Origin of the sequence: Candidatus Odyssella thessalonicensis L13 (genome assembly GCF_000190415.1) — a bacterium.
Lineage (GTDB): Bacteria > Pseudomonadota > Alphaproteobacteria > Paracaedibacterales > Paracaedibacteraceae > Paracaedibacter > Paracaedibacter thessalonicensis.
Genome location: NZ_AEWF01000005.1, coordinates 57,672 through 115,342, shown reverse-complemented (window position 1 = coordinate 115,342; position 57,671 = coordinate 57,672). Strand labels below are relative to the sequence as shown.

Genomic DNA, 57,671 nt, shown 5'->3' with positions numbered 1-57,671 from the left:
GATGGGAATCCAAACAGTGTCCAGCAATATGCGTCGGCTTTGGAGCATGCTTGCCCATTATCATGGCCAGATCGCAAATATTTCAGAACTTTCTCGTTCTTTAGATATGAACGATAAAACAATTAGACGCTATATGGATATCCTTGAGGGATGCTTTATGATCCGTCAACTTAAGCCGTGGCATGAAAATCTCTCAAAGCGACAGGTTAAAAGATCTAAGTTATATATTCGAGACAGTGGGCTATTTCATACCTTACTAGGAATTACAGCGACTGATATTTGCCGACATCCTAAATGTGGCGCCTCTTGGGAGGGATACGCTTTAGAAAATCTTATCCAATCCTATGGTAACGACTTATATGAGTCTTACTTTTGGGCTACAGAAAAAGGTGCTGAGCTTGATTTATTAGTCATTAAAGGTGATCAAAGGTTCGGCTATGAGTTCAAATATTCTGAAGCACCTAAGATCACAAAGTCTATGCACATTGCTTTAGAAGATCTAAAGTTAGATCATCTGACCATTATTACACCTGGGGCACGATCTTACCCCCTCAGTGAACATGTTAAAGTTCAGAGTTTGAGCGATACCATCAGGCTAGTTAAAAATAGTTAGAAATAACGCTGCCCTTACAAGGGTCATAAAAACATTAATTAACAGAGCTAGAATTTTTGGTAAAATAAATGTGATATGCGAGCCTTCTAAAGGCATACTTCAAGGGGCCTGCCTCTCTATTCAAATCTTGCATTTTCAGAATTATTTGCGCTCTCATTACTACTTACGGAGAATAATACTGCTACACTTGAATTACGTTTAAGCTCTGCTTTAAGCTACTGAGAATCCGCTATTAAGAAAAATATGACCCATTGCCCAAAAGAGTTAAATAGATTATCTAATTACAGCTATCATGTTCATTTTCACAATCGTTGTACTAGTCTTATCGTACATCTCGAAGCTAAAAATACATAATAAATCTTATGTTAAATAGAGAATAGTTTTATAAAGGCTAATATGAAATCACGATATTCTTTCCCCTCCTTAGTTTTTAAATCCTGATAATTCAATGGGAGGAATTAAAAATGAGGGGGAAACAGAAGAAAAGAGTTTCGGTGAAGTTGTTGTAGAGATTAGAGGAATAAGAAATGGACAGTTTCCGTTGCAAATTTTAGAGAAGTTGTTGAAGCAAAGTGAGCATAGGCCGTCCTCTATTACCACAGATAAGCATTCTTCTTATCATACAACTATCGAAGAATTAAAAAGAGAAGGGTGTCTGGACGAAGGCGTCAAGCATAGGCAAGTTAAATACCTCAACAACATCCTTGAACAAGACCATCGGCGTATCAAATGCCGTACTCGACTCATGAGGCTTTCAATCGTTTAAGACGGCTAACCGAACGCTCAAGGGAGTTGAAGCTATGGTCATGATGCTCAAAGAGCAAACAATTTATCTAACAAAAAGCTTTCAAGATCAGGTTTAGCTTTTCAATCGGCTTTTTAATGTTTACACCTAAATTCTGCCCAATTCATGGCCGATTGAAATCTTAAATCACCTCATTCCGAAGTTGCAACGGAACCAAAAAAGCCGTTCTAAAGGCCACCTTTACTTTAAAAACTTATTTAAGCCACAAAGCCACTTGGTTATATAAGATTTGAATAATCTTATTTATTACGTTGGTCTCTAAACTTCAACACATCCTCTAAAAATGATTGTAAAACTCTTTCATTCTTAAAAAGGATAGATTCATAAGGCTCATCGCAATTGTTTGTTCGTGAATACACTAAAGCCTTTTCTTGAGATTCGGGGAGTAAATAAGCATCAACAAAACCACTCCCCCTAAATCTTATAATATTTTTATGTTTGAGATTAAAATATTTTACATATTGTTCAAGAACTGAACAAAGTGGCCAAAGATTAATTCTGATAGGAACTACGATAACAACTGCTAATCCATCTTGACTACCAATCCATCCTTCAAAATGATTCCATTTTTCCACTGGGCTATGGTATTCCACTTCTCTAGTAGGGGCAATATCATTAATATAATCAGCGATATCTTCTTCTATTTCTTTTGTAAGGTTGCTTGCTTTAATTAAATTCAGTTCATTATTTTCTATTTCACTACTAGTTGATACAGAGGAAAAAAATAATAAACAACCAATAATAATATATTTAAAACTCATGATTTTACTCCAATATTTGTTTAATATTATTATATATAAATATATAACACTGCTTCAGTAAATCGTACAACTCAAAGTTTGGATGGTCTCCAACTTTGATCATTTAACCTTAGCGGCATGACCCCCAACTTTTGAATGATCTCGAGTTACGCCAAGGGTCCTCATACGCTCTACCATTATCATATCATCTGGATCACCAAATGCGGAAATGTTACTAATGATATCATTAACAATTATATCAACCAGCATTTCAAAGCTTTTAAAAACAATAATGAAGATAACTTGTCTTTAGACTGATACCGGCTTCCAGCCTAGATTTTCAACCTACCAGCCTCAGCTGGTAGTAGTTGGGATTCATGTCAGTAAAGTTCCGCTGCGAGAGGTTCTTGTTAATGCTATAGTGCATGCTAATTATGCCTTACCTGGTAGGATCTTCATTTCTATTTTTGAGTGATAAGATTCATCCACACCTCAATTATAGCAAGGGGTTACGTGGAATGTTCAAACTCAGATTGTGCATTTTTGGGGGTTCTGCAACACGACCCGTGTAAGAGGCCTTCTGTGAAAGCTTGAATACGGGCATGGCCAACACTGTGGCCAGTGGCATTGTCTATGGCAACTGGCGTGAGCAGTTGAAAGAAGCCGGCATCAATCTGGTCACCGATACCGCGGCTCACTTTGGCGCTGCCCAAATTGGTGGCAAGCGTTTGAAAGAAGTTGAGGCTGACCTCAAGGCCGGCAAGACGGATATCTTTAATTATGTTAAATGATGAGCAACATCATGTGACCATATCTCTTAAATTTAGAGAAAAAATATTACCTTGAAAAACCTTGGTTTTTCTCAATACCGCCGCGTTTCGGATAGTCTCGAATTCTCTCCAAATTTAACTTAGCTTGAAGAAAATTCAGTTTTTTGCAACAGGTCCCCCGCAACTATCTCGGGTTGGGACCAGATATCACTGGCCCAGACTTGGGAGCCCGGGGGATTAAAGTCTACAGATATTATTTTCTTTGTGGATTTTATTCTCCCATATCTTCAAGAGCCTTAAAGTAAGGTATATCACGTTTCGATATCTCCTCTAATTCTCTGCGATCAGGGTGACCCTCGGGGGGGAGGCCCTCTTTTTGAGCGGGGGTTAATTCTTTGAGAGGTTCGACCCGAGGTTGTACACGTGGGTATGATACGGATGTCTGTGTATTGGTATTGCCCCTCGATTCTGATTCCTTTTTGTCCTCTTCGGTTGCTAACACTGTTCCGAGGGCTAAGATTGTCATTATTGATGTCTTGAATGTATATATTTTATAATCCATTACAGATCTCCTTTTTGAAATTCGGTTTAAAATATACCAGAACAACAATACATTAATAATAAATTATACTTATATAAACGATAAAAATAAATTTTATTAATGTCGCAGGCCTCCCTACCCGTCATTTTTAAAAAAGCCTAAGGATGGAGCTAAAGCCAGCAGCCTAAGAAGAGTTGAGAGAGCGGTCTGCAACCCAGAAGATACTTGATATTGGAAGTTTTGCAGCCTCTACAGGTTGTATATAACAGCTGGGTGTGCAGGCGAATTTAACCATAGCCAACGATCCTATAAAACGTTCCTTCAAGTCGGTAAGAAGTTTTAACACGAAATTACCCTTATATACGAAGTATTTTATGGGTAATTCAAGCGGAGAGCAGCGCTAGGAGAAGCTTATATTAAAAAATTTATAGTAAAGCTTATGTTAAATAAGCGAGAAAGCATCTTAGTTGTCGCTTTAAAATTTTACTATAACAGATGATTCTAATCCAAAACTCTTATTTCCTAGTTACTAATTTTTGCTATACAATGGATTATAATGTAATGTATTGAAGATATAATATGGACTCTCTGAGCCTTTTTTAATTTCTTGTGAACATTATATAGGTAAAGCTTATGAATCTATTAAAAAACTATTTAATTATGGGTTATATGCTGGTCCCAGTATTTTCCAGTGAAATTCCTTCTCCTCTTCCGCCTCCCTTAAACATTAAGTGGGTTAGTCAAGATCAAGAAGACAGGAAATCTTTCTTACATAACTATGAGTTGGCCACTCGTTCTCATAATGCGGATGCCCAGTTTAATCTGGGATACTACTATGACGAAGGATGTATAGTAGCTTGTAATTTAGAGCAAGCTATTTATTGGTATACTCTGGCTGCAATTAATGGAAGTAGTAATGCTCAATTCAATCTTGCTCAATGTTACATGATCGGCCGAGGAGTAAGACCCAGTGTATCTCAGGCGGCTTGTTTATTCAAACTGGCTACAGAAGCGGGTGACCTTGAGGCCTCGTATCGTTATGCTAACCTGCTGCTAATGGGAGAAAAGGTAGGAGTGGCTAAAGATGAAGCTGAAGGACTTCGCCTGTTAAGAGAGGCGAGTAGTAAAGGCCATGCAGAAGCGCAAAATAGACTTGGGTTATATCTGATAAGGAAAGGACCAGAAACTCTTAATGAAGGGATGGAATGGTTAAGGCAAGCAGCAAAGAATGGAGCTATTTGGGCAGAATATAATTTGAAAAAGCTTGCCGATGAAAGTTCCGATCAAGCTGCCAAAGATATTAAAGAGGCTACCCCTTAGCTTACTGCAAATCTTAGAAGATCCGCATAATTACCCTGATCAGCTTCCCTTAGGCACCGAATATATTCTTGTCGTGTTTCAGAGGCTTGTACGAGGCTGATTCTTCCCCAAGACAATCTTTTATTTTTGAGACTACATAGGGTTGATAGTATCTCTGATACGCATGATAGTTTGTCGACTTGTGTTAAAGTTTCTTGCAATAGCTGCAATAGTTCTGCCTTCTTGTAATTGCTGTATAGTTTGCTTTGCTTGTAATTCTGAGAGAATTCTGGGGCGACCGAGAGTTTTGCCCTTTGATTTGGCTCTAGCAAGGCCGGCTTGTGTGCGTTCAATTAACAGATCTCGCTCGAATTGAGCAACCGCATTAATTACTCCCATAGTCATTTTTCCTGCTGAACTGGTTAGATCCACCCCTCCAAGTGCTAGACAGTGAACTTTGATTCCTACTTTTTCAAGCTTAGCAACAGTGGTACTTACATCAATAGCATCTCGTCCCAGTCGATCGAGCTTAGTGACTACTAAGATATCTCTCTTTTCCATTTTATCTAACAAACGCCTAAACCCTTTACGCCGTGAAATGTGCATGGATCCGGATATAGTTTCAGTAATTATTCGGTGTGGCTCAATAACAAACCCAGCTTCTTGAATTTCTTTTATCTGGTTGTTAGGATTTTGTTCCATGGTGGAAACACGAGCATAAGCAAAAGTACGGGGCATAATGTGGTATAAAGCGTATTAAAAAGGATGTCCTAAATGTTTCATATGTACTAATGTGCGTCAATGTAATTTTTGGACAGGCAAGCAAGATATGTCCAAAACCGTTCGATTTTGAACACCTATAATCCTTCTCATTAGGGGATATAGTTTAGGCCAAGAATGCAAATATTGACCACACAGGAACAGGAGAATTTTAATAAACCCCCATTATTTGATCACATACAGCGAAAACAGTTTTTTGATTTTCCAAAGAAATTATTGGATTTAGCGCGTAGCTACGAAATCCAACCAATCAGATAGGTTTCTTATTGTTGTGCGGATATTTCAGAGCAGCGAGATGATTCTTCTTACCACAAGATTTTTACGAGAGGGATATTGCCGTCGTAGCAAATATACTTAACTGTTCTGTTTGTAAGTTTATCACATATGCTTATAAAAAGGTAAGTAGGATAAGGCATCAGCAAATCATAGTTGAACACTATGGGTTTCAATCATTTAATAAAACTTCCAAAGCCATGATTAAGCATGAGATCGACGCGATGTCATCGCACTATTTGAAACCCAAATTAATCTTTGATAGATGCAGCGACATCCTGATCCAAAAGCGCATCACACTTCCGGAATCAGGGACGATATGTGAATTGATACGTCAATCGCTACAATTCCATAAACAGGCTCTGATGTCGCGAATGAGTAATAAGCTAGCTCCTGAAACATCGGTACTTTTGGATTCTTTGTTTACGCGAGATTACGGAGAACAAAGCTACCGACTAACATTATTGAAAAGACTATCCCAATCTACAAAACCCGCCAAAGTTCGGGAATGCATAGCAGATTTTCATGTCATTGAAGAACTGTACAGAAAATTGTCTGATGCATTAAACATACTTCAATTAGGGCACGCGGGGGTTCGCTATTATGCCGGTAGTGTGATGTTGTCAAAAGTGATATCCACTCTACGGATACACATGGTTATAGTGAAGCTATTTTCGGCATGACTCATATGCTTGGGTTTTCCTTTGCTCCACGGCTGAAAGGATTGCAGAATAAGCAGCTCTATATATTTAAACATCACAGCAAAGAGGAGCGAAAAGATTGGACAATTGTGCCAGACCATTACGTTAATGAGAAACTGCTTCACCAGAACTGGGATGATTTCTTGCGTTTAGTCACCACCATCAAACTAAAGGAAAATAGCGCATCTGATATATTCAGGCGACTTAATTCCTATTCCAAGCCACAGACTCTGTACCAGACAATCAAAGCTTTTGGTCAGATTATAAAATCCTTATTCATCCTCCGTTATCTGGATGAAATAGAATTACGGAAGGCAATTGAGAAACAGCTAAACAAGGTAGAGTTATCCAATCGTTTCACCCGTGCCGTAGCCATTGGCAGCCCACGCGAATTTACGCAGGCCGAGAAAGAAGAGCAGGAAGTTGCTGAAGCATGCAATCGTCTGATCAGAAATTGTATTATCTGTTGGAATTACCTCTATCTTACCCATAAGCTGGAAAGAATGATCGACGAGGAGGAAAAAGAGCAATTACTCAATATTATTTACAGCCATTCTATTATGACATGGGCGCATATCAACATGCTTGGTGAATACGATTTCTCTGAAGAAAAACGTAAAGATTCTGTAGGAATTTTACCCCCCGAAAATGGCCGCATGAATCTATCTAAAAACGGGGGGCATAAAATCACGGCAAAGCCTCTTAATAATTATGGACCCAATTTTGCGTCAGTATAAATTATGACCCTTTTTCCATTAGTTTGAGCCCTTTGAATAGCTTGAGAGATTTGATGGCTCTGTATTGCTTTAATACTTATTTGAGGAGATATAATTGTCACTTCTTTTCGCGCAGATAAAAGTGCTGTTTTAAGGAAATCAACATGTTGAGGTGCAGTGTGTAAAAAGATTAAGGAACATTGCCCTCCCCGTTCACCAAGCTTAAATCCTTCACCTTCCTCCATCGTATGGCTAGAGATAGGAAATAAGATCAAAGAAGCAATAGAAACAGATTTGCACAAAGTATAAAGTTTTCTGCTAAAGCCTACGGTTTGTAGATAGTAAAGCAAAATAATCTCCTCACTGATTTTCTAAATTTTCTCATTATTTTATGGTATAAGGGTGAATTTATTATCTAAAAAAATTAATTATTAACTTTGGATTTATGTAAAAGCTTAAGTATTATATTAAAATTTTTTGATTACCGTCTAGAAGTTGGATTCTTCTTTGGTTGCAAACGTATTAAATTGAGCTTGAAATTGAGAAATTGTCTCAATTATTTTCAGAAAATCTGGAATCCCTTCAAAAATCATCAGGTTCATTTTTTGGTAATCTACTTTTAATTTAGCTAGCAGTGCTTCATGGGGAACAATATTAAGCGTCCCCGGCACAGCTGTTTCGTAGTGAGCCCAAGAAGAGCGAAAAAACTTTGCTTTGTTATCAATTACATCATAGAGGATCTCTAAATCTGATAAAGCTTTCTTTGGGATATCCGTCTGGAGCAATTGATAAACATCATAGTAATGCCTCGAAATTCTATCTCCCAGCTTCTTGTCAGAGGGCCGATTATTTTCTGCATGCAATAATGTGATCTTTTCCCAGAACGTCCTAATAGGGGAGAGTGTTCTTATTAGAATGGCCTCTTTTTCTAAAATATTGGAGAACACCTCTTCAATGTATGCTGTAATTTCCATATCTTCAGAGGGATAAATCTCGCCACGGACACCCATTTCAATAAGAACTGATTTCTTCACATAAGGATACTCCTTAAGAACCAGAGCTGATGGATAATAAAATCTCAAATTCTTTGCTTCCAATTCCTCTTTTTCTAGGGCCCAGTGAGCCTGGCTAGGTAGATTATCGCTAATGACCTTGCTTAATCTAGGCAATATGTCGTGATGTATAAACACTGTAGCCTTTTCATCCGTGATATCTAGCAACTTCTGGAACTGCTTTCGGGATAAGGTAGTGTCTTCCTGATTTTTTATGAAAAGAGATTTATCGATTGTAATATCGCAATCTTCTGAAAATCGTTTAATAACTCCAAAACACTTGGAGAGAGAAGTTCCTCCCTTAAAAGTTAGGAAGGAAGCAATATTAATACTGAACAGTCTTCTTAAGACCCAACAAACCCAATAATCCTTCTCAATAAGAAGAGGAGAAATCTTTTTATGCTCTGCCGTGCGCAGTATTATTTCTTGTTGTTCTGCAATAGACAAACTAGTGAAGCGTGGCAATTTCTTGAATCCGATCAATTTGGGGGCCAATATTTCTGAAAGTTTTATTTTTAATCTCTTGCAAGTCATTGAGATCTTGTATAGTCAATCTGGCAGCAATTTTCTGGAGAGTTTTATCGTCTCTAGTTGATCCTATATAGCGGAGGGCTTGCAGAATAATACCGATAGGTTTGCTTGCGCCAGCAATTGCTTTGGGAGATTTATGAATAAAATAGATATCTATTCCGCACACATTAATATGGTGGGTCTTTCCATCTGTTAAATAGACAAGTTTAGAAGGAACTTGCGTCGTAATTCCTAATACATTAGCTGCATTCAAAGGGTCAAGGACAAAAAGTTGCCCCATCTTCCGCGCATACGCAGAGATTATCTGATCTATATTTGGTTTTAGATCACCTAATATAGGGCTTTTTCTCGGCCGATCATAAAGGCCATATCCAATTTTCCTGATAGAACCTTGAGAGGAAAGTCGGTGAAATATGACATCAATGTTACCTAAGGTTCCTAGATCAGCAAAATCATTCGCACAAAATACTGAACCTAGAGGAAGTTGGCTAATGATTCCTTTTATCTGCCGAGCAACACTCATTAACTATCTCCTTTGTAATTAAAAATAGTACTTTTACTTACAAAAAACAATACCTAAAGAAAAATTTTTTCTGTTGTGGTAGTCTAAAGATAGGAAGTAAAGCCGACATATTTGCTTAACAAACACATAAATAATTGCAAAATTTAAGACTTGCTCTGACAGCTACTCATTTTGGAGCTATGCCTTAATAACTGAGTGAATAATAAATTAATTATTACACTGACATAAGGGGCTTCTACTTCTAGTTTAGATATTCTGAATGAGATATACAGAAAAAAGTTAAAAACAAGAAATAATTATGAACATATTATTAACATTCTATGCATTATGTTTAGCACTTTTACCATCCGTAGAAGCAGCCGAAGAATCTGTTATGTATTGTGAAGTATACCAAACATACTCTGAGAGAAAGGCCTTTAAAAAGGTTATAGAAAATCCAGAATCTTTAAAGAATCTAAAGTTAAAGATATATCAAGATGAGGAGACCAATCAAGAGGTAGAATTTTCTTCAGAGGCGGCTTTATATAAGTATCTAGGCTCTAAGGTAAATAAAAAAGCAGACTTCCCCCAAGATGCTGCTACCATTCTACAAATAATAAAAGGTTTATCCCCAGCAAGTGGTAATGGACAATATAATCATTTATGTTCGACATTATACCTTATATATCAAGAATGCACTGGAAATACGCGTAGGACAAGAATTAGCGAATCTCCTCTATATGCAAAATGGAAGGAAGGAAAATTAAAATTTGACGACGAAGGAAACTTAGTTCAAGCAAAGAAAGTTGTTTTTTATACAAAAATTAATTCCCAGATTTCAAATACGGATCGGATAGCTTACTTTACTCGACATCGGTCTGTTCTTTATGGAGAACCAGATATTTTTCCTATCACATGTACAGGTGAGAAATCTGACGTCACTGGTAAGTGTTGGGTGTGTAAAAATGGAGATACAGATCATACAAAAAATTGTGGGCATACCGAACCCAGTGCTCTTTATCACATTAAAGACGCTTTTTTTGATAAGCTTGTGCCTCAACCAGAAGAAAATGAGAGTGAAGATGAGGGGGAAAATGGGAGTAAAACAGAAATAAAGGTTCTTAGTTGTGGTATTCGTTTTTTTTCCTGGTATCAACCATGTTCTCACTGTATTAAAGATCTCATCAAACAGAAAGGTGAAATAACAGTAAAGGGGACGACAATACCGAAAAACATTATATTTTATTTTCACAATACGTATGTGCTGGGCAAAGTAAAAATTAATAAGAAGGAATATAATTTGTCTAGTTATGCGACTAATTATCTTTATGAAGGATATCTTCGGGATGACAATATATACAATTCTCCAGCATCAGAAGAGGATACAGATGATCACCCGAAAACAGTTCTAAAAATTATTGAATTAAAAAAAATTATTAATCTAAGAAAGACACTGCCTATTATTTTAATAAAATCATCATTTTTAGAAGATAACGTAGAAAAATTTAAAATAGTAGTTAGCTAATCGTCCCTGAAGTAAGGATACATGTTGTAAATTTAATAAGAGGTTACAGTCCGATAGAAGGTTAACCTATAAATTGCTTGCTGGATTAGAACAAAAAGAACCCTTAAGTGATTAAGGATAAGGCGTATGTGCCCAATTGCTACTAGGATTGCATTAAGCTGATCTCCAAGCTGGGCTTTGAGATAATTTTGGCCAAACTTGGCCTCACTTTTCATATGGCCAATATGCGATTCAATGGCACTGCACCTTTTTAGTCGAGTAGCCACCCAAGATTACTCTTGGGCAGCCCTCTAAGAACCGTGCGGGCCACTTTCATGGCACACGGCTCAAGCCCTCATAAGGCTGAATGATTTTCAGCCCGGTCAGCTCAGTGTCGTAACTGAGTTTACGGCGGCGTTGCTTTTCCAATTCTCTCTTTGCAAAGTAATCCTTGTAAAAAGGGTCAAAAGGATTAGATTTTGCGACAATTTTAATGTGACGGCGAATCTTGGTGTCTATTGCACGCTTCAGAAAGAGGGTTTGCTTCTTCCCTTCTTTATCCTTTATCAAGCAATAGAAACGCCAATTATCACCTTTATGGCTCTTCCAGTAGTGTTTTATAATCCACTTTATGCCTTTTCGGGAGTGCGTTTTGAGTGCCCACCGTTTAAGGGCTTGGAAGAGTTCATGGTCGATTTGAGTGAAGACTTTCGATGACACGATGCGGTAATAGATTGTCCATCCCATTATCTTTTCATTTAACGCATGGATTAGCCTATCTGTTGGCAATGCTGCCCCCTTGCGGATAAAGATTTTGATTTCTTTTAGAAATCTCTTGATATTTGTCTTTGAGGGTTTGGTGAGGACTTTGCCATTCTTGTATTTTCGTATTGTAAATCCAAGAAAGTCAAATCCCTTTCCAATTGGTGTAATCTTTGTCTTCTCTGTCGATAACTCAAGTCCAACAGTTTTCAGGAATTCTGCCAGTTTTGACATCACTTCGTTTTGAAGAAGCTCTGCTGAAGCCGCTGTGACGATGAAGTCATCAGCGAAGGAAACGATATTAATTTTCTTGGCTTTTCTTTGGTAATCGCTTGTTGGGCTGAGTTTGTTTTCCAAACCAGCTAGAGTTAGAACCGTGAGTGCGGGAGAAATCACCGATCCTTGTGGAGTTCCTTTCGTTGTTGGGTTGAGGTGACCATTTTCCATGAAGCCTGCTTTGAGAAATTTCCTGAGGATCTGTTTGTCCATAGAAATGTTTGCAAGAAGCCAATCATGATTGATTTGACCAAAGCAATCCTGAATATCGCCTTCGAGCACAAATGTCGCTGATTTTGCTCTTCCCAGTGCGTTAAGGCATTGTTCAATCGCATCATGAGTCGACCCCTTTATACGGAAACCGTAGGCATTCGGATCGGCTCGTTTTTCGACAATGAGTTCTATGGCGAAGAGGGGTAGGGCCTGCATCGCTCGACATTTCAAGGTTGGAATGGAAAGCGGTCTTTGGCCTTTTCCTGATTTCTTCGAGATATAAATGCGTCTTAGCGGTTGGGCTTTGTAGCCTTTGCGTTTGAGACTCTTTACAGTTTGCATTTTCTGCAGATCAGTGTTCCAGGTCACATTATCAATGCCAGGCGTTTTAGCGCCCGCGCTGCTTGTGACTCGCTTTACGGCTAAACATTTACCGTAAAACGAGGTGGTCAGGAGCCGTTGCAAGGCTTTCACCTTGCCTTTTCTTCCTTCCCTTTCTACCTTAGCGATACGCACTTGGAATCGAAAGACAGAAGCTTTGATCGGGTCCCAATTTAATGTGGACCATGATTTATCGGCTTTTGTTGAAAGGGCACCAGTCGATTGTGTCGCTGTCATTTGCGTTCTTTCATAAGTTTGATTCTCCAAATTCTCTCACCATTGAGGACCTGCTCGAAGTGGGCTCACTTTCGTGCCGGGTGACGTTTAACCCCTTATCCCCTTCATTACAAAGAGGCCTTTGCTTTCTCGAGCATCCTTTACCGGCAAAACCATAGGTCTTTCTTACGATTGACTGTCCTCCCTTGTTAAAAGAGAAGTTCTACCGGCTTATCACGTTTCGCCATAAGAGCATGCTGACTTAGCCGCCTGCTAGAGACCGGGAAACCTTAACGGCTGCGAAGAAGCTTACCCCTTCACTTCTTCCGGTTTCCTATACAAGGGGCTCAGCCATTACCCTTGTTGCAAATCACGGTCTTTTGTCACAGGTTCAGATACCTTCGGCATATCAGCTACCTAGCGCTCACCTAGTTTCGGCTACCAGGAGGATCCTTGGCTCGCGCTTTGAATCCCGCATTTACATGCTTCGCTGCGTTGTCCGATCCGCTCTTGATTCAGGATCGTAGGTTCATCCAGCAGCATCGATGGTGGTATTTTCTTAAAGTTAAGAGCACCACAGCTCTTATTGGCGACTTCGTGTCGCACGGGGTCGTTTGCGGGAAAGTGCAGAAATTAGGGTTTGTGTGTAGATGTGCGTACTTTTGAGATTGTAGATCGTGAACATCCGAAAATATTCACAATATCGGTATAGCTTTTACCTGCGTTCAAAAGTGCGGCAATACTTTCCTGTCGTTTAGGGTTAGCAGTGCGCCCTTTATATTTGCCATTCATCTTAGCTCTGGCGATGCCTTCTGACTATCTGCGCCGCCGATCTTCATAATCCTTTCGGGCGACAGCTGCCAGCACATCCAGCATCATGCTGTTAATAGTGGTGAGCATCCGTTACGTAAATTCATCGCTTCTGGTATTGATAAACTGATGAGAGGTTTGCAAATCAAAGGCTACTACAATAATGCCCTTACCGGTAATCTGTGATTTCAATAGTTCCCAGTCTTGGCTATTGAGGCGGCTGGTACGGTCAACCTGTTCGACCAGAAGGATGTCTCCGCGTTGCGCGATATCTAGTAAGCGAAAGAGTTCAGGCCTTTTCAATGGTGCCCGCTTTCATTTTCAATGAACCAGCCGCTGATTACCGAATTGGCATCAGCAACAAATGATTCCAGTGCTTGTTTTGCGCGCTTGGCATCCTGCTCATTCGATACTGTATATATGGTTTTCTAAAACCAGTACAGTATAAATGGTATTATGGATAATAAAAACACCTTTATTGCCGGTACTCCTAATGTACACCCTAAAAATAATATTTTTCTGCTCTAGTATTTACTGATAATGTGTCCCTAACCTAATAACTTTCACAGCTTTAAGACTATCTTCTACTTGATAAATAAGACGATGCTGAATATTGATTCGTCGCGAATAGGCCCCTCTAAGATCACCTACCAGCTTCTCGTAAGGAGGGGGATTCTGATAAGGGTTTTCCTTTATTACTTCCAAAAGAAGTAAGGCTTTTTCTTTTAAGCCTGCCTGTTTTATCTTCTTGGCATCTTTTTGGGCTTGCTTGGTAAAGTGAAGAGTATACACGTAAACCTTACCACTTTAATTCTTTAGAAGTTTCTTCAATGGGTATCTTAAGTCCTTCTTGTATTGATTCCCGCATAGAAGGAATGGATATGAGGAATAAGGTTTCTTGAATAGAGCGCCAATCATCTTCTGCAATTAATATAGCGTTATTTCTTTTCCCTTTAATAAGGGTGGGCTGATGACTCATATTCGTTTCATCAATAAGACGGTAAAGGTTGGCTCTAGCTTCGCTTACTGTTAAAGTTGTCATTTACTTATTCCTCTTAATATAATTCTTATATTTTATAATATAGGTACGTTATTTCGTACGTCAAGGATCTTATTAGCTTTTATTCAACATCTAAACCCTAATTCCTGCACTTTCCCGCACACCACCTCATCTATTGGCTTTCTTTGTTTTAAAAACAACTATGTTTTTCTATTCATCTAGGCAGTTGTTTTTAGCTACCTCATTTTATTAAATATAATATCATACTATATAATATTATACTGAGAATGAGATTTGGTAGTATCAGAGGTTAACCATAATTATAGCTTAGAAGTTTGTATGCTTACTTATAGAAGACAAATTCTATAGATAAAAGATTTCATGAATTAAAAAGAATGTGGATAACTAAAATTATCCACGCATATTTAGACAATACAAGCTCTTGAAGTTGGCAGTTTTAGCGGGTTACAGGACATCCCTTGTATTTACTATTTATTAACTATTATAACTTGTAATTGGAAAAGCTTGACGGTGGATAACTAAGAACTTAGACCTTGCCATCTCATCTTCTCAGATAGAAGGCACCCAATCCTCTTTATCTGACTCCCTCTTATTGGAAAACCAAGAAATTCCTGGCAATCCAATTGAATTTATATTCCTGAACAGTTCGAGCATTTGTTCAAAATGATAAACACATACCCCTCATTAAATGTTTAAATTTATGCTACAGGCAAAAAATTCTCTTTTAATCTCTTGAAAATTATAAAGGCGTACTTATAACAAGGAGGTCTGCTTTGCAGGGCTTCTTGTTATATAGGTTTAAAATGCTTAAAAAGTATCTCTATAAATGCCTCATCGTCTTATCTTTGTTTACCCTCTCAATAAGTCTTAGTCTGAGCAATGAAAATACTGAACAGGAAACTTCTGCCTCCAAACGGCCTCACGAGGAAACGGTAGTACCATCAGATAGCCAAGCTAAGAAACCAGAAGAACCTATCCTTACGAAAAGACCAAGAATTGAAAGTGAAGAAGAAAGAGAAGCTTCAGAGGACGAGGAAGAGGAGCCGAAGAGCCCAATAACTCCCCTTCGAGAAACTCTCATTGAAGAATCAGCTGGTATTGGGACTTGGGTAGGTGATGAAAAGAGAGGCATAGAAACCTTTAGACTCTCTTATAAAGGTGTATTGCTTTCCAAGGAAATTAAAGATTGGCACTTAGCTATGGGTAGACAAATAGAGGAGATTGTAACTCTCATAGGCCCCACCAAAGACTCCACTAACTATATTCGGGCAAGAATTGACTTGGTATACAAGGTAGGAGAAACCTATGAGGCGACTGGTGCATCAATTCCTATATTATTTCTTAGTGGATATAATGATGCAAATGCAAAAAGAAAGGCATTAAGGCTTCAAAGGAATATATCTCATATTTCTCCAGATCCCTGTATTTCAATTAGCAGTTATTTTGGCTGGGAGAGTTTATGGAAAGAAAATTATAAGCCTATCCGAAAAAAATTGGAGCCCTTCTTTATTAAAGCTTCTGCTAAAGATCGTCTAAGCGACAAATTTTTACAAGCAGAACAAGAATCTCTGATGCATAGTAATGAGCACGCATTCCAGTTTTGGCTCCATAGTGAAGAACCTATATTACTCTATATAATGGGGCATCCTGCAAGGAAAGCTAATGGGGAAAGTTTATCTCCTACTTTCAGTGAAATAATGCATACTATTAAACTACCTAAAGATATTATTCCGGAATTATGTATATTAAGTATGGTCTCGCGCAATGATTGTTGTACCCATTGTAGACCACTTCTTTTTGAGGCTCTGGAACATAAAGACTTTTTAGATAAAAGCTTAACTGAAGGAGTAGGAATTAATGCGGATATCCTTTTAGGAAAAGTTTTATTATACTCTGCTCTTTACAGTTTTGGGATTAAAAGACCCACGAGGGGATATAGTGAGGAGCTTAATATAGAGGCTCCAGATACGCCCCTATTCTTGATGGCTGGAAATGCACCCACAAAAGAACAATAAAATTATAAGTTAGGAAATTAGGCAATGGAATATAAGACGCTAATAATAGGTTTAGTCGGTATGGTCGTGAAAGCGGGGTTAGTATTTAGTTTAGACGATATTGGTTCCCAATTAAAAGGACCTGAAGAAAATCGGGAAATTTCTAGAATGATATTAGAAAAAGCAGGGCCTAATGCCGACCTCAGCTCTTTGACTGAGGAAGAAAAACAGTGGCTTTATGAAACGGATATATTGGAATCAATAAAAGGTTCGGAGTTCCATGGAGATAGTGAGGCGCCAGATCGATCGGGTGATCTATATGAATTAGCTCTATTTTATGAGTATAAAGGATGTACTACTCTTGTAAATAAAACTCTTCTGGAAAAAGCAGAGCTCGATTTAAAGATGGGTTTAAAAGGAGACGAGGGTATGCTCAAGCTCTTTAAAGGAATGATAATCAATAAGAGGCTAGAGGATAATTTCTTTAGCAAAATTATAGAGCTTGCTGAAAAAGATATGCGTAATTATGTGAATGGCAAATATGCGCATTTGGTTGATCTTCCAGGATTTCAAGAACATGTAAAGATTCTTGCAGAGGCTTATAAAAATTCTCTTAAGGCAACACTTCAACTCAGAATGGTACACAATTGTTTCCCTAAATGCCTGGATAATGAAATAATCGCCGACATTCTTCATGAAAGAATAAAAAAAGAAATAGCCATCAGGCAGGACATCGGAAGTCCGTCCTAACATCGGAACAGGGTACCTTGAAACGGTTTACTTTGGTAGTGAAGGTCCAGTCACGTCCGTTGGCACCACTGTTCACGCCGTTAAGACCATCGTCGAGAGTAAGCAAAGTCTGATTCGCCTTTTGACGGCCCTCAATGTCGACTTTGTGGAGGTGAAAAAACACTCGAAAGAGGCCATTTGGCAATGTCGTTCCCAAACCTTTGAGTATGATGAGGACCGTCTGCCCTGCCAGTTCCATTTCCCTGAAGGCGGGGGCGTTGAGTTTAGAACCCCAGAAGGAATCGTTGTCGAGATGGTCACAGAAAAGCACTCCCGCGCCGACGGTGATGTCGACAAGGGCCGTCCGCGCGAGTGGAAACGCCTCAAAGATTACAGCAATAAGCCCGGCTATGAATGGCTCAAACTTCTCGATGAACGCGATGATGTCACCCAAGTCTGGGTTGATGAACGCCATGAATCCGGCCGCTTTGCCCATCAAGGAATGACCAAAGCTGCTAGAATTGTTGCCAGTATTATTATGACGATTGCCACGGCTGGCGCTGGGGGACCGTTAGCAGCTCTAGGCAATGCTGCTGCAGCAACCATTGGCGGCACCATAGGAGTTATTATTGGGGGGGGGCGATTACCACCACTTTGACCACCTTTGTCACCAATATGGGCATCAATACCATTGAACATCGCGGTCAAACTGACAAAGCCGCCCATGATACTTTTAGTAAAGAAGCCTTAAAAAGTTTAAAGGCCAAGCTTGTCGGTCAAGCATTAGTCGGCGGCGCGGCAATGGGCGGCCTACCGGTAGCAGGGGACGGTTGGGTAGGAGCCTTGCAGCAAAGTTTGGTGGAAAACTTATCAAGTATGGTGGGCCAAGGCATTGTCTATGGTGATTGGCGCCAAGCTGCTAAAGAAGCGGGTACTAACTTGGTGGTCAATACTGCTGCACAAATGGGGGCGCAGGCCATTGGCGGTAAACGCGCCGCTGAGGTCAGTCAAGATTATCAAGCTAAGCAGATTGATATAATCCACTACATCTCTCATAAGGCGATGCATGCGGCCCTGGGCGCTGCCACCCGCGCTGTCCATGCCAAATTATCCGGCGCCAGCTCCAAAGAGATCGAAGACGCAGCCTTAGGTGGAGCTTTAGGGGCTGTCACGGCGGAAGTTGTGGGTGAATTCCTGATGCCGTCTGCTCTTAACCGGATCGCTGGGAAGCTTCGCGAACAAGGACTCACCCCTGGTACCGAAGAGTATGCGGCCCTGAGCAAATCCCTTTATGCTATGGAGAAGGAAGCCATCAAGGCCTATGCTCAGATTGCCGCGGTGATAACCGCTCAAGCCCTTAAAGCGGACGTCGACGCCGCTCATGCTGCTGCCCTTAATGCCGTGCAGCATAATTGCCGCTGGTAATCACTTGGCTAAAATTAAAAGTTTTAAACATCGTCAATTGCACCGCATTAGGCTCATAGGTTGGTGTATATGAGAACAATGGCGAGGTCCCTGTAACAGTATTAAAGGTGCCGTTAATCGGAGTATTGGGGCTCGATAAAACGGTATAGATATAAGGGGTACCCGATTGATAGGCTCCGGGTAAGGGCTGAATCGATAGCGTGCCGCCTAAGGTGGTCGTGCCATCAACAACAATTAAATCCGACTGGCCGGCCGCATCCACCTCACAGGTATAGGTGCCTGAAGGATTATCATAATTGGTTAAAATCCCCATCTGGCCAATGGAATTGCCCGGCGCCACAATACCGGCATTTACTAAGCTATAAACGGTACCATTGCCCGACAACGTGGCGCCAGGGTTAATGGTAACCGGAGAATTGCTGAACGCTCCATTAAGGTTCACCTCCCCGGCATCAATCAGCGTCGGGCCCAAGTGGGAACTGGTGTTGGTTAAGGTCAGGATCCCGGTACCTTGTTTGATAACCCCGCCTGGGCCGAAAAAAGTGCCGTTATACGTGGTATTATTGGATGTACCAGCTCTCAGAGTAGAACTACCCAAATTAACCGTCCCGCCGGTGCCGCTGAGATCCTGAATGGTTTGATTGCCAGCTGAGATGTCGAAGGTGGCCCCTGGGCTTAATTGAACCGCCGAGCTGGTGGCAATGGAGGCACCGGTATCTAAAGTCAATGTCCCGGCATTAATGAGCGTAGCACCGGAATAACCGGCACTTGAACCTGTGAGAATCAGTGTACCGCTGCCGGCCTTGGTTAGGTTATAAGTGCCACTGATGGCCCCATTGCAGGTGAACGTATAGGCTTGCGTATCGATTGATGAATTATTATTGAGTTGGATCGGGACACTGGTCGTTAAAGAATTAGCCGCCGCTTGCAGGGTCCCACCATTTAAGATAAGGGTTCCCGTTCCCAAAGCACTGCTATTACCTACAGCCAGGGTCCCGCTATTTAATAACGTGCCACCGACATAGGTATTAGCGCCATTCAAGATCACTTTATTGGTTCCTTGAATGGTCAGTTGCCCCCCAGTGGACCCCGTATTGCCATAGTCATCGGCAATGGAGCCATTGCTAGTAATATTGCTATTGGTGGAGTCCAGGGTCACCGTCGATCCACCCATCATAAATAGGTCAGATCCCGCGGCTTGTCCGGCTGTAGCACTGCCGCCCCCCGCCGCTCCACCCATCACACTGTTGCTGCTAAAGGTAATAGGTCCTTGCAGAGTTAACGTCCCATTTTTGCGGACAAACAAGGCACCACCAAACCCAGCGCCCCCGCCGCCATAAGCATTAGTTCCTCCAGTTCCACCGCCAAATCCACCACTGCCGCCACTGTTACTGGAACCGCCGCAACCACCACCACCGCCAAAGCCGCCGACGGCACCTGTGGTATGGCTGGAACTGCCACCGCCCCCCCCAAACCCACCTGCGCTGGAAGTGCCAGCGCCACCGCCACCGCCGCCGCCAAAGCCCCCAACACCGGAACCTATACCGCCAGCCCCACCGCCGCCAAAGCCGCCATTTCCTCCATTGCCAGCATAGCTTGCGCCCCCACCGCCGCCAAAGCCGCCGTTCCCCCCTTCACTATTGGTAGTGGTAACCCCGCCGATACCGCCACCGCCGCCGCCGCATGACATGGACGAACCGCCATTCCCCCCCCTACCGTCTGAGCCATTGTAAGCGGTGTAAGCGTTGCTTCCAGCACTAGCCCCGGTTCCCCCACCGCCACCGCCGCCGCCATAATTTCCGCCACTTCCCCCACTGCAGCCGTTTCCTGCATACATATTATTGAATAAAGGGATAATTGCAGGGTTTATAATCTGCCCAATTCCTCTTCCACCAAACCCCCCACCGCCACATCCACCAGTCGAGGAGGTTCCCCCATTACCACCAATACCACCCCCCGCTCCCCCTGCCGTAGCAGAGCTAGAACCATTACCACCAAGCCCTCCCCCACCACCGCCGCCAATCCCCGGACCTCCTGCATTGCCGCCCATACCACCACCCCCACCAGCAGAGTTAATACTATTATTCCCAGCTCTTCCTACCGCCAAACAGTTTGTAAAGGTGACATTATTATAAGTCACAGTCGAATAACCATTAATAAACCCAGCTCCGCCTGCCCCCATACCACCCCCCCCCCCCACCAGAATGCCCAGCTCCCCCCTGAGCGCGCATATTCTGTAACGTCATGTTTTGGATAGTGAGGGTGAAGGAGGTACTGTTATTAGCTGAATCCAAGTCTTGTTTGGTTGTGGAACTTGGGATCTGACTTAAGAAAAACCCGCGATAACTACTGGCGCCATCAATGGTGGTATTGCCATTACCATTAAATGTCCATGTACGGGTCATCGGCGCGCCGCTGGTAGTATAGTTGGAGATCATCGGCAGGTTATTGCCAAGTGTAATTTTGGTCGCTGAGCCAAAGCTGAAATTGATGGCAATACTGCTGTACCCAGAAGCATTAGCCGCCAGGATTGCGCCCCGCAGGTCATACCCGGTACCTGGTGCACCCCCCGATGGGATGATGGGAGATGTGGGGGTATCAGTGCCCACCGTCACTGTATAAGTCTGGGTTGCCAAGGTTAAGGTCGACCAAGAGCAAGACACCAATGCCACCGTCACAACCTTTACAGCAGCCGCACCCCGTGCGATCTGACCTTTATTCACCATACCAACCCCCAAAAAAATAAATTTTATATAAAATTTTAGCTTGCTATAGGAAGATAGAACAAGGAGTTAGTTAATGGAGACCATTCAAAAGTTGGGTTCTGATGGAATATTATGTATATCATACCCAGTAACATAAGCCTTCTACGGTAGGGGAAGTATAAGAGTAGGCCTCTCAAAGTTTATATTGAGAGGCTCTAATGCTACCGTACGAAATAAATTGGGACAAAAGGGAAAAACGAACTCGCATCAGAATGATCTTAATAATCCTGGTATGCCACGCTCTGTTTCCCTCTGATCACAGATTTTACATATAAGCTCTGTGAGTCAAGACAACAATACGTGGGATAACCTGAGCGCCTATAGAAGATTTGTAAAAATTTCTAAATTAACGAAGCAACAACTAATAAGGAATACGCCTATAATTTTGGGGGGAATAATATATATTATTTAACCTTTAAAAGGCAGTGCATAATTAATAGAAAAAATTGTAGCATATAAAGAAATTGCCCCTACAGCAATTGTTTGCATTGAGAGAAAGGCTTATTACAAAACGTGCAGCTTTCTCTATAGATTGGGAAGCAACTTAGCGCAAGAAAAGCAAGCTCTGCTACTGTGGTTGTAAGGAAGTTATAATCACGAATCAAGAAGACGCAAGTGCAGGTTATAACTGCTCATCATTCAAGGGCACCGTCAACTTACCAAAGCAGCAAAGTAAGGATAGAGTAAGGAGAAAATAAATCTGGTATGATTCCGTCATGTCTTTAAGCAAAACTCCTAAACGTCACCGCTTCCCCGTCTCGATCATCAGCCAAGCCGTATGGCTTTATTACCGTTTCAATCATAATTATAGAGATGTTCAGGAACAACTAGCCTTTCGAAGAATTACCCTGAGTCATGAGACAGTCAGGAAATGGTGCATTAAATTCGCTCTTCATTTTAGAGATGTCATCAAGAAGCATGAGAGAGAACCAAGTAATAAATGGCATCTGGATGAAATAGCTCTTAAGATTAATGGAGAGATGTTTGTTTTATGGAGAGCTGTCGATAGCGACAGAAGGGAGCTCGATGTTTTTCCTCAAAAGCGACGCAATAAGAAATCTGCTATCAGATTCCTAAGCCGATTATTGGGAACATACCCAGCCCCAAGGGTTATTGGGACCGACAAACTGAAAAGTTATGTAAAGCCGATCCAATTCATGTGCCGTCAAGCAAATCATAGGATCCACAAGCGGCTTAACAATCGTATTGACAACGCCCATCAACCGACTCGCCGTAAAGAAAAATGCTTGATAAAATTTAAGTCTGCTCTTGGCGTTCAAAGGTTATTGTCCCTGATGGGGAAGGTCCGCAATATCTTTTCAGTGGAAGTTGGTCGGTATGAAATAAAGCACCTGATCAGCGATTTGCTTTCTCTGCCGCCAAGGCTATTTGGCTGGAGGCGGCTCTACAGCTTCTTTGTGTCTAAATTTAACAGTTCCCACCCTCCATCTACCCTTTATTAGTTAAGTTGACGGTGTCTAGTTGAGGGGATATTTCTGACTCATAATTCAATGTATTCACTGAGATGATTGAGATTAATTGGAGCTCTAGCCAGGAAACGGCCAAAAGTGCATTATGATGTTTTTTTATAATAATGAGAGGATTATTTTATCTTCTTACTTCCTCTCCTTTGTCCGCCGAGCCGTGCAGATGGTAAGATAAAAGTGACCAACGTTTGCGTAGATTTTTATTACTCACAGCTACGGCTAAGACTTCTGTCAACATACAAGCATCAGAGCCGAGAAAAGAATAACCCTCTTCCTCTGCCTGTTAACTCTATTTTTTAGGGACAAATACGGGGTGGCGTTGAGTATCATTCCTATCCTTATACCCGGGCGCAGACCATAAAAATATAGCAGCAGGGTTTCTCAATAAGGGCTTTCCGGGGATGTCATACTTTCGTTGACACTGTGCTAGAGCTTCCGCAGGAGTTAAATTTCCTTCTAAATATTCTATAATTGTTTCAAGATAGACTTTATTATTCTTGAATACAGATTTTCTCTTTACCACCTCTCTATACTCTGGGTTCATGGAATTTGAAAATATATGTGAGGTAACTATGACCAAATTCTCGCCCTCTATTTTGCACTTGGTGACATTGGTCTGAGCGTTGGGGTTATGATAGCCGTTCTTCCCAACAAATTTACTAACCTTTCCTTGAAACGCTTCTTCCTCGCAAATTTTTTGCTGTTTTCCGGCGATTATTGTAGCAGGGAGCTCCATGGTAGAGGAAGGTGTAGCAAAGAGTACAAGCATAATTATTAAAGATGTCCTAGTTAAATCCATATGAAAATCCCCTTTTTAATAGAGTAATGCGAAGAAAATTTCCCTATAAAAGGGATATTATAACTTTATATTAATTTAATTTTATTAAAAAGGCGCTATTATTGGCAGTGCTGAGTTACTGCCTTGAGGGAACAGATAAGACTCCGCTTTAAAAAACTCCACACTGCCTATAATGGGCTCTGTTGTAGAAGAAGATAGATGGGGGGTTCAGCCTTCTTTCAAGAATCTGTAAAAACTGGCTCTAGAAACTTTTAGAGTGCTACAGATTTCATTGATACTTAGCGTTTTATCTTGATGTAATTTCTTGGCACTAATTATACGTGGGTCAGGTGGGTTTAAAGGTGGGCGCCCCCCTTTCCTTCCTCTGGCCCGAGCCGCGTTGAGACCCGCCCTAGTCCGCTCTTGAATAAGACGTCGCTCAAACTGAGCCATGGCTGAGAAGATGTTAAATATTAGTTCACCTGAAGCCGTCGTGGTATCAATGGCTCCGTCACATAAATATCGGAACCCTATTTTACGCTCAAATAATGATTGAACTAAGTTAACCAGATGGGACATGAATCGGCCCAACCGATCGAGGCGCCAAACCAGCAAGGCATCACCTGGTTCTAAAATAGCTAAATATTTTTCCAAACCCGGCCAATCAGTTTTGGTGCCCGACGCTTTATCAATAAAAATGGGCGCTGTTATAAAAAGTTTGAGATCTTCCTAGATTAAATAAAAAGCTAGCAGGGTTGCTATGAATGACTTTAAGTGGCGGCACTATCAAGGTGCAATAATCTTAGGTTGTGTAAAGTGGTATTGTAAGTATAGGATTAGCTACCGCGATCTGAAAGAGATGATGATTGAGCGGGGCGTTGAGGTTGACCATATCATCCTATATCGTTGGGTACAGCATTATGCCCCTTTAATATTGAAAAGGTTGAGTTACTATTGGCGCCCCTCTCTTGGCCGTAGCTGGCGGGTTGACGAGACATACATTAAAGTCAAGGGACAATGGAAGCACTTGTACAGAGCCGTTGATAAGCATGGGCGCACTATAGACTTCTATCTACCTTCTAGAAGAAACATCAATGCAGCTAAGTGCTTTCTATCTACAGCTCTCAGGAAGCCTAAAGACTGGGAAATACCAAGTATAATCAATACAGATAAAGCAGCTTCCTATCATGTAGCAACCAAGGAGCTCAAGGAAGAGGGTACTTGCCCACACGAAGAAAAGGTCAGATGAGAGCATGGTACTATGAACAAGGACTCATGGGAGAGGTGCGTCTGGTAGAGAGGCAATTTGGTCTCTATACAGCCTAGTTACATATACTTCCTGCCTCTTTCCTAACCTTTATAACTTTTTGCAACAGCACCGTTTGCTGCTTTGTTAAGTTGATGGTACCTATTTCACTACAAAGTGAATGACCCTAATATATAATTATATTAAAAATTATAAGATTTTTATAAACTAAAAAATTTATTATTTTACCATTGAACTTTTAAAAGAAGGAAATATAGGATAAAAAAGCAAAAACTTAGTTACTGTATAAGGCCATGGCAGAGCTAAAAATCAAACGAATATATCAAGCAGCTGAAAATGAGGATGGGTTGAGAGTTTTGGTTGATGGCCTTTGGCCACGTGGTATTAGCAAAGAAAAATCTCACATTGACTTGTGGCTTAAAGAAGTAGCTCCAAGCTCATTTTTACGGAAATGGTATAATCATGACCCAGAGAAATGGACTGAATTTTGCAACCGCTATAATAAAGAATTAGACTTTAAAAAAGATTATCTCCAACCAATCATCAGATCTCTTAAAGCTCAAAATGTGACTCTTCTTTATGGAGCTAAAGAAGAACGGTTCAACAATGCAGCAGCATTAAAAGAATACATCCGACATTTAAAATAGATAATCTCCATAAAGCAAGCATACTGGAAAAACCTTTCTAAGGCATCTATGCACGTCTCAAAGTTAGCAATGTTGCAACAGAGTCAACAAGAATCTCTGGCCCAAGCTTGTTTTAAGGCTATTGAGGAAGCAATAAAGTTAGGCTCGGATACTGCTTATCATAAAGTTGCATTTAGGAAATGAGGTAATAGTTATCCCTTATTTATTTTAAACCTTTTTGAACTTTATAAATAGATGTAGAATAGCGCCTTAATAAGCTTGATATATAAAACGCTTATTTGCTCAACCTTCTTTTAGAAATCTATAAAAACTAGCTCTGGAAACTTTTAGGGTGCTGCAGATTTCATTGATATTTAGCGTTTTATCTTGATGTAATTTCTTAGCACTAATAATGCGGGGGTCCTTTGGGTTTAAGGGTAGGCGGCCCCCTTTCCTTCCTCTGGCCCGAGCCGCATTGAGACCCGCTCGGGTTCTTTCTTGGATAAGACGTCGCTCAAACTGAGCCATGGCGGAGAAGATGTTAAATATTAATTCACCTGACGCTGTCGTTGTATCAATGGCTCCATCACATAGAGATCAGAAGCCAATTTTACGCTCAAATAAAGATTGAACTAGGTTAACTAGATGGGACATGGATCATCCCAGCCGATCGAGACGCCAAACAAGCAAAGTATCGCCCGGTTCTAAAATTGCTAAACATTTTTCTAAACCGGGTCGGTCAGTTTTGCTGCCCGACGCTTTATCAATAAAAATGAGCTCCTTTTTACAGCCGGCTTTTTTAAGAGCATCTAATTGCAAACTCAGATCTTGCTCGGTGATACTCATCCGAACATAGCCGACCAATCGTCCTAAAGTTTTTTTTCCATAAATTCTTATAAATATATAGGTTTTATGAGTCTAAAGTACTATGAAAAGAAGATCAGTAAACAAGACTTTTTTGTTCTGATATTGTTCACTTTTTAAGGATTGCAAATCATGTCTTATAAAACGGCCCATTTCTAAAAGCTAATCCTCCAATTTTTGAGATAGATTAAGAAAGTTTTTCGCAGGAATTGTCAAATTCAGAAGAGAAATTCACTTATTTCGAAAGAAAAGTTCACGCTCGACTATTCCTTACTTCGTTGAGTATTTTTGCCACATTATGGCTATAATTATAATCTCAAACTTATTGAAGACAGATATTGTTTTGCTTGAGTGCATTTAGAATATTAGGCCACATGCTCCTAGCGATAAGAGATTCTCATTGATAAGCTTGATCTCCTTTGCAAGAAGTGTTTTAAGAATTAGCAGATCAGATCCTAGTTAAAGATAATAAAGAGAGGTCTTCTGTCTTTCACTACTTTCTGCTGGCTATTTCGCATTTTCTCCTAAGAATGCTTCTGTATAAATTTTTCCTTTAAATAATACAAAGTTGAACCCCATAACCTTTTCATCTATATCTTGTTCTTTTTGAACATTATCTATAGCGGCTGATAAAGCATTTATTAAACGGTGATCCTTTTTGACTCCTTCTTGCAGCTCTTGCGAGACATAAAGCCTATATGTTTTTCCATTAATGTTTATCTTATTGCCCTTGTGCAGCCGCTCTTCTTCTAGTTTTCCCTCATCTACCTTTTGTTTTATTTGTGAGGGTTCATATATATCTCCGCTGAAATCTACTTCCATGGAATTCACAGCAGCAATCTCTCCTAAGAAAACTACAATAAGCCTTTTTGTCAATTTATTCATCTGGGCCTCCTAACAATAATTTTATTATCAATAACGTAGAGTATGGTAATTATTAAATTTAACAAATTTACGTATAAAGTTGACCTCTACTGAAGCGAGCTTACTATAGATTTCAGGTTTATCAAGTTATCATTAATATCAAAAATTCTCTCACTACCCCAATCAACTCCGACAAGGCGGCAAAGCCTTTGAACCTCATTATTGTTTACTAACCTGCATTGTAAGACTGGCCCTCCACTCATTCCGGGATAAGTGGGATAATCTGAGGTGAATTCACTATTAAAAAGATTTCTTATATCAGTAGGATCCCCATTAGTATCGGGGTCATTCTTATAGGATCTCCTCTCAAGTACAAGTGCTGTGGTAGACTGAAGAGGGACAGGTGCGGTAAGATTTGTTACCACCGCAAAATTCTTCTGCAATTCTGCTTGAGGCTCCGAAGCTCTGCCAATTACAAATATTCTGTTGATTCCATTATTTGTCAGGGTGAAATCTCCCTGAAAACCTGTAAGAGTGGGTAGCTGTGTATCATTTCTCCCTGCCGGGAAATTAGGAATGTTATTATTAAAGAGTGCTTCTTTAAGCGTCTGGCTCCCTACAGAACGTGCGCTAATAGCAGCCATGCTGTAGTCTGGATGCCTATAAGGATTATCATTATTTTGTGAATAGGCATCTAATTGGTTTTGAGCAATACGTTGCTGAGTATTCTGGTCTCTATAAATATGTTGCACCTGAAAAGCAAAGTCATCAGTAAGTGGCAAACCATAAGGGATGAAATAGATAGTATTTATTTGTTCTCCGGAAAAACCATGGAGGCACGTATGGATGTGATAAATGCCATTATCTGCTGCTTGGCCTTCTAAATACACTTGCCCTGCCATTAGCATTCCAGTAAATAAAGGGATATAGCGCCCTCTTACATCTCTATGGGCAAAGGTACCGCACAAAGATCTTGCTTTTACCACATCATCATTTTCAAAATTATTATCATTTATAAAGTTAGGATTGTGCGTGAAAATATCTTTGAACCTGAAGAACTCGCGCAGATTAAGTTTTCTTTGCCAGGTTCGTGCATTATCTGTAGTAAGTAAGTCAATTTTGGGAGTACCAAGAAGCCCCAACCAGTTAACAGGGTTATGCGGGTGATTTAAGTAGAATCTTACAATATTTCGACGATCAAGTTCTGGATATTGGCCAAACGAGTCAATTAAGAAATCAGCAACAGTTATGATGCCTCGATGTAGTTCCTGTAATCTCCAGGACCCTTCAGAAATTTGACGCCATGCTTGAGTGTGATCTTGCAGGCTCGGTAAATTACCGTATACTGGTTTTATAATTGATAAAAAAGCTAAGCTTGATAATTAAGCTTGATAATAAGATACTTATTTTCATGCTCTCCTACCTCTCTCAACCATAAAGATAACTGAGCCTTAGTAAAAAAATAATGAACGGAGAAGCTTATTCTAAGAAATGAGAGGCTTGCTGTGAAAGCAATACTGTGGGGTCGATAGAAATAATTAACTAAGATCTTATTTTATCCTCTCTTCTGCTCTAATAGCTTTTGAGCATCCTGTCGAAGGTCTCCTTGTGGGCCAACATGGCGATAAATGGTTTGGCGAGTAATGCCAAGTTCCTCACAGAGCTCAGCTATATTCGTTTCGGGCTTGCCCATGGCTGCTTGAGCTAGACGCAGTTTAGCGACTGTCATTTTATGTTTCCTGCCTCCCTTGCGTCCCCGTGCACGAGCTGCTGCTAAGCCTGCTTTTGTTCTTTCCGAAATCAGCTCGCGCTTATACTCAGCCAGAGCATCAAAAATACTAAAGATAAGGCGGCCTGCCAAGGCTGTGGTGTCGATACAGCTCTTTGGCCAGTCAAGACCTTAAGATCAACATTACGGGATTGCAGCTCATGGACAATATTAATAAGGTGCTGTAGATTTCTACCCAATCGATCCAGTTTCCAGATCACCAGCATATCTCCTTCTCAAAGAGATTTTAGGCAGGCTGTTAAGCCGGGCCGTTCGTCCAATTTACCACTGGCATAATCTTCATAAAGAGAATTTGCTTCCACTCCAGCATCTAACAGCGCATCTTTTTGCAAGTCGAGTACCTGCGACCCGTCTACTTTGGAAACGCGCATATAGTCAATCAGCATAAAACCCACCTACTTTAAATAAGCTTTTAAATATTTATTACTATCTTATTCAGGCTTTTCTTGCTGAAGCTGTTGCTTAACTTTTTCTAGGATTTCCTTGTTCTCAAAAATCCACTTTTCTGAAAAAGGGATCTCCGTATAAGGAGTTAAGATCAATTGTCCATTTTCTCCTTTTCTAACCCGGTAGCTACTGACTCCTTGAGATAATTCTCCCAAGCTAATTCTCCCTTTCGAATCTGGCCGTAAAACAATCTCTTCCATTTTGCTTTTTTCTCTTTGTATCTTTGTTTATTTTATAAAGCATAAAATCCTTTTAAACAAGACAGCAGAGTTTTAAAATGGGATAATTAGCAAAAGATAAAAAGTACTTTAATAATAATTCCCACTTAAAAGACCAAAACACTTCATCATAAAGACGATCGTTCAAGTGATAAAAATTCTAATCGGGTGTCGTAAAACATATGTTTGACGTCATTCCACCCTATACCTCTTACCCTAGAGCCAAAAGATTTAAAAAACTATATGAAAAACCTAGCCGTTTTGATAGAATGTAGGAAAATGCACAAATAAGGGTTTTTCGGATGCTCATTGGCTATATGCGGGTGTCTTCAGAAGGTGATCGCCAGACAACTGACCTCCAACGCGATGCTCTCCTCCAAGCAGGAGTCGATCCTCGGCATATTTTTGAAGACAAAGCCAGTGGGGCAAAAGATAAACGCCCCGGTTTACAAAAAGCTTTAGAATTTCTCCAATCGGGAGATTGCCTAATTGTTTGGAAGCTTGATCGCTTAGGCCGTTCATTAACCCATCTTCTTGACATTATTACCACCCTGCACAAAAAAGGCATTTCCTTCCGCTCTTTAACAGAGCAAATGGATACGACGACGCCTCATGGAGAATTACTTTTTAGCCTTTTCGGAGCCCTAGCTCAATATGAAAGAGCTTTAACGCGCGAAAGAGTAATAGCGGGTTTAGAATCAGCTAAAAGACGAGGACGGCGTGGTGGAAGGCCGAGAGTCATTGACGATGAAAAAATGGAAGCGATCTTAGAGGCCCTAAAAGGGGGGACCAGTAAAGCTGCCATTTGCCGCAACTTTAACGTCAAGCGGGCTACCTTATACGATGCGCTTGGCCGTCACTCTGCTTAACTGGCACCATACTCTGTTAATAAGACTCGATAATTCTCAGCTTTAAATTTTCTATTGTGCCTTGCAGTTTTTTCTAAAAGTCCCTCTTTTAACTTTGCCTGAGATCTTCATTTCTATTTTTATAAATTAGCTAATTCTTAATTGACTTAAGAGTTCTAACTTTGAACACTCTCTTTTCTCTATTCATAGAAAGACCTCTTAAGCATTTCCTTATTCTTTCTAAGCCATTGGATAATTATCATTTTTAGCTAGATCTTCCCATTGTTTACGTGACACAGATTCTTTTAGGGGCGATATTCGGGTGAGAGTATGGGGAGTGTTGCATTTAGCAGCTAAGTAAGGGTAATAGCCTTTAACAAGACTCATAAGGATAGATTTTGGAATGAGGAGTGATTTTTGGAAACGCCGTTTTAGTGGCTTAATCATCTTACAGTGTATGCGTTGGTATTTGCGCTATATCAGATCAATACGGTCCGTTTGCTATTAAAACGATTCCTGCTACAGCGCATGAAGCCCCCTATATTCTAGAGGGGCTAACCATGAATGATACTGGTAAACGCATCAAAGAACATTATGCGGATACCGGCGGTTTCACAGATCATGTGTTTGCCATGTGTGCCTTGTTAGGTTATCAATTTGCGCCAAGATTACGCAACTTATCATCGCTGAATCTTTATGGCATGCAAGGCATAAACCTACCAAAGGTAATGCGAGAGCTGATCAAAGCAAAAATCAATATTGCCCGTATAGAGAACCAATGGCCAGATATTATCCGCTTGATTGCCAGCATCATAACACACCGTGTTGTGCCAAGTGAGATACTTCGCCAACTGGCATCCTTTCCACGCCAAAATGAGTTGGCGATTGCACTTCGCGAAATAGGACGTATGGAGCGCACCATTTTTATCCGTAGTTGGATCAGTTCCGTTTCCATGCAGCGTCGCACACAGATGGGACTTAACAAAGGAGAATCACATCATGCTCTTAAACGTGCCCTAAACTTCAACCGTAGAGGCGAAATCACTGATCGCACATCAGAAAACCAGCATTTACGAATGATGCACCTCAACTTGCTTGCTGCCATCATCATCTATTGGAATACTAAACATCTAGGTCGTATTATTCATGATATGCGACAGAATGGAATAATCATACCACCAAGTCAATTGGCACATCTCTCGCCTCTTGGATGGGAACATATCATCCTTACAGGGTACTATAGATGGTGATCATTTATCCTTAACGTAGTTCCCTGCACTTTCCCGCAAACTAGCCCAGAAAATCTCAAGTGCTAGGTTAGTCAGATGATCGTCCTGGTTTTCCAGAAACTGGGGTAGTTTCTTTCTCAGACATCCTATCCCTTGAGGAGCGACGAGCTCTTCATTAAAATGCCTACTTTTTTTACGTAGAGACTTATTTTTTTGACTATTAAAAAGAGACAAAACCGTTATAGGAAAATATTGTTAATTAAATAAATTTCTTAGGCAAGTATTATAATAAAAAATGGCTGAATTTCCTATATTATGAACAGAAAGTATATTATTTTATCCTCCTAAATTACAGCATTCTTGTGCCCATAGCATAGATGATCTTCAAGGTTTTTAATAGTTTTCAAACCCATTGAAATTAATAAATATATAATAATAAGAATAGGTAAGAAGCGCTCGCCTGAAGAAGCAACCTATTTTTTGTTTATAGAAAAAGTTTGTTCTAATATTAGGTGACTTGAGAAATACCTTCAGTGAAGAGCATTACGAAACTTCTTCCAATGGCAAAAGAGATCCAGGAGGATCTGTTGCATTTATAACCTAACAGTAGTTTTATGTCAAATTTCTTATAATAAGGGCATTTGAAAAAAGCTTATTAATTAATAGAAATACACCTTTGGCAATACAAACACACAAGATAACTACTTAAAATTTTAAGATGCAACAGACTGAATATATACTAAATATAAGGAGCAGTATGGCAAGCACATCCATATTTCAGCACATAAAAAGAATTCCTTCCCAACTTTGGATATTAGGAATTGCTGGGGCGCTACTTAATATATCAGCTGCAATGATTTTCACTATTTCTGGCCCTTTCATGAAAGATGTTTTGAAACAAAGCTCCATTATTATTGGAAGCCTTGAAGGCATTGTAGAGCTTGCCTCTTGGAGCACCTGTCTTGTTTCTGGGATTCTGAGCGATTATTTAAGAAACCGAAAAACATTCATGATCCTAGGATATATTACAGTAATTTTAAGTCGGCCTCTTTTAGCATTGGCAACCAATGTTTATATTTTTTTATTGGGTAGGTCCCTGGATCGAATTGGTAGGGGTTTACAAGCTACTCCTAGAGAGGCATTAGTGGCTGACATCTCCCCCAGTGAACTTAGAGGTACATTCTTTGGTTTGAGACATTCTTTGGGAATGGTAGGCTCAATAATGGGGGCATTTCTTGTATTTTATGTTCTTAAAATCTCCCAATATAATTACAGATTAATATTCTGGATCTCATCTATTCCTGCTTTGTTAGCCGTTTTATTTTTAATTTTATACGTTCGCGAGGTAAAGCAGCCAGAAAATAAAAGCGTGAGAATCTCTTTAAATCCTAAAGAAGCTCTAGCCCTGGGTAAAAGATATTGGTCTTTTATCATGGTAAGTGTTTTTTTTATGTTATGCAGAAGTAGCGAAGTTTTTATAACGCTCAGGGCTTTAGAATGTGGCATGGCTAAAGAATTAGTCCCTTTTATTATGGTGATTTGTAATCTCTCTGAACTTGCCATATCCTATCCTATTGGAAAACTATCCGATTATATTGGGCGCCCTATATGCATTGGAATAGCTATTCTTTTATTGTCTCTTGCTAACTTTCTTATAAGCATTGCAGGCAGAGAAGAAATAATTTTCCTAGCAGCTTTATTATGGGGTATACAGCGAGGGATTGGTCATAGCATTTTTTTGCCTTGGATTGCCGATATAGCATTGCTTCCTCTTCGAGCAACCGCTTACGGGGCTTTCTACCTTATAAGTGGGATAGCTCTATTCCTATCTAATTTAATAGCAGGTATAATTATTTATCATACTAGCTATGAAGTTCTTTATACCGGCTATTGTTTCTTAGGTATTTTTCCCTTAGCTAGCCTTATATTTTTCTGTAAGAAAGAGGATTGGGGAGTATTAAGACGTGGATAATTTAGCAGCAAAATAAGCTATAGCCATGGTTAATGGCATTGTTCCAGAGGGTAATTTAAAAGACAAATTTGTGAGAGGAAAAAATTTATAGAGGCCTTCTCATTTTGCTCATCACCTAGGCCTTACAAACAAGGCTAAAATTTAGGAAATTAAGCAAGCACGAAAAGCTCAATATAAGGTTATGAATTGGTCAAAATATAATAAAAGTCTTTAAAAAAGAGTATATTTAAGCTCTAGAAGCTATCCGGAAAAGTGTTATTTGAATTTAATTTAGAAAAAATGTGTGGCAATAGTATTTTTGAGTAAAACCCTAACCACCACACAAGAGAATGATAAAGATAACAGATGAAAATTGGAAGCACCTTGAAGTGTTTTTTTGTCCTGTCACCAAAAGGGGGCGACTCCTTAAGTGGTCAAATCGACTGATACTGGAGGCTATCTTGTATGTATTGTCCAACGGACTGAAATGGAAAGATATGCCGCCCCACTATCCACCTCGCTCGACTGTCTATAGTCGCTTTTGTCACTGGGCCGATCAGGGCTTATTTATAGGAATGCGAGATACGCTGTTAGAGATTTTTTATGAGCACAAACAAAAGCGACCCACTTGTTTTATTGATGGAACATTTGTTCGTGCTGTGTGGGGCGGCGATGATATTGGTCTGACCAAGATTGGCAAACAGAGCAAAGTTATAGTTATTGTCGATGATAAATCGATCCCCGTTGCCGCCATTGCCACCTCCGCTCAGCCGCATGAAATCTCTCTTGTAGAAGAAACCTTACAAGATTGTCCCATTGCCGATAGAATCACACATTTGGTAGGAGATAGAGCTTATGATAGCGATCCTCACGATAAGGCTCTCAAAGATAAAGGAATTCACTTGATTGCTCCGCACAAGAGGAGCAGAAAAAATAAAACCCAAGATGGACGAGCTTTAAGAAGATATAGCAAGCGCTGGGTTGTCGAGCGCTTCTTTGCTTGGATGAAGCCGGCTTGCCGATTGCTAATCAGATTTGATAAAAAGATCAGTGTCTTCCAAGCTTTTCTTGATCTCTTTTCTGCTATCACTATTTATAGAAAGCTCACTTCGTGATTTTTCGGATAGGTTCTACTTTCCTAAAATAGAGCTGCCTCTTTTATGGAAAAGGTTTCTAGCAGAATCGAAAACCCAATAAAATGAGGAAATTATTAGTGGCTTTCTTTTTGAACCTCTAGAATTTGTTTGGTAGCCTCATACCCTCAAAAATAGGATTATTTCATCTAAACTAAGCACGTTCCTGCTAAACAAAGCAATGCATGTTTTGGCCTCTCAATCAAGGTAAGAGTGTTCAAGGTAAAGCACTTAAGATCCCTTGGATAAATTCAACCCTAATTTAACCTTTTAAAAATACTTAATTCCTCTACTACTAATCATAGTATTAATAATAATTAGGAAGCTATAATGCGGGATGATAACTTCATTAAAATTGACGTAGGTAATAAGATTGAATTTGAGCCAGGCATAACATCAAAGAACATTATGGTAAATGTACATAATGGGATTGTTACTTTAAGCGGAAGCGTCAGTAATTATTATCAGAAATCTTTAGCTGAGCGAGCTGCTAAGAATGTTCAAGGAGTAAAAGGAATTGTAGAGGAACTGCAAGTTAATTTAGGAGAGTCTTTTAAGCGTAGCGATGAAGAAATCGCCGAAGCTGCTATAAGAGCTATAGATTGGGATGCTACAATCCCATCAGGCAGAGTAACAATCACAGTGGAACATGGTATTATAACTCTTACTGGTGATGTTGAGTACCAATATCAGCGCGAAAGAGCCTCTCAAGATGTGAAATATATATACGGTGTAAAAAATGTTGTTAATAATATTACCCTAAAGCCCACCCTCACTATTAATCCTGATCAAGTTGCAAGCAAAATTTTAAGTGAATTTCAACGCAACGCCATCATTGATGCTCGGAATATACGAGTTAAGACAGATGGAAGTAAAATTATACTAAAAGGGAATCTGCATTCTTGGGCAGAATATGATGAAGCGTCCCATGCTGCGTGGTCTATACCGGGGGTTACTCAGGTGGATATGAGAGAGGTTACCATAAGTTACCCAAACTATACTTAGGAAGTAGATGAAGGCGTATAGCACACTATCTAAGTCCTAAAGTAAACAATAGCCCTCACTTAAAAGTAAATATAAGCCTGGACTTACTATAAGGAAGGACTAGGCATTTAAGCGAACGCACATGAATATTCTTTGTTATATAATTCTATGTTTTCTGGGGGAGCGTATGCCTAATCAAGCTGATTTGTATGTAAGAGAACGAGAATTAATGGTTAAAACTCAGATTGAAGCAAGAAATATACGTGATAAAGAAGTTTTAAAAGCTCTTAGAGAGGTTCCTCGCCATCTCTTTGTGCCAGAAAATATAAGATATCTTGCTTATAATGATTCTGCACTTCCTATTGGCTATGGTCAGACTATTTCACAGCCATATATTGTTAGCTTTATGAGTGAGGCAGCTAGAATTAAATCAACGGACAGAGTCTTAGAAATTGGTACCGGCTGTGGTTATCAAGCAGCAATTCTCTCTAAGTTATGTCAAGAGGTTTATACGATTGAAATCGTAGAACCTCTAGCAAGGGAAGCTCAAAGTGTTATCAAACAACTGGGATATACTAATATTAAAGTACGCATAGGAAATGGATATGAAGGATGGGCTGAAGCAGCCCCATTTGATGCTATTATAGCAACAGCTTCACCTGAGCATATACCTAGAGCTCTTTTAAACCAGCTAAAGCTAGGAGGCAGACTTATTATACCCGTAGGAGAATTTGGTCAGCAAGATCTTCTTAGGATCACGAAAACAGAAGCAGGTATGGAAGAAGAATACCTTTTACCTGTCCGTTTTGTGCCAATGACAGGAAAAGAACAAAAAACTCACTAGGATGAACACCTATGGTTCTCCTCTCATACTATCTGGGCACGCTAATAAATATAGTAGCTTTTGGGTTTATTGATAATGAATTGGATAAAACAGGTCTGAAAAAAGAGCGACTTGGTGAGCTAAGAACAAAAATCAGATAACCAAGTATACTTGTGTATCCTAGCAATAAATCTTTTTATCTGGCTATGTAGTAGGGATTTTTGACATATTCTCAAATTATTGGAAATAAATCTGTAACATATTTAATCAGTTACATAATAGGCTCAAAAGCCATAACAAATAAGGAAAGCAGGGAGAGAATACAAAATGCGAGATTATATTTTTGCAAGTGAATCTGTCTCTGATGGCCATCCTGATAAGCTCTGTGATATTATTTCAGATAGCCTCCTCGATACTTTTCTAAGCAAAAACCCATTAGTTCATACAGCTATTGAAACTGTAGTAACAAAAAATACTGTCTTAATTTTTGGCGAAACTTCAGGTGCTAATCTTTCTATACAAAAAACTGATAACCTTGTGAGAAACATTATCAAGGATATTGGTTACGAGCAAAGGCACTTTAACTGGAAGACTCTAAAAATTAAGAATTACTTACATGAGCAATCAAGAGACATTGTACGAGGCATAGGAAGTGAAGGAGCTGGTGATCAAGGGATTATGTTTGGCTATGCTTGCTCTGATACAGAGAGCTTTATGCCAGCTCCAATATATTATGCGCATCAAATCTTAAAAAACTTAAAATTCCATCGTTCTTCTAATTTAAAAAACATTCTTGGCCCTGATGCGAAGTGCCAAGTTGCAATTCGATATGTGAACGATAAACCAGTGCAAAGCCACTCAATCGTCGTATCAACACAACATCATCCTGATTATACAATAAGCCAGATTCGGGAAATAATTCGCCCTATTATATTTGATAGTCTCCCAAACGGATGGATGTGCGAAGAAGATTATTTATATATTAATCCTGCCGGACGTTTTGTTATAGGAGGGCCTGAAGCTGATACTGGCTTAACTGGAAGAAAAATTATTGTTGATACTTATGGAGGAGCTGCGCCTCATGGAGGAGGAGCTTTTTCCGGAAAGGACCCTTCAAAAGTAGATCGTTCGGCTGCTTATATGGCTCGTTATTTAGCAAAGAATATTGTAGCTGCTGGTTTAGCGAAAAAATGTACATTACAGCTCTCATATGCAATAGGCTTAAGGTATCCACTATCTCTTTATATTGATATGCATGGTACAGGAAAGATAGAAGAAGCTTGCTTGGCTTCTTCTATCCAAAAGCATTTTGATCTTTCACCACTAGGCATTAGAAAATATCTTAATCTTAATTCACCTATCTACACACGCACAGCTAGCTATGGACATTTTGGACGGGAGCCAGATAAAGAGGGCGGTTTTAAATGGGAAAGGGTTGACCTAATTCCATTTTCGAATTTATTACAAATTTAGTGAGCTTTTTAAATTTATCGAGATAGGATGATGATTTTACTAGATAGTAGTCAGTTGAAAACCAAAATTTACTAACATTCTTCATCATAGAAACGGGCATTCTTGTGAGAAGTACTTGTATAACTAGTATTTTAGAACCTATCTGAAAAATCATGAGGTGAGCTTCCTATAGATAGTAATAGCAGAAAAGAGATCAAGAAAAGCTTGGAAGACACTGATCTTTTTATCAAATCTGATCAGCAATCTGCGAGCTGGTTTCATCCAAGCAAAGAAGCGCTCGACAACCCAACGCTTGCTAGATGGTTCCGTTGCAAATTCTTGAGAAGTTGTTAGGTTATGGGTAAATTATCTAATAAATGGTCACTGCAATGAAACCTAAAGAGTTCAGATATCGACATTTCCTTCCCGAAGTTATCTTGCAATGCTTACGCTGGTACTTACGTTATCCCCTCAGCTATCGTCATAAAGTGGTAGACCTTTATAATCTTTTGTCTACTTATTCTGAGAGTTCTACTCTTCAGAAAGAGATATAGTTGAGTTTAAGTGTACTTCTTAGTCTGCTGCAATCTCTGTTATTTTTAAAAGATACCCTTATTAAGAGAGCAAGTACACTTATTTAAGAGATCTGCAGTCAGCGCCTCATCTTTAAAAAGTAAGAAAGAATCTTTAACTTATATTGCAAATTATAAGTTTGAGAGATAATCGTATTCCTCTTCAGTCTTATCTTTTAAATAATTGTACCTCTCTACTGCCAATTGGTTGCCATTATCTGCCAAAGACTTAATTTGTGCTCTTGCCAAACTGTAATTTTTAGGAAGGCCAAAGGTGCCATCCAGAGGCGCAGAAGCTAGTTCAAGCTGAGCTTCTTCATGCCCCATTGCAGCTGCTTCCTGGCAAAGCAAATAGGCAATATGAGGGTTTTTCTCGAGCTGATAATAATCGGCGGTTCTATTATAAGCATCACTTAATTTATAAATGCTATCCCTATGGCCTTGGGCTGCAGCTTTATGCAGGAGTTCTTTAGCTAGACGTTGACTGTTTTCATCTTCTTCAAAACAGAGGCCGGTAGCAACTTTATATTGAGCGTCTGCATGACCAGCCTTTGCTACATTAATCAAGGTATCAAAACTGTCCTTAAATTTATCATAAAGAGTATTTAAAATTATTACCTCAAAGATATTGATTGATGTAGGTTTATACTTTCTAAAAAGTTCGTTAAGCTCAGGAGAATGAAACTGCTGAATATTGGGAATCCAGCTTAGTTTATCTCGAAGCTCCTCCTCAGAAGTATCCATGAAAAATTGTTTAAGTGAAGGTGATATGTTTAAATGCTCTTCTAGAAAAACAAAACGAGAGGCGTATTGGAGACTTTCTTCCTTTTCTCTCTGCATTGCTGAACAGAATTGACTAGAAGCAAAGATTAGAAAAGAAAGTGTTAGTCTTATTAGATTAGGGAATCTCATTTTTTTCTCCTCCTTATTTATTGGTTATCCCGTTAAATTAAATATACCAATTGGCTAAACTCTAAAACTGGGTGATCTGTTTTATCTTTTGGCTACGAGGGATAGCGTCAAAATGCTTTTTAAAAAAGTCATAAATGTAAATATTTTTAATTAACACCATATTTTCACAGTTAATATTTTTTTGCACGTTTGTAGATAGCCCTGCCGACCCAATTATAACCCATTTTTCTTGATTATGTCGCTTGAGAATTACTAGAAGTTTATCATGCAGATAAGCCTCGTTCTCTTTCAGTTCTACAGCTGAAAAATTAAAAGAGAGGGGCTTGCGCCTTGCTGCAAAATACTCCTTCTGCTCTTGGATATCAAGTACTGCCTTTTTAGCTAAAGGATATTTCAGGTTTTCACTATCAAGCCTCATATTGATAGTAGCTCCTTGGCGTGCTTCTTCAACCAACGTACGAATAATGTCGGAGCCAGGGTTAATTCCTCGACTGATAAGAAACATACTGATGTCGATTTGTTCAGATCTTTTAATGGTATTTATAATAGAGTTTGGTATGTGAATTATTGGGGCAAACCAAAGGTTAATAGGGTTATTCCTTCTTCCATTAAATTCTGATAACTCTTGTCGAAGTGATAAGTAACGAGAATTTTGCTCAGAGCTTGCGCACGTAAGATATTCATAATAGTGGAGAAAAATCCTGTTAATAGTAGGATCTAAAATAAAGACAAAGGATTCAATATTGGAGTTGAACGCTTTATAAGTTGCATTTGGGGAACCGGTGATGGTTCCCATATCGTCAATCAGGTAAAATTTATTATGCATTCTTCCTTCAGAAGGGATAACTTGACGAAATTCAATTTGAGGAGATTTTTTAAACTCTTCTAATACACTACCTATTACATTTTCACCCCAAATGACATGCACGCGCAAATCAGGATTATTTTGACATAAACTAGCGAGCCTTTGCGCAAGGGGCAAGCTTGTAATTCTATCGGAAGCAACCACAATTCTACTTTGAGCACGACTTAAAAAAGAAATTATTTTGTCTCCTATACTTGGAAATGAAATTTCGGAAGAAAATGGAATGATCAGAATTTTGGGGTCTTTAAAGGACTGGCATTTCAAGATCTCCTGGGTAATAAGGGTGTCATATTTTTTAGATAACAGGCGAGCATTACCTAAGTCTTCATTATTCAAAAATGAAAGGACATGAACTTGAACCTCCTCTGCAAGGTTATCTAAGGAGAACTCTAGAGGCCGGATTTCACCTTCTTCTATTTCATGCAAAGGATCTGCTGAAAGGACATTTAGACCTTTAAGAGTAAATAAAAATGCAATAAAAGATAATTTTAACATAAATATATTTCTCTAATATTCTAAATAAATATTGTAATATTTTTTATCACAAACAAAGGGCGTCCACTATTTATTTGTGCATAAATTTTTGCCCTTGAACAGTATTCAAAAAATTTGTCTCTTCTATAAAGATGCTCAAAGGAAGTAATTGGAGTGGCATATCTTGCTCTAAAGAGATTTACTGCAACGATACTTCTATTTTAGAATCCTTATCACGTTCTTTCGGGGATATGAATTCCTAATGTAGATAAAAAATTTGTCCAGCTATATAATTTAGCAATCTTTATAATGAGATTATGGCTAAGATTCTTGATCCTAGATTTCAAGAATTTGCTGGAAAATATAAGGATATCTTCGAGAAAAAAGATATTCATACAAAAATTGGAGTATATATTTTTCTTGAAAAGGTCTCTGAAAAATTCCAAAGAGATTCGCGAAGAGCGGAGGCGTTAGAACCATCTCAACAATTGAAGCAGAGACCCGCGGACAGTGTAGTAAAAGCCTTTTTAAATGCTGATGAAAATATAAGGATCATTTAAGAAAGTCCCCCTTATTTTTCCTCTTATTAAAAAGGATTAGGCGGCAATTACATGAGTAATTCCTCGCCTGCTCTTTCCTCTTTTTTTCCGTACAACAATTTCCACATCCCAATCCAGAAGATTTAAGAGGTGCATAAGGCGGTCCATCGAAAATTTATGTAATCTGCCTCTTATTAGATCTGATACATCCGGCTGCTTAATATTTAAAATTGCAGCAGCCTCAACTTGTGTGAGCTTTCTGAGAGTAATAATCTTATGAATCTTTCGAGCTAGAGCAGCCTTAGCCAAGGCTTCTTCAGGCTCACTAACCTGCAGATCGTTAAATATATTGTCATCAGCTTTAATAATATCTATCATCATCGTCTCCTAGAATAATCTTCTTGTGCACGCCTCAATCTAGCTTCAATAAGATCTATCTCCTTTTGAGGGGTTGAAATTCCTTGTTTAGACTTTTTTTGGAAGGCATGGAGAACATATATCGCATCTTTAAGCTTAAGAGTGTATACCACTCTATATGTATTAGAATCATAGTCTTCCACTACTTCAAGCACTCCTGCTCCTTTGAATCCTTTCAACGGTTTAACTGAGGGGTGTTTATCCCCTAACTGTGCAACATAAAGAGCATATCCAACTTCGTTCCGAACACTTTCCGGGAATGCTAGCAAATCGTCCTTTGAACTCCCTACCCAATATATTGGCTTTTTCACTAGAAACTCTTCACTAAATAATATAGTAATTTTACTATAACATGTCAATTGATCAAAACAAAGAAATTTAGGAATTTATCTTTCCCTGATTACGTATCCCCATCTTACTTACATATTTGTTATGCAGAATCTACCAAACATATATTACCTTACCAACAAGCTAACCCATCACTTCTATTTATTAGGACTCGAGGGCAAGAGGATAACCAATTTATCTCGATCCTTTTTAACTAATTTCATCCAATTATTGAGGAGAGATTCACCATATCGTATCTGTGCGGCTGTTTTTGCATCTAAAGGTGGAAATAAATAATGGACGAGTCCGCCAGGCGCTGTTGCAAAAAGTTGGAGATCTTTTTAGATTAAGTAAAAAGCTAATAGGCTTCCTATGAATGACTTTAAGTGGCGTCACTATCAAGGTGCAATAATTCTAAGCTGTGTTAGGTGGTATTGTAAATATGGAATTAGCTACCGTGATCTAGAAGAGATGATGGTTGAGCGTGGTATAGAGGTTGATCATACTACCCTTTATCATTGGGTGCAGCACTATGCGCCTTTGATGTTGAAAAGGTTGAGCTACTTCTGGCGCCCATCTCTTGGTCTTAGTTGGCGTGTCGATGAAACGTATGTCAGGTAAGAGGGCAATGGAAGTACTTGTACAGAGCCGTTGATAAGCATGGGCGCACCATAGACTTCTATCTCTCTTCTACAAGAAACATCAATGCAGCTAAGCGCTTTCTATCTAAAGCTCTTAGGAAGCTTAAGGACTGGGAAATACCAAATACCATCAATACAGATAAAGCAGCTTCCTATCATGTAGCAATCAAGGAGCTCAAGGAAGAGGGTACTTGCCCCCACGAGGGAAAAGGTCAACTGAGAGCATGGTACTATGGTCAAGGACTCATGGGAGAAGTGCGTCTTGTTGAAAGGCAATTCGGTGTTTATGCCATCTAAATACCAAAGCTTCATACTATCTCCTAACCTTTATAAATTTTTGCAACAAAGCCGAATCAGCACGGCAGCTATATTTCTTTTGTCTTTTTGGCCGGAAGGATCCAGATTCTATTAGGGAGATTAATTCCCTCTTTTCAGGACTCGGTATACCTTTCACTTTCGAGTAACTTAATTTCATCTATGCCATTTGCAATACATAGATTATATTACTTATTAAGTGACAAGTTTTCCTCTCCAAAGTGAAGCTGAGAAGATTGTCACATAATCGATCGTTTGCGTGATGGGGTGTTTTGATCTGTTAAGTGGGAAAGGTTACTGAAGCATTTTTTCTCTTTTTGCCAATTATCTTATCTTGAATAGTTTGCTATATTGCTTAAAAAGGTTTTGTGCTTTATAAAAATATACCAAGACATAAAGAGAAGGATCCAGATATGGAAGAAATTGTTCTGCGCCCAGATTCAAAAGGGAGGGTGAGCTTGGGGGAATTATCTCAAGGAGTCAGTAGTTACCGCGTTAGAAAAGGAGAAAATGGACAATTGACCTTAACTCCTTATACAGAGATCCCTTTTTCAGAAAAGTGGATTTTTGAGAATAAGGAAATCCTAGAAAAGGTTAAGCAACAGCTTCAGCAAGAAAAGCCTGAATAAAATCATAATAAATATTTAAAAGTTTGTTTTGAATAGGTGGGTTTTATGCTGATAGGCTATATGCGAGTTTCCAAAGCAGATGGGTCGCAGGTCCTAGACTTGCAAAAAGATGCGCTGTTAAATGCTGGGGTGGAAGCAAATTCTCATTATGAAGATTACGCCAGTGGTACGCTGGACGAACGGCCCGGCTTAACAGCCTGCCTAAAATCTCTTCGAGAAAGAGATACCCTGGTAATCTGGAAACTGGATCGATTAGGCAGAAATCTACAGCACCTTATTAATATTGTCTATGAGCTGCAAACCCGTAATGTTGGCCTTAAGGTCTTGACTGGCCAAGGAGCTAATATCGACACTACCACTTCGGCAGGCCGAATTATCTTTGGGATCTTTGCAGCCTTAGCTGAATATGAACGAGAGCTTATTTCCGAGCGGACAAAAGCGGGCTTAACAGCGGCCCGAGCACGAGGACGAAAAGGTGGAAGAAAACATAAGATGACGGTCGCTAAACTGCGTCTAGCCCAAGCTGCCATGGGCAAGCCCGAAACGAATATAACTGAGCTCTGTGAGGAACTTGGCATTACCCGCCAAACCCTTTATCGTCACGTAGGTCCCCAAGGGGACCTTCGACATGATGCCCAAAAGCTATTAGAGCAGAAGAGAGGATAAACTTTGTAAGAGGGCAGCTAAGTTATTATTAGTGAGCCATTATTTCTATCTAAACCACAGTACCAACTTCAATCGACTCCACTATTTCATGGAATAAGTTTCTTCATTCACCATTTTTTCACTAAGGCTCCGTTATCCTTGATGATCGAGAGAGGTAATAGAGTATGAAAATAAGTATCTTCTTATCAAGCTTAGCATTTTTATCAATTATAAATCCAGTCTACAGTAATTTACCGAGCCTGCAAGATCACAATCAAGCATGGCGTCAAATTTCTGAAGGATCATGGAGGTTACAAGAACTTTACCCTGGAGTCATAACTGTTGCTGATTTCTTAATTGACTCATTTGGCCAATATCCAGAACTTGATCGCCGAAATATTATAAGATTCTACCAAGATGGTCAGGATAACCCTGTTGATTGGATGGGGCTTCTTGGTACCCCCACAATTGACTTACTTGCCACAGATAATGCACGCACCTGGCAAAGAAAACTCAATTTACGTGAATTCTTCAGGTTCAAAGATATTCTCACGCAAAACCCTAACTTTATAAATGATAATAATTTTGAAAATGATGATGTAGTAAAAGCAAGATCTTTGTGTGGCACTTTTGCACGTAGAAATGGGATAGGTGATTATATCCCTGCATTTACTGGAATGCTAGTGGCAGGACAAGCTTATTTAGAAGGCCAAGCAGCAAATAATGGCGTTTATCACATCAATACGTGCCTCCATGGTTTTTTAAGAGCACAAATAAATACTATCTATTTCGTCCCTTATGGTTTGCCACTTACTGATGACTTTGCTTTTCAAGTCCAACATATTTATAGAGACCAGGATGCTCAACAACTTATTACTCAGAACCAATTAGAGGCCTATTCACAACATGAGGACAATCCTTATAGGCACCCAGACTACAGCATGGTCACCATCAGCGCACATTCTGTAGGTGGTCAGACACTTAAACAAGCACTCTCTCACAATCACATTCCCGATTTCCCGACAAGAAAGAATGACACACATCTACCTGATCTTACAGGTTTTCAGGGAAATTTTGTCCTGACAAATGATGGGCTCAATAAAATATTTGTCATTGGCAGAGCTTCGGAGCCTCAAGCAGAATTGCAGGAGAATTTTGTGGTGGTAACAAATTTAACAACGCCTCTGCCACCTCAGCCTACAGCGGCACCTTTACGCCCGAGAAGATCTTATAAGAATGATCCAGATACCGATGGACATCCTACTGATGTAAGAGACCTTTTTAATAGTGAATTTACCTCAGATTATCCTACTTACCCAGGGATGAGTGGAGGGCCAGTCCTACAATGCAGGCTAGTAAGCAATAATGAGATTCAGAGGCTGTGCCGCATTGTCGGGGTTAATTGGGGGAGTGAGAGAATTTTTGATAGTAATAATAACTTGATCAACCTGAAATCTATAGTAAGCTCACTTCAGTAGAGACCCCACTCATACGCGCATTTATTAACCTTAACACATAAAATACTCTATTTATAATTGCTAATAAAGTTAGCTCTGGGAGGCACAGATGAAAAAATTGATAAAAAATCTTATTTTGGGTTTTTTGGGAGGGAGTGCGGCTGTAAATTCTATGGAAGTAGATTCCATAGGAGAGATATATAAGCCCTCCGAGATAAACCTTGCGATAGATTACCGAAAATTAGAAGAAGAGCTGCAGAAACCCCATAAGATAAATATTCAAGGAAAAACTTATAGGCTTTATGTTTCGAAGAAACTGCAAGAAGGGATTAAAAAGGATCACCGTTTAATAGATGCGTTATCAGCCGCTATGGAAAATGTTCGACAAAAAAGATATATAGATGAAGAAGTTATGGGGTATAATTTTGTATTATTTGAAGGAAAAATTTATACGGAAGCATTTTTAGGAGAAAATGCGAAATAGCCAGCAGAAAGTAGTGAAAGACGGAAGATCTTCTTTATTCATTATCTATAGCTATCCTTTACCTAAGATCCGATCTACTATTTCTTAAAACTCCTATTTTAAAGAATTCCTTATAGTTAGGCGTACGTGGCTTAATATTCTAAATGCACTCAAGCTAGATATCTGTTTTTCCATAAACTTGAGATTATAATTATAGCCTAAACGGGCGAAAGTACTCAACGAAGTAAGGAATAGCCAAGTGTGAACTCTTCTTTTGAAATCTGTGAATTCCTCTTCTGAATTTGACAGTTCCGTTGCAAATTTTTGAGAAGTTGTTAGGTTAAGGATAAACTATTTAAATAGATGGTCCCTGTAATGAAACCTAAAGAGTTCAGATATCGCCATTTTCTTCCCGACGTTATCTTGCAATGCTTACGCTGGTACTTACGTTATCCCCTCAGCTATCACACATTTGCAAGGGAACCCTCAGAACAAAATATTGGATTAAAGGTTCTAACTGGCCAGGGTGCAAATATCGATACCACAACACCAGCTGGTCGACTGATATTCGGTATCTTTGCTTCATTGGCAGATTTTGAAAGCGAACTAATTCGAGAACGTACAAACGCAGGACTAATAGCAGCACGTGCACGGGGAAGAAATGGAGGGCGCAAGTTCCACCTTACAAAATCACAAGTGAGAATGCTGCAGGTGGTTATGCAAAACCGTGAGACTTCCATTGTTGACTTATGCCAAGAGCTAAACATAACACGTTCAACTCTCTACCGACACGTTAGTCCTACTGGAGAAATCAGAGAAAGAGGGAAAAAGCTACTTAAGCTTAACTTGGTTTTCTGCACCCAGCCGCAAACGACCCCTTATAGTCCTTGTATCAGCTTGGGCGGCAAAATATTTCATTTCTTGCAGAATATATCTTTGTGTTTTATAGCAGAGAAATTAGTCCAATATAGGGGAGGATATGCATAGATTTAATTTTACCACTCCCCTTGGAAATTCTTCTGGGACCTAAAATTCTAGAAGCTTATGTATGCTTGGATGAGACAGATATTTGAACCTGCGAGCATACGGGTTATATTCTAGATCTTTGGATGTCTGAAGAGTTGGTCGCATAGTGTAAATGGCAAACCTTAGACAATTAGCTCGCATGACGTTAATAAGGTCATCTTTCGTAAATTCGTATTTCCTTAACCACGGCTTGATAGGAGCTAGGAAAGCTTTTAAATAGCTAAAATCCCATTTTTCTTCTGAAACTGCTGAGAACTCCATAGCACCAATGGCGACATCGGTGACTATTGCACCATAATATGCGTCACTAAAATCTATAAGAGCAGCTTTTTCCTCCTTTAAGATAAGGTTTTCAAAAAAGTAATCAGCATGAACAATGCCTTGGGGTGATTTCCTATAGATTCCTCTTATGCTTTCCCTTGAGACAAAGCTGGCCATTTCAGAATAAACTCTAACTTTCGAGAGAGAGGGAAATTCTTGGCAGAGTCTATTATAAAGATTGACGATATGATCAAGGTCTCCCTCAGATATATTAAGTAAATACTTTTCGGGCTTAAATTCTTGGTTGGCTTTTATCATAGATGCTAGATAGTTTCCACTTATTGTGGCTGTTTTAACAGATAATTCCTCTTTACTTATGGCGCAACCTTCTATAAATGGGTAGGCGATAGACGTCTTCCCATTCAATTCCGCCTTATATCTCCCGTCATTGAATTGTAAAAGTCTAGGAACATTTATGCGTCTCTGCGATAAATGTTGTAAGGCAGCAATTTCGAACTCTAAATTTCCAGTTTCTAACTTATGTGGCATTTTAGAAGGGTACATCCTGAGAAGGATTTTACCTCTTTCTTTTGTGGGCACAATAAGATTCGTGGCAATCCTACCATCCATAGGGGAAAAAACGTCCCCGTTTACTGTTAAGCTTAATTTGTTCATAATTTGACAGACCTCTGTCGTATGAACTTCCATTCTATTAATAATCCTAGGAGCTACTTCCCTTATTAATATTTTTTCCTTACCTTCAACAGAAAGATTCAATATAGCTAGCATTAAAACTGAAAAACTGATAGACTTAAAATTTATCTCCATTTTTTATTCTCTTTAGAATTGGTTAAGCTACATAATAAAACATTCCATTTTTAGAGATGGTTACTCTGGCTAATTCCTATAGAAGGGTCATATTTCTCTATAAAATACTTGGCGAATGTTTCTTAGAAAACAAGAGCACCTTAAGCTAGTCCATAGTGAATCTCAATTGTTTTCCTTACAAGATTGAACTGTGTGTCTTAATAATTGAATTGAGAACCACGTCAGCCATGGCAAAGAGCCACAAATGAAAGGATTTAACCATAGAGAGCTTTCTTGCAACCGTGCAAGCTATACTTACTACTCTCAAATGAGAAAAGATACAAACACCCAGCTTAAGCCTCTAGACAAGAATTTCAAGCAGTCATCTGTCATTTCAATCTTGCGTTGTTTTCATGCCATAAGCCTGCTTAAATTAGGCGAGAATAAATAAATGTTATCTACGGACTAAATAAGCCAACAGAGCTCGTCCATCGAACAACGTTAAAAAAACCAGACAACTTCACTTTCAAAATATTTCCTTAATTTTTGGACTATATATACTTGCCATATATAATCACAACATTTTAATTTAAGAAATAAATATACGACAATCTTAAGATATTATATAATTAAAATATAGTAAATTTAAAAATAAATTGACAGGAATAAAAAACTGTGATCAGTTAAAGCCAAAATAAAAAATCGATAAATGAAAAATGCTAAAATTGTCTCAATCCACTCTTTCTCACGCAGAATTAAAGATAATCAACGAGGTAATCCAAGAGGGCTATCTAGGAATGGGGGCCTTCGTTAAAAAGTTTGAAGAGGAATTACGGATCTATCTGAAGACAGACCGTGAAATCGTAACAACCAACACGGGAACCTCAGCTCTTCACTTAGCAATACAGGCTTGTGGAATTGGGCCTGGAGATGAAGTTATCTTACCCTCCATTACATATGTGGGATGTTTCCAAGCAATATCAGCTACTGGAGCAAAACCCATAGCATGTGATATTCGGCTAAATGACGGTATGATTGATATACCAGACATGCAGAAAAGAATAAATACACGCACTAAAGCTATAATGGCGGTCCATTATGCCGGTTCGACAAATGGCATCAAAGAGATAAGGCAGATTGCTAAAAAATATGGCTTAAGGCTTATAGAAGATGCTGCACATTCATTTGGCGGAGATTTTGAAGACAATAAGATTGGGGCAACCGGTGATATCGTCTGTTTTAGCTTTGACAGCATAAAAAACATCACCTGTGGTGAAGGTGGGGCCGTCGTTACGGATGATAAGAATGTTGCTAATAAGATACGCGATTTAAGGCTTTTAGGAGTCGAAAAAGACTCTGAGAACCGTTTCCAGAAAAAAAGGTCCTGGGACTTTGATGTGACAGAACAGGGTTGGCGTTACCATATGAGTAACATTAATGCTGCTATAGGTCTAGCTCAGTTGAGCAAAGCTGATCATTTTAAACAAAAACGCCAGCATTTGGTCCAGCTATACATCAACCTATTAAAAGAAACAGGCATTATCCCACTTTTAAAAATTGATAAAGATGCTAATCCCCACATTTTTCCTATCAGAGTCTTGGGAGAACAATGTAATAGGTTGAAGGATTACCTTAGCTCCCATGGCATTGAAACTGGTAAACATTATAAACCAAATCATACTCTAACAGCTTTCAAGCAAGGAGCCTTATCAAATGCAGAGCTATTTTGGGAACAAGAATTAACCCTGCCTTTGCATTGCAATCTTAAAGAAGCTGACATCGACTACATCTGCTGTTCAATTAATAACTTCTTTCAGGAGGTCAAGAAATGAAAACAGCATCCATAATAACAGGAATCTTTGCTGTGCTTACATGTAAATCCATGGCCTATGATATCGCCGGCGCAGTAGCTAATAGCGGTAATAATACAATGACAATTTTTAACGAATCGGCGACTCACTATAAAGTTGGATCTCAGCCGAGAGAGGTGATCAAATATAATGATCTCTTAATTATTACAGAATGCGCAGATAAATGTATCGGGATTTATGATCCGAATTCAATGTACCGATTAGGGTCGATAAATTTACCTGATGAGCCACGAGGTTTGATAGGGACCAAATATGGCATTCTATCTATTTTAAAAGACCATAATAAGTTGATAACAATTGATCCCTATGGATACTCGTTTAAAGAGTTAACCTCAACTTCTGAAGGGCCAAGAAATATAGCTTATGACTCTCAACAAGATCTTATTCTTATCAGCTGTAATACCGCAAATTGTCTAGATATAATAGATCCTGAGAGCTGGACAAGAGTAACGTCAATTACAACAGCTAAAAATCCTTACGATGTTACAATAACTAAAGATTATATCGTAGTCTCTGCGATTGGGGATGCCTGTATACAGGCTTTCTCAAAACAATCTTACTCTCTTGTATGGTCTACCAAAAATATTAACCATCCAACTAGCCTAGCTCACAATGGCAAGGACCTCCTTGTGAGTACTAACTTTGATGATCATCAAATAGTTGTACTGAATGCTCAGAGCGGAGAAATTTTATCCTATTTATCGACCCGGCAAGAGCCATTTGACGTAACTTTTTCTGAAGGTCTTCTACTTGTCACTTCACATAAGGAGGGATATCTCCAGGTCTTTAATAGTGATGACCTTCAATTAAAAAAAGAAATTAAAGTCGGCAATTACCCGCATGGTATGTGCATTTTTTAAAATGGGAGAAAGGCAAATATGGAAAAGAGAAATATAGGATGGGTAATTATGGCTTTAGTAGCACCTTTAAATTTGTGCACCACGCATGCTTGTGACGAACTTACTGCTGTTGCTTCGATCAAGGAATCGAATTTATTCATGCGATGCATAAAAGAGTTCGATAAATACTTTTCTGAACAAAAAGAATGTTTATCTTTTGAATCCAAATCTGATGGTAGCTTGGTTTCTAATTTAGAAAAGAAGATTGAGAATCACTTTGGCGAAATGATGCAAGAAGAGACCCCTTGGGCTTCATTTAAAGGTGAAGAAGGCTATTATCATGAAGCTAAGATAACGGATGGAGAAAACACATACTGTTGGTATGTAGACCCTATTGATGGAACTATCTCTTTTCGAAATGATCTTGACACGTTCGCATTCACCCTTAGCCTGGTTAAAAACAGAGAACCTCTAGCCAGCTTGATCTACCTACCCACGAAAGCGCAAGCTTATTTTGCTTATAAAGGCCAAGGAGCGTTCTGCAATAATCTATTAACTGGGGAAGAAAATAAACTCGTTATAAAGGATCATCCTCTTGAAAGGTCTCATATTGTTGCTCGCAGCGATGATTATGCTTTTAAATATCTTCAACGAGAGAACATGTTATCAAGATGCCAAGATATTCCGGCTATTGTCCGGACATACACGGATGCTTTCGCTTACACTCAAGTTGCCGCAGGTAAGTACAAAGCAAAAATTGATGCAGCAGCTGCTTTATGGGACCTTTACCCCGTTTACCTCTTAACAAGAGAAGCTGGCGGTGAATTTGTTATTTATCTAGCCGAAAACCCCACTTCTGATTTATTCTGTAGCTGCCTTGCAGGTCCCCTTCAAGTCATCAATGTGATTCGTTCGGCTGTAGAGCGGGAAAGTAAGGCTTTGACTTTTGTCAATCAAATACCCTCCTTAGAATTGGTAGAATGCAATGATTAAGTTATCGATGCCATTCTTGGCTAAAGATCTTAAACAAGCCGTATTTCTGGAAAATCTGCAAGGATATGAAGCAACCATCTTTAATAGGCAGGACTTAGAAGAAGAAACATGGAATCTAGTTTGGCAGAACATTGAGAGCTTACAATCTAGTAATCCAAACTCAGAAATTACATTCCATTTTCCAGTGAATAATTCAGATTACGTCAACGATCTATTTGTGCGAAGTCGATTAAAAGAGGCTCTACAAAGGGCATCAGACCTAGGACTAAGAGGCGTCGTAGTTCACTCCAACAGAATTCATATAATCTCAGAATGGACAAACTTGGATTTAGAGGCTGAAAGATTAAAGGTTTTAGATGTTTTAAATAATGTTTATGAAATGGCAGCCACCCCACATACTTGGCTTGCTCTAGAGAATATGCCGGTAATGGATAATTATGCGAAAGAAATTGACCCTCTTTTTTGCTACCCGCAAGATTTCAACCAAGTTTTTGATTTAAATATAGGAATAGTCTGGGATGTCTGCCATTACACTAATACCATCTCTAATATTCGCGAAGTAGTTGAAGGCAAACAGAGCCAAAAATTCTACCCTAACTTTCAGCAGGTTGGATATTTAGATTTTATGCGTCTCAAGGATAAAATCCAACATTGGCATTTTTCTGCTTTTAAAGGAATTGCCAATCCTGAAGAGGGTACCCATTGCAAAGAGGGTGTTTTACCTGAAGCGTCAGAATTGGATGAAAGTATATATACATCTATTCTCAACGAAATTTCTCAAATGGATAACACCCAGAGATTGATGGTTCTAGAGATTCAAGAGATAGACTATACGGTACGTCATAATTTTAAGAAAGCATTCGAATGGATTAGGCACAATGAAACTATATTTAATTGAATTAATCGGATTTATTGCATCTGCCATATCCGTTTTCTCATTTATGCCTCAGGTCTATAAAGTATACAGAGAGAAAAAAGTTGAAGGATTGTCGGGTTTAACCTTTTTCTCTCTTATGGCTGGAGGGCTTGCCTGGATTAGCTATGGTTACCTAGTTAATTCCAAAGCTGTCGTCATAACTAATTCATTAATTAGCTTTATGACCCTCCTTATTTTAATAGCAAAAATAATCTTCAGGAAGGAGACATTAAAATGAAGAAATCTAGTTATAAAGTGCTACTAGGTGTATTGCTTTCTACTTGTAGCTTTGCATCAGAATCAAAAATTATAGCATCAAATGAGTTAAGAGAAGGAAAAATGGAAAGAGTTCTAGAAAAGATTGAGATTAATGAGGATGATTTAAGCAGTGTTTTATCGCAGCTTGGCTTGACTCTTAATGGTTCTTCTACAATGCCAAAAGAGGGCCGAATAGCAACTAACTTAGTTGTTCCTACTCTCGAGCGGGGAGATGTGCTTGTTCGCGCTTATCCTGAACAAGTAGCAGAGAAATTAGAGACTGGTATATTTGGCTTCGAGGTAAGAGTTTTATCCCATCTCAGTCAACACGGGCTACGAGTTCCCTCACCTCTAGATTTTAAAAATGGGACTCCTCTTCTAAAGCATAAAAATCATATTTATATGGTTTACCCGTTTATACCTGGGCAAACCCTGGAAAAAGATGACCTATCTTTAGACGTCGCGCAGAAAAGTGGCAAATTTGTATCTGAAATGGTACAAGCTGCTGTTAAATACCAACCCAAAGAGAATGAAGACCTTCCCGAGGGAGACTTAGACCATCTAAGAAAGTGCTATGAAAAACAATCTAACAAGTTTCCTGAGATACTAGATACCCCGACTTTCCAAGAAATGAGGTCATTTATTGACAACGATGACGTAAAGGGAATGATAGAAGCATCTCCTAAAGGAATTGTTCACTCGGATTTCTTTTTCGAGAACTTTGTGGTTGATAAAGAAGAGACAGCGGCTATCGATTTTGGGGATGCTTATTATGGAAGCGTTGTGATGGATATAGCAATTGCTGCCATGGAATTCTCAGCAGTTGAAGATCAGCAATGGAACTTTGAGTATATCAGAGAATTCTTAAAGCCCAATATTTCTTGGCTCTCAACACATGGATTTGATGTGAAGAAATTTATTGATGTTATGAAGGTAAACTGCCTGAGATTTGCCATATATACCACTCCTTTCACCCTTGATGAAGGAGAGAGCTTGGCCAATAACCCCTATGTTCTCCGTTTCCAATATTTGAAAAACGCAGAAGTTATTTCGAATATTGAAAAAATATTCAATGAGAACACGCTCTAAATACTACCCTCAATGCTTTTAAGAGTTTTGCAGGACTCTTAAAAGCAATCAAAAAGCGATAACAAGGAAGCTCTCCATGTCTAATTTGACTGTTTACAATAAAAAAATCTTAATTACAGGAGGAATGGGATTTATAGGATCCTATCTGGTTAAACAACTCATTGAGCATAATGAAGTTACGATAGTCGATTTTCAAGAGGTTATGTCTAGTCCTTTGGCTAATTTCGGACTGCTAAATCACCCCAATCTTTCCATCAACCGAATAGATATTACCTGTTCAGAAAATCTCCAAAAACTTTCTGAGGATTATGACTATATTATTCACCTTGCTGCAATTTTAGGTGTTAATAAGGTTGCTTGCCAGCCATTACAGACCATGGAGGTGAATGGTATAGGGACACTGAATATGATCCGATTTGCATCAAAACAAAAAAATTTGGATCGCTTTATTTTCTTTAGTACCAGTGAAATATACGGACAGAACTGTTCCTCTGCTAATGAATTAGGAATGGCTGAAGTCCCGCTTAATGGCATTCGCTGGAATTACTCTTGTAGTAAACTCTTTGGAGAGTACCTCCTTAAAGCAGCTAATGTAGAAATGGGGATCCCTTTTGTCATTATAAGGCCATTTAATGTATATGGGCCTTACCGTAAAGGAGCCAATGCTATGTCCATACTTATCCAGAAAGCTTTAGCTGGGCAAGAAATCTTAATTAATGGAGATGGGACTCAATCGAGAGCCTGGTGCCATGTCTCTGACTTTATTGATGGGATTGTTCGTTCCCTAGTGGTCAATCAAGCATTAGGTCACTCTTTTAACTTAGGTAATGATGAACAAATAATATCTATGTATGAGTTGGCTAAAAATGTTGTAAGCTTAACCCATTCCCCCTCAAGAATTACTATACTCCATAACGATACTGAGGAAATTTTCGTCAGAAGTCCAGATCTTCAAAAAGCTAGAGACATCCTTGGTTACTGCCCAAAAATAACCCTTAATCAAGGGATTATGGATGTTGCAGACTGGCTACTAAATGGTTTAATCGAGGAACCGCAACTCCGTATGGCGTAATCATGATTGTAGAACATTTACAAACCTTAATCCGTAAGTATCCATTTTACGGAACAGAAGGACTGTTAAGTGCCCAGAAATACATTAAGGACCATCTTGAAAAAAGTAAATGGGACAGGGTATTCCTTGATACTTATCAAGCTTCTGATATCTCAGGCGACAAGAGATATGTAGCTGTCCACGAGTTTGGCTCTCCCTATGATAATTATCAAGATGTTGAGAAATATAATGTTGTGGCCATAAAGGATGGAGGCTTGCCAGGCCCAACAGTAATACTCAATGGACATGTGGACGTAGATATTGTGGATGAATCAAGATCCTGGCTGCATGACCAAGGATGGAAATCAGGTATAATGCAAGATGGTAAGTTATATGGGCGCGGTGCAGCTGATATGCTTGGAGGGCTATCATGCCAAATGGCTTGTGCCTCCCGCTTTATTGACCATAACCCTTGCTTTAAAGGGAGATTAATTTTTACTTCTGTGTGTGATGAGGAAATCGGAGGTAATGGAACCTTAAGAAGTCTCCTTCTTCTAGAGGAAGAAGTATTGATTACCCCTGGCTCTTTAGCTGTTATTGCTGAGCCTAGTGAGAATAAGGTCTGTTTAGATTCATTAGGATTTATGCATTTCGTTATTGAATGCTCTCGCACCCCTTTGCATATGGGAATAGCTGAGCCCGATAATAACGCGCTAAACTCCATCAATCATTTGATTTCCAATTTTGAACTTATAATGCAAGAGTTTATTGAAAGTAGAGGATTATCAGAGTTCAAAAATTTATTTAAATTTAATTTTGGAAAAATAAAGGGTGGCATCGATCCTGCTATTCCAATAGGTAATATAACTTTGGAAGGTACTATATTCTTTCCTGATATTGTTACAGATGTTGAGATATTTATGTCCCTCCAAAAGGTAATAGAGCCTCAATTTGGCCTATCAATCCGGTTGGGAGAGTTTGGTTTTCCAGGAGCTTCCTTCACAAATAATCTTAAATCCTACTTTAGTTCCCTTGAGCAAGGTATTTTTCCGAGTCCCTGCGATGCTAGGTTATTTAAATCATTCGGAATAATGGCTGCGATATGGGGGCCAGGCTCTTTAAGACAGGCGCATTCAATTAATGAATTTATCCATATTGAAGACCTCCTGCAATATGAATCCACCTTTTATCAATGGCTCTGTCAAACCCTAGGGACATCTCATGGATGATAGGTTGTTTCCCCAGAGCAAACAGTTCCGCATTCCTTTATATCCAGAGTACAGAAGCTCTAATCAGAGTCATGATTTAAACAGCTATATTCTCAGATATTTCAATATAGAACCTGAAGCTGTTTTATATGCTGAGTCAGCTACTCTGGCATTTTTACTATATTTAGCTCATCAGGATAAGAAGCAACAAACTATTGCTATCCCGAATTATTTTTGCCCTCAATTTACCTACCAGTGTATGAAAGCTGGTCATAAGCTTATATTGTATGATTGGAACATGGATTACCAATTCTCTGATACATCTTCCAATTTTGCTGTGAGCCATAATGCAGACGTGATCATTATTCCAGAGTTTTTTGGGTTTAGAGATCATAAGCAAGAGCTTATTAAATATTTCTTGGATTTAGGGATAACAATTATTATAGACAAAGCTCAGAGCTTTCCTTCAATAATTAAACCCACTATTCCAATTAAGCATAACAACCTACTCTATTTACTCTCTTTTGGGCGAAGTAAACCTATCTCTGGACCAGGAGGTGGTGCACTTATTAGAACCAATGGTGAGTTTGAACCTATTTCTAAAAAAGTAATGTCCTGGAGGTTTCTTCCTGTTACAGGATGCTGTAAATTATCTGATCTGACTGAATCAGTCTTAAAATCAGCTATGCCGGGAGAATTTAAAGGTTCTATCTTGAAAGAAGATTTGCCAGAAGAATTAAACGACAAGTTGCATCTTTTCTTTTCAAGAACTCTCTTTATGGAGCAGGCTTGGAAAAGACTAAAAGAGAATTTACCTGCTGAAAAGTTACAATTAATTAAAGGAATTTTTGGCTACCCATCAATTATGGCCTTATATGCTAAGCATAGGTTCAATTTGGCTAATCGACTTTTTGAGA

The 57,671-nt window shown here is 39.3% G+C and carries 54 protein-coding genes and 9 pseudogenes (2 of these 63 cut by a window edge); 37 read left to right on the top strand and 26 right to left on the bottom strand.

Going from position 1 to position 57,671, the window contains the following annotated elements:
* Together HMO_RS0109385 and HMO_RS15255 are read left to right on the top strand one after the other, a co-directional pair.
* On the top strand, positions 1–613 hold the 3' portion of the coding sequence (locus tag HMO_RS0109385) for an ATP-binding protein (protein WP_010301974.1). The gene continues 527 nt to the left of window position 1, outside the view; 613 of the gene's 1,140 nt are visible here — the last part of the coding sequence; the start codon falls outside the window, past its left edge; the stop codon is at positions 611–613.
* Between the two features lie 448 nt (positions 614–1,061).
* A complete protein-coding gene (locus HMO_RS15255) occupies positions 1,062–1,379 on the top strand; it encodes a DDE-type integrase/transposase/recombinase (protein ID WP_010301972.1) in 318 nt (105 codons plus the stop codon).
* 278 nt (positions 1,380–1,657) lie between these two features.
* Here HMO_RS15255 and HMO_RS0109370 read toward each other — a convergent pair whose 3' ends face one another.
* Positions 1,658–2,179 (bottom strand): hypothetical protein, encoded by a 522-nt coding sequence (locus tag HMO_RS0109370; RefSeq protein ID WP_010301969.1) that lies wholly within the window; start codon positions 2,177–2,179, stop codon positions 1,658–1,660.
* 99 nt (positions 2,180–2,278) lie between these two features.
* Positions 2,279–2,428 (bottom strand): hypothetical protein, encoded by a 150-nt coding sequence (locus HMO_RS17070; RefSeq protein WP_010301967.1) that lies wholly within the window; start codon positions 2,426–2,428, stop codon positions 2,279–2,281.
* 332 nt (positions 2,429–2,760) lie between these two features.
* On the opposite strand from HMO_RS17070, the gene HMO_RS0109360 reads away from it, so the two are divergent.
* Positions 2,761–2,949: a hypothetical protein gene (locus tag HMO_RS0109360; protein WP_010301963.1), complete on the top strand. Its 189-nt coding sequence runs from the start codon at positions 2,761–2,763 to the stop codon at positions 2,947–2,949.
* A gap of 250 nt (positions 2,950–3,199) precedes the next feature.
* On the opposite strand, the gene HMO_RS0109355 is transcribed toward HMO_RS0109360, so the two are convergent.
* Positions 3,200–3,454: a hypothetical protein gene (locus HMO_RS0109355; protein WP_139016864.1), complete on the bottom strand. Its 255-nt coding sequence runs from the start codon at positions 3,452–3,454 to the stop codon at positions 3,200–3,202.
* A 648-nt stretch (positions 3,455–4,102) separates the two neighbouring features.
* On the opposite strand from HMO_RS0109355, the gene HMO_RS14575 reads away from it, so the two are divergent.
* On the top strand, positions 4,103–4,789 hold the full coding sequence (locus HMO_RS14575; protein ID WP_010301956.1) for a tetratricopeptide repeat protein: 687 nt from the start codon (positions 4,103–4,105) through the stop codon (positions 4,787–4,789).
* 132 nt (positions 4,790–4,921) lie between these two features.
* Here the strand turns inward: HMO_RS14575 and HMO_RS0109345 are convergent, their stop codons facing one another.
* Positions 4,922–5,506: a recombinase family protein gene (locus HMO_RS0109345; protein WP_010301953.1), complete on the bottom strand. Its 585-nt coding sequence runs from the start codon at positions 5,504–5,506 to the stop codon at positions 4,922–4,924.
* Positions 5,507–5,868: 362 nt separating this feature from the next.
* Between HMO_RS0109345 and HMO_RS17680 the strand changes: the two are divergent.
* Both HMO_RS17680 and HMO_RS14570 read left to right on the top strand, forming a co-directional pair.
* A pseudogene (locus HMO_RS17680) lies at positions 5,869–6,504 on the top strand (DUF4158 domain-containing protein); the annotation flags it as partial.
* A complete protein-coding gene (locus tag HMO_RS14570; RefSeq protein ID WP_083821285.1) occupies positions 6,456–7,259 on the top strand; it encodes a Tn3 family transposase in 804 nt (267 codons plus the stop codon). The pseudogene HMO_RS17680 and the gene HMO_RS14570, both read left to right, overlap by 49 nt.
* A gap of 467 nt (positions 7,260–7,726) precedes the next feature.
* Here HMO_RS14570 and HMO_RS14565 read toward each other — a convergent pair whose 3' ends face one another.
* Both HMO_RS14565 and HMO_RS0109320 read right to left on the bottom strand, forming a co-directional pair.
* Positions 7,727–8,755: a nucleotidyl transferase AbiEii/AbiGii toxin family protein gene (locus HMO_RS14565; RefSeq protein WP_175282109.1), complete on the bottom strand. Its 1,029-nt coding sequence runs from the start codon at positions 8,753–8,755 to the stop codon at positions 7,727–7,729.
* Positions 8,739–9,344, bottom strand: a complete 606-nt coding sequence (locus tag HMO_RS0109320) for a DUF6088 family protein (RefSeq protein ID WP_010301945.1) — start codon at positions 9,342–9,344, stop codon at positions 8,739–8,741. Before HMO_RS0109320 ends, HMO_RS14565 begins: the two co-directional genes overlap by 17 nt.
* A gap of 298 nt (positions 9,345–9,642) precedes the next feature.
* Between HMO_RS0109320 and HMO_RS0109315 the strand changes: the two genes are divergently transcribed.
* Positions 9,643–10,848, top strand: a complete 1,206-nt coding sequence (locus tag HMO_RS0109315; RefSeq protein ID WP_010301941.1) for a hypothetical protein — start codon at positions 9,643–9,645, stop codon at positions 10,846–10,848.
* Between the two features lie 104 nt (positions 10,849–10,952).
* Here HMO_RS0109315 and HMO_RS17365 read toward each other — a convergent pair.
* The 6 genes and pseudogenes from HMO_RS17365 to HMO_RS0109290 form a co-directional block, all read right to left on the bottom strand.
* A pseudogene (locus tag HMO_RS17365) lies at positions 10,953–11,102 on the bottom strand (IS5/IS1182 family transposase); the annotation flags it as partial.
* A 58-nt stretch (positions 11,103–11,160) separates the two neighbouring features.
* Positions 11,161–12,696, bottom strand: a complete 1,536-nt coding sequence (gene ltrA, locus HMO_RS14560) for a group II intron reverse transcriptase/maturase (RefSeq protein ID WP_010301934.1) — start codon at positions 12,694–12,696, stop codon at positions 11,161–11,163.
* 417 nt (positions 12,697–13,113) lie between these two features.
* Positions 13,114–13,281: a hypothetical protein gene (locus HMO_RS17065; protein ID WP_175282108.1), complete on the bottom strand. Its 168-nt coding sequence runs from the start codon at positions 13,279–13,281 to the stop codon at positions 13,114–13,116.
* Positions 13,282–13,308: 27 nt separating this feature from the next.
* Positions 13,309–13,907: pseudogene (locus HMO_RS17675) on the bottom strand (recombinase family protein).
* A 109-nt stretch (positions 13,908–14,016) separates the two neighbouring features.
* Positions 14,017–14,277 carry a Txe/YoeB family addiction module toxin gene (locus HMO_RS0109295; RefSeq protein WP_010301925.1) on the bottom strand — a complete coding sequence of 87 codons (261 nt, stop codon included), beginning with the start codon at positions 14,275–14,277 and terminating at the stop codon, positions 14,017–14,019.
* Positions 14,278–14,284: 7 nt separating this feature from the next.
* The gene (locus HMO_RS0109290) at positions 14,285–14,527 is read right to left on the bottom strand and encodes a type II toxin-antitoxin system Phd/YefM family antitoxin (RefSeq protein WP_010301922.1); all 243 of its coding nucleotides are present in this window, start codon (positions 14,525–14,527) and stop codon (positions 14,285–14,287) included.
* 782 nt (positions 14,528–15,309) lie between these two features.
* Between HMO_RS0109290 and HMO_RS0109285 the strand changes: the two genes are divergently transcribed.
* The 4 genes from HMO_RS0109285 (at position 15,310) to HMO_RS0109270 (ending at position 18,654) form a co-directional block, all read left to right on the top strand.
* Positions 15,310–16,521: a hypothetical protein gene (locus HMO_RS0109285; RefSeq protein WP_245528671.1), complete on the top strand. Its 1,212-nt coding sequence runs from the start codon at positions 15,310–15,312 to the stop codon at positions 16,519–16,521.
* Positions 16,522–16,545: 24 nt separating this feature from the next.
* Entirely contained in the window at positions 16,546–17,250 is a 705-nt protein-coding gene (locus HMO_RS0109280; protein WP_010301916.1) for a hypothetical protein, read from the top strand.
* 151 nt (positions 17,251–17,401) lie between these two features.
* Positions 17,402–17,887 (top strand): hypothetical protein, encoded by a 486-nt coding sequence (locus HMO_RS0109275; protein WP_175282107.1) that lies wholly within the window; start codon positions 17,402–17,404, stop codon positions 17,885–17,887.
* Positions 17,884–18,654 carry a hypothetical protein gene (locus HMO_RS0109270; protein WP_010301910.1) on the top strand — a complete coding sequence of 257 codons (771 nt, stop codon included), beginning with the start codon at positions 17,884–17,886 and terminating at the stop codon, positions 18,652–18,654. The genes HMO_RS0109275 and HMO_RS0109270 overlap by 4 nt, the downstream gene beginning before the upstream one ends.
* On the opposite strand, the gene HMO_RS17580 is transcribed toward HMO_RS0109270, so the two are convergent.
* On the bottom strand, positions 18,623–20,836 hold the full coding sequence (locus tag HMO_RS17580) for an autotransporter-associated beta strand repeat-containing protein (RefSeq protein ID WP_010301908.1): 2,214 nt from the start codon (positions 20,834–20,836) through the stop codon (positions 18,623–18,625). The two genes, HMO_RS0109270 and HMO_RS17580, sit on opposite strands and share 32 nt — an antisense overlap.
* On the bottom strand, positions 20,808–21,380 hold the full coding sequence (locus HMO_RS0109260; protein WP_010301905.1) for a hypothetical protein: 573 nt from the start codon (positions 21,378–21,380) through the stop codon (positions 20,808–20,810). The genes HMO_RS17580 and HMO_RS0109260 overlap by 29 nt, the downstream gene beginning before the upstream one ends.
* A gap of 755 nt (positions 21,381–22,135) precedes the next feature.
* On the opposite strand from HMO_RS0109260, the gene HMO_RS14545 reads away from it, so the two are divergent.
* Positions 22,136–22,882: an IS6 family transposase gene (locus HMO_RS14545; protein ID WP_010301903.1), complete on the top strand. Its 747-nt coding sequence runs from the start codon at positions 22,136–22,138 to the stop codon at positions 22,880–22,882.
* 313 nt (positions 22,883–23,195) lie between these two features.
* On the opposite strand, the gene HMO_RS0109250 is transcribed toward HMO_RS14545, so the two are convergent.
* Complete coding sequence (locus tag HMO_RS0109250; RefSeq protein WP_010301900.1) at positions 23,196–23,705, bottom strand: hypothetical protein; 510 nt, start codon at positions 23,703–23,705, stop codon at positions 23,196–23,198.
* A 207-nt stretch (positions 23,706–23,912) separates the two neighbouring features.
* Entirely contained in the window at positions 23,913–24,377 is a 465-nt protein-coding gene (locus HMO_RS14540; protein ID WP_075261240.1) for a recombinase family protein, read from the bottom strand.
* A gap of 67 nt (positions 24,378–24,444) precedes the next feature.
* On the opposite strand from HMO_RS14540, the pseudogene HMO_RS14535 reads away from it, so the two are divergent.
* Together HMO_RS14535 and HMO_RS0109235 are read left to right on the top strand one after the other, a co-directional pair.
* Positions 24,445–24,912 (top strand): annotated as a pseudogene (locus HMO_RS14535) (IS6 family transposase); the annotation flags it as partial.
* A 332-nt stretch (positions 24,913–25,244) separates the two neighbouring features.
* Positions 25,245–25,598, top strand: a complete 354-nt coding sequence (locus HMO_RS0109235) for a DUF488 domain-containing protein (protein ID WP_010301893.1) — start codon at positions 25,245–25,247, stop codon at positions 25,596–25,598.
* A 282-nt stretch (positions 25,599–25,880) separates the two neighbouring features.
* On the opposite strand, the pseudogene HMO_RS15245 reads toward HMO_RS0109235, so the two are convergent.
* The 5 genes and pseudogenes from HMO_RS15245 to HMO_RS0109205 all read right to left on the bottom strand — a co-directional run bounded on the left by HMO_RS15245 (position 25,881) and on the right by HMO_RS0109205 (position 29,741).
* Positions 25,881–26,423: pseudogene (locus tag HMO_RS15245) on the bottom strand (recombinase family protein).
* Between the two features lie 525 nt (positions 26,424–26,948).
* Entirely contained in the window at positions 26,949–27,326 is a 378-nt protein-coding gene (locus HMO_RS0109220; protein ID WP_010301890.1) for a hypothetical protein, read from the bottom strand.
* Between the two features lie 86 nt (positions 27,327–27,412).
* A complete protein-coding gene (locus HMO_RS0109215; RefSeq protein WP_010301887.1) occupies positions 27,413–28,447 on the bottom strand; it encodes a hypothetical protein in 1,035 nt (344 codons plus the stop codon).
* 413 nt (positions 28,448–28,860) lie between these two features.
* Positions 28,861–29,480: pseudogene (locus HMO_RS15240) on the bottom strand (recombinase family protein).
* A 45-nt stretch (positions 29,481–29,525) separates the two neighbouring features.
* Entirely contained in the window at positions 29,526–29,741 is a 216-nt protein-coding gene (locus HMO_RS0109205) for a hypothetical protein (RefSeq protein ID WP_010301878.1), read from the bottom strand.
* A 320-nt stretch (positions 29,742–30,061) separates the two neighbouring features.
* On the opposite strand from HMO_RS0109205, the gene HMO_RS0109200 reads away from it, so the two are divergent.
* The 7 genes and pseudogenes from HMO_RS0109200 (at position 30,062) to metK (ending at position 38,200) form a co-directional block, all read left to right on the top strand.
* Positions 30,062–30,628 (top strand): recombinase family protein, encoded by a 567-nt coding sequence (locus HMO_RS0109200; protein WP_010301873.1) that lies wholly within the window; start codon positions 30,062–30,064, stop codon positions 30,626–30,628.
* Positions 30,629–31,083: 455 nt separating this feature from the next.
* Positions 31,084–31,857 (top strand): annotated as a pseudogene (locus HMO_RS0109195) (Tn3 family transposase); the annotation flags it as partial.
* A 736-nt stretch (positions 31,858–32,593) separates the two neighbouring features.
* Complete coding sequence (locus HMO_RS0109185; protein ID WP_010301864.1) at positions 32,594–33,808, top strand: MFS transporter; 1,215 nt, start codon at positions 32,594–32,596, stop codon at positions 33,806–33,808.
* 329 nt (positions 33,809–34,137) lie between these two features.
* Positions 34,138–34,902 carry an IS5 family transposase gene (locus HMO_RS0109180; protein WP_083821280.1) on the top strand — a complete coding sequence of 255 codons (765 nt, stop codon included), beginning with the start codon at positions 34,138–34,140 and terminating at the stop codon, positions 34,900–34,902.
* Positions 34,903–35,250: 348 nt separating this feature from the next.
* Positions 35,251–35,925 (top strand): BON domain-containing protein, encoded by a 675-nt coding sequence (locus HMO_RS0109175; RefSeq protein WP_010301854.1) that lies wholly within the window; start codon positions 35,251–35,253, stop codon positions 35,923–35,925.
* A 121-nt stretch (positions 35,926–36,046) separates the two neighbouring features.
* Positions 36,047–36,748, top strand: a complete 702-nt coding sequence (locus tag HMO_RS0109170; RefSeq protein WP_010301851.1) for a protein-L-isoaspartate(D-aspartate) O-methyltransferase — start codon at positions 36,047–36,049, stop codon at positions 36,746–36,748.
* Between the two features lie 306 nt (positions 36,749–37,054).
* Positions 37,055–38,200, top strand: coding sequence for a methionine adenosyltransferase (gene metK / locus HMO_RS0109160; RefSeq protein WP_010301842.1), 1,146 nt, complete (start codon positions 37,055–37,057; stop codon positions 38,198–38,200).
* A 683-nt stretch (positions 38,201–38,883) separates the two neighbouring features.
* Here metK and HMO_RS0109155 read toward each other — a convergent pair.
* On the bottom strand, positions 38,884–39,663 hold the full coding sequence (locus tag HMO_RS0109155) for a tetratricopeptide repeat protein (RefSeq protein ID WP_010301839.1): 780 nt from the start codon (positions 39,661–39,663) through the stop codon (positions 38,884–38,886).
* 61 nt (positions 39,664–39,724) lie between these two features.
* Positions 39,725–41,023: a phospholipase D-like domain-containing protein gene (locus HMO_RS0109150; RefSeq protein ID WP_010301835.1), complete on the bottom strand. Its 1,299-nt coding sequence runs from the start codon at positions 41,021–41,023 to the stop codon at positions 39,725–39,727.
* 296 nt (positions 41,024–41,319) lie between these two features.
* On the opposite strand from HMO_RS0109150, the gene HMO_RS0109145 reads away from it, so the two are divergent.
* A complete protein-coding gene (locus HMO_RS0109145) occupies positions 41,320–41,562 on the top strand; it encodes a hypothetical protein (RefSeq protein WP_010301832.1) in 243 nt (80 codons plus the stop codon).
* A gap of 36 nt (positions 41,563–41,598) precedes the next feature.
* Here the strand turns inward: HMO_RS0109145 and HMO_RS0109140 are convergent, their stop codons facing one another.
* Together HMO_RS0109140 and HMO_RS0109135 are read right to left on the bottom strand one after the other, a co-directional pair.
* A complete protein-coding gene (locus HMO_RS0109140) occupies positions 41,599–41,919 on the bottom strand; it encodes a helix-turn-helix domain-containing protein (RefSeq protein WP_010301829.1) in 321 nt (106 codons plus the stop codon).
* A complete protein-coding gene (locus HMO_RS0109135) occupies positions 41,919–42,269 on the bottom strand; it encodes a type II toxin-antitoxin system RelE/ParE family toxin (protein ID WP_010301827.1) in 351 nt (116 codons plus the stop codon). The genes HMO_RS0109140 and HMO_RS0109135 overlap by 1 nt, the downstream gene beginning before the upstream one ends.
* Before the next feature lie 388 nt (positions 42,270–42,657).
* Here HMO_RS0109135 and HMO_RS15235 point away from each other — a divergent pair.
* From HMO_RS15235 to HMO_RS17350, 6 genes and pseudogenes are all read left to right on the top strand, one after another.
* A pseudogene (locus tag HMO_RS15235) lies at positions 42,658–43,223 on the top strand (IS6 family transposase).
* Between the two features lie 431 nt (positions 43,224–43,654).
* Positions 43,655–43,870, top strand: a complete 216-nt coding sequence (locus tag HMO_RS0109125; protein WP_010301819.1) for a hypothetical protein — start codon at positions 43,655–43,657, stop codon at positions 43,868–43,870.
* A 45-nt stretch (positions 43,871–43,915) separates the two neighbouring features.
* On the top strand, positions 43,916–44,536 hold the full coding sequence (locus HMO_RS0109120; protein WP_010301816.1) for a recombinase family protein: 621 nt from the start codon (positions 43,916–43,918) through the stop codon (positions 44,534–44,536).
* 164 nt (positions 44,537–44,700) lie between these two features.
* Positions 44,701–45,993 carry a hypothetical protein gene (locus tag HMO_RS0109115; RefSeq protein WP_010301813.1) on the top strand — a complete coding sequence of 431 codons (1,293 nt, stop codon included), beginning with the start codon at positions 44,701–44,703 and terminating at the stop codon, positions 45,991–45,993.
* 88 nt (positions 45,994–46,081) lie between these two features.
* Positions 46,082–46,456, top strand: a complete 375-nt coding sequence (locus tag HMO_RS0109110; protein WP_010301811.1) for a hypothetical protein — start codon at positions 46,082–46,084, stop codon at positions 46,454–46,456.
* 447 nt (positions 46,457–46,903) lie between these two features.
* Positions 46,904–47,278: pseudogene (locus HMO_RS17350) on the top strand (recombinase family protein); the annotation flags it as partial.
* A 183-nt stretch (positions 47,279–47,461) separates the two neighbouring features.
* Here the strand turns inward: HMO_RS17350 and HMO_RS0109100 are convergent.
* Positions 47,462–48,550 (bottom strand): phosphotransferase, encoded by a 1,089-nt coding sequence (locus HMO_RS0109100; protein ID WP_010301805.1) that lies wholly within the window; start codon positions 48,548–48,550, stop codon positions 47,462–47,464.
* Between the two features lie 695 nt (positions 48,551–49,245).
* Between HMO_RS0109100 and HMO_RS0109090 the strand changes: the two genes are divergently transcribed.
* The 9 genes from HMO_RS0109090 to HMO_RS0109050 all read left to right on the top strand — a co-directional run.
* Positions 49,246–50,361, top strand: coding sequence for a DegT/DnrJ/EryC1/StrS family aminotransferase (locus HMO_RS0109090; RefSeq protein ID WP_029448787.1), 1,116 nt, complete (start codon positions 49,246–49,248; stop codon positions 50,359–50,361).
* Entirely contained in the window at positions 50,358–51,260 is a 903-nt protein-coding gene (locus HMO_RS0109085) for a YncE family protein (protein WP_010301795.1), read from the top strand. The genes HMO_RS0109090 and HMO_RS0109085 overlap by 4 nt, the downstream gene beginning before the upstream one ends.
* 18 nt (positions 51,261–51,278) lie before the next feature.
* Complete coding sequence (locus HMO_RS0109080; RefSeq protein ID WP_010301793.1) at positions 51,279–52,232, top strand: inositol monophosphatase family protein; 954 nt, start codon at positions 51,279–51,281, stop codon at positions 52,230–52,232.
* Entirely contained in the window at positions 52,225–53,130 is a 906-nt protein-coding gene (locus tag HMO_RS0109075) for a TIM barrel protein (protein WP_010301790.1), read from the top strand. The genes HMO_RS0109080 and HMO_RS0109075 overlap by 8 nt, the downstream gene beginning before the upstream one ends.
* Complete coding sequence (locus HMO_RS0109070; RefSeq protein ID WP_010301789.1) at positions 53,111–53,386, top strand: SemiSWEET family sugar transporter; 276 nt, start codon at positions 53,111–53,113, stop codon at positions 53,384–53,386. The genes HMO_RS0109075 and HMO_RS0109070 overlap by 20 nt, the downstream gene beginning before the upstream one ends.
* The gene (locus HMO_RS0109065) at positions 53,383–54,495 is read left to right on the top strand and encodes a phosphotransferase (protein WP_010301787.1); all 1,113 of its coding nucleotides are present in this window, start codon (positions 53,383–53,385) and stop codon (positions 54,493–54,495) included. The genes HMO_RS0109070 and HMO_RS0109065 overlap by 4 nt, the downstream gene beginning before the upstream one ends.
* A 76-nt stretch (positions 54,496–54,571) precedes the next feature.
* Positions 54,572–55,567, top strand: coding sequence for an NAD-dependent epimerase/dehydratase family protein (locus HMO_RS0109060; protein WP_010301785.1), 996 nt, complete (start codon positions 54,572–54,574; stop codon positions 55,565–55,567).
* Positions 55,568–55,569: 2 nt separating this feature from the next.
* A complete protein-coding gene (locus tag HMO_RS0109055) occupies positions 55,570–56,775 on the top strand; it encodes a M20 family metallopeptidase (protein WP_010301783.1) in 1,206 nt (401 codons plus the stop codon).
* On the top strand, positions 56,768–57,671 hold the 5' portion of the coding sequence (locus tag HMO_RS0109050; RefSeq protein ID WP_010301779.1) for an aminotransferase DegT. It continues 185 nt past the right edge of the window; only the first 904 of its 1,089 coding nucleotides appear in the window; its start codon is at positions 56,768–56,770; its stop codon lies off the right edge, out of view. The genes HMO_RS0109055 and HMO_RS0109050 overlap by 8 nt, the downstream gene beginning before the upstream one ends.

Coding starts and splice junctions, on each gene's coding strand:
- HMO_RS0109125 (WP_010301819.1), top strand. CDS start 43,655: ATGGAAGAAATTGTTCTGCGCCCAGATTCAAAAGGGAGGGTGAGCTTG.
- HMO_RS14575 (WP_010301956.1), top strand. CDS start 4,103: ATGAATCTATTAAAAAACTATTTAATTATGGGTTATATGCTGGTCCCA.
- HMO_RS15255 (WP_010301972.1), top strand. CDS start 1,062: ATGGGAGGAATTAAAAATGAGGGGGAAACAGAAGAAAAGAGTTTCGGT.
- HMO_RS0109055 (WP_010301783.1), top strand. CDS start 55,570: ATGATTGTAGAACATTTACAAACCTTAATCCGTAAGTATCCATTTTAC.
- ltrA (WP_010301934.1), bottom strand. CDS start 12,696: ATGACAGCGACACAATCGACTGGTGCCCTTTCAACAAAAGCCGATAAA.
- HMO_RS0109315 (WP_010301941.1), top strand. CDS start 9,643: ATGAACATATTATTAACATTCTATGCATTATGTTTAGCACTTTTACCA.
- HMO_RS0109220 (WP_010301890.1), bottom strand. CDS start 27,326: ATGAATAAATTGACAAAAAGGCTTATTGTAGTTTTCTTAGGAGAGATT.
- HMO_RS14545 (WP_010301903.1), top strand. CDS start 22,136: ATGTCTTTAAGCAAAACTCCTAAACGTCACCGCTTCCCCGTCTCGATC.
- HMO_RS0109065 (WP_010301787.1), top strand. CDS start 53,383: ATGAAGAAATCTAGTTATAAAGTGCTACTAGGTGTATTGCTTTCTACT.
- HMO_RS0109110 (WP_010301811.1), top strand. CDS start 46,082: ATGAAAAAATTGATAAAAAATCTTATTTTGGGTTTTTTGGGAGGGAGT.
- HMO_RS0109075 (WP_010301790.1), top strand. CDS start 52,225: ATGATTAAGTTATCGATGCCATTCTTGGCTAAAGATCTTAAACAAGCC.
- HMO_RS0109070 (WP_010301789.1), top strand. CDS start 53,111: ATGAAACTATATTTAATTGAATTAATCGGATTTATTGCATCTGCCATA.
- HMO_RS0109370 (WP_010301969.1), bottom strand. CDS start 2,179: ATGAGTTTTAAATATATTATTATTGGTTGTTTATTATTTTTTTCCTCT.
- HMO_RS0109200 (WP_010301873.1), top strand. CDS start 30,062: ATGCTCATTGGCTATATGCGGGTGTCTTCAGAAGGTGATCGCCAGACA.
- HMO_RS0109185 (WP_010301864.1), top strand. CDS start 32,594: ATGGCAAGCACATCCATATTTCAGCACATAAAAAGAATTCCTTCCCAA.
- HMO_RS0109320 (WP_010301945.1), bottom strand. CDS start 9,344: ATGAGTGTTGCTCGGCAGATAAAAGGAATCATTAGCCAACTTCCTCTA.
- HMO_RS0109155 (WP_010301839.1), bottom strand. CDS start 39,663: ATGAGATTCCCTAATCTAATAAGACTAACACTTTCTTTTCTAATCTTT.
- HMO_RS17580 (WP_010301908.1), bottom strand. CDS start 20,836: ATGGGGGCAGGCGGAGCTGGGTTTATTAATGGTTATTCGACTGTGACT.
- HMO_RS0109085 (WP_010301795.1), top strand. CDS start 50,358: ATGAAAACAGCATCCATAATAACAGGAATCTTTGCTGTGCTTACATGT.
- HMO_RS0109060 (WP_010301785.1), top strand. CDS start 54,572: ATGTCTAATTTGACTGTTTACAATAAAAAAATCTTAATTACAGGAGGA.
- HMO_RS0109170 (WP_010301851.1), top strand. CDS start 36,047: ATGAATATTCTTTGTTATATAATTCTATGTTTTCTGGGGGAGCGTATG.
- HMO_RS0109115 (WP_010301813.1), top strand. CDS start 44,701: ATGAAAATAAGTATCTTCTTATCAAGCTTAGCATTTTTATCAATTATA.
- HMO_RS0109090 (WP_029448787.1), top strand. CDS start 49,246: ATGCTAAAATTGTCTCAATCCACTCTTTCTCACGCAGAATTAAAGATA.
- HMO_RS0109285 (WP_245528671.1), top strand. CDS start 15,310: ATGCTTAAAAAGTATCTCTATAAATGCCTCATCGTCTTATCTTTGTTT.
- HMO_RS0109360 (WP_010301963.1), top strand. CDS start 2,761: ATGGCCAACACTGTGGCCAGTGGCATTGTCTATGGCAACTGGCGTGAG.
- HMO_RS0109100 (WP_010301805.1), bottom strand. CDS start 48,550: ATGGAGATAAATTTTAAGTCTATCAGTTTTTCAGTTTTAATGCTAGCT.
- HMO_RS0109250 (WP_010301900.1), bottom strand. CDS start 23,705: ATGGATTTAACTAGGACATCTTTAATAATTATGCTTGTACTCTTTGCT.
- HMO_RS0109175 (WP_010301854.1), top strand. CDS start 35,251: ATGCGGGATGATAACTTCATTAAAATTGACGTAGGTAATAAGATTGAA.
- HMO_RS0109260 (WP_010301905.1), bottom strand. CDS start 21,380: ATGGTGAATAAAGGTCAGATCGCACGGGGTGCGGCTGCTGTAAAGGTT.
- HMO_RS0109235 (WP_010301893.1), top strand. CDS start 25,245: ATGGCAGAGCTAAAAATCAAACGAATATATCAAGCAGCTGAAAATGAG.
- HMO_RS0109290 (WP_010301922.1), bottom strand. CDS start 14,527: ATGACAACTTTAACAGTAAGCGAAGCTAGAGCCAACCTTTACCGTCTT.
- HMO_RS0109080 (WP_010301793.1), top strand. CDS start 51,279: ATGGAAAAGAGAAATATAGGATGGGTAATTATGGCTTTAGTAGCACCT.
- HMO_RS0109280 (WP_010301916.1), top strand. CDS start 16,546: ATGGAATATAAGACGCTAATAATAGGTTTAGTCGGTATGGTCGTGAAA.
- HMO_RS0109180 (WP_083821280.1), top strand. CDS start 34,138: ATGATAAAGATAACAGATGAAAATTGGAAGCACCTTGAAGTGTTTTTT.
- HMO_RS0109205 (WP_010301878.1), bottom strand. CDS start 29,741: ATGGAAGAGATTGTTTTACGGCCAGATTCGAAAGGGAGAATTAGCTTG.
- HMO_RS0109150 (WP_010301835.1), bottom strand. CDS start 41,023: ATGTTAAAATTATCTTTTATTGCATTTTTATTTACTCTTAAAGGTCTA.
- HMO_RS17070 (WP_010301967.1), bottom strand. CDS start 2,428: ATGCTGGTTGATATAATTGTTAATGATATCATTAGTAACATTTCCGCA.
- HMO_RS0109355 (WP_139016864.1), bottom strand. CDS start 3,454: ATGACAATCTTAGCCCTCGGAACAGTGTTAGCAACCGAAGAGGACAAA.
- HMO_RS0109140 (WP_010301829.1), bottom strand. CDS start 41,919: ATGATAGATATTATTAAAGCTGATGACAATATATTTAACGATCTGCAG.
- metK (WP_010301842.1), top strand. CDS start 37,055: ATGCGAGATTATATTTTTGCAAGTGAATCTGTCTCTGATGGCCATCCT.
- HMO_RS0109345 (WP_010301953.1), bottom strand. CDS start 5,506: ATGCCCCGTACTTTTGCTTATGCTCGTGTTTCCACCATGGAACAAAAT.
- HMO_RS0109120 (WP_010301816.1), top strand. CDS start 43,916: ATGCTGATAGGCTATATGCGAGTTTCCAAAGCAGATGGGTCGCAGGTC.
- HMO_RS0109145 (WP_010301832.1), top strand. CDS start 41,320: ATGGCTAAGATTCTTGATCCTAGATTTCAAGAATTTGCTGGAAAATAT.